A 42,611-nucleotide genomic window follows, 5' to 3' on the forward strand; every position below is an offset into this window, starting at 1 on the left:
ACGATTCACAGAGGCAGGCTACAAAAGATGCAGGCTCAGTTGCAGGGCTTGAAGTCCTCAGAATTATCAACGAGCCGACAGCTGCAGCCCTTGCTTACGGGCTTGACAAGGGGGATCTGGACCACAAAATCCTTGTCTACGACCTCGGAGGCGGAACCTTTGATGTATCCATTCTGGAACTCGGAGGCGGAATCTTTGAGGTAAAGTCCACAAGCGGAGACACTCACCTTGGAGGCGACGACTTCGACCAGCGCATCATTGATTACCTGCTCGCCGAATTTAAGAAAACAGAAGGAATTGACCTATCCAAAGACAAAGCTGTACTCCAGCGCTTGAAAGATGCTGCTGAAAAAGCTAAGATAGAGCTTTCCGGAGTTGCCAGCACCAACGTCAACCTTCCCTTCCTGACAGTCGGTTCTGATGGGGAACCAAAGCACATGGATATTGACCTGACCAGAGCCCAGTTCCAGAAGATGACTGAAGACCTCCTGGAAAAGACTCTTGTATCCATGCGCCGCGCACTCAGCGATGCAAAGCTTACACCAAATGACCTTGAAAAAGTGATCCTTGTCGGAGGCGCAACAAGGATGCCTGCAGTGGTTGAACTTGTAGAGAATTTCACAGGCAAGAAACCCTACAAGAACATCAACCCTGATGAGGCAGTTGCAATCGGTGCAGCCATTCAGGCAGGAGTCCTGGGCGGAGAGGTAAAAGATGTCCTTCTGCTCGACGTTAATCCCCTTACACTGGGTATCGAGACCCTTGGAGGCATTGCAACCCCGCTCATCCAGAGGAACACCACCATTCCTACTAAAAAGAGCCAGATCTTCTCAACTGCTGCTAACAACCAGCCCTCAGTCGAGATCCATGTTCTGCAGGGAGAGCGCGGGATAGCTTCCGAAAACAAGACCCTTGGAAGGTTCACCCTTGATGGCATACCTCCTGCTCCGAGAGGTATTCCTCAGATTGAGGTTACCTTTGACATTGATGCAAACGGGATTCTGCACGTGAGTGCAAAGGACCTGGGCACAGGCAAGGAACAGTCTATTTCCATCAAGAAACCCGGCGGACTTTCTGATGACGAAATCGAGCGCATGGTCAAGGATGCGGAACTGCATGCCGAAGAGGACAAGAAGCGCAAGGAAGAAGTCGAGACAAGAAATGATGCCGAAGCCTTTATCAATGCCGCAGAAAAGACTATCAAGGAAGCCGGAGATGCAGCTACCGAAGACCAGAAGTCAAAGGTCAATGCTGCAATCGAAGACCTGAAAAAATCCCTTGAAGGCACGGATATTGAAGATATCAAGGCAAAGACAGAGGCTCTTCAGGAAGCCGTATATCCGATTTCGACAGCCATGTATCAGAAAGCTCAGGAGGCCCAGCAGGCTGCAGGCGAAACAGGAAGCACGGACGCAAGGGGTCCTGACGAGACAGTCGTTGATGCCGACTATGAGGTAGTTGACGACGAAAAGCGTAAGTAATTAAAGAAGAATTAACACTAACAAAAAGCGCCTGATTATTCGTAGGCATGACCGGAAACCTGCCTGCAGGTTCCGGACTTTTATCCTTTTTTAAAACAACAGGGAATCCTGATGGCTACAACACGTGATTATTATGAAATTCTCGGAGTATCTAAAGACGCCCCAGTCGAAGATATAAAGAAGACGTATCGAAAGCTTGCACTGCAATACCATCCTGACAGGAACAAAGAAGCAGGGGCTGAGGAAAAATTCAAGGAAATATCCGAGGCTTACGCCATTCTTTCAGACACTGAAAAACGGGCTCAGTATGACCGCTTTGGGCATGCCGGAATTGATGGCCAATATAGTGCAGAGGACATTTTCCGGGGCGCGGATTTCAGCGGGTTCGGAGACATTTTTGAAATGTTTTTCGGAGGCGGTAGAAGAGGGGGTCCTATGGGGCCGAGGAGAGGTTCAGACCTCCAGTACGACCTCTATATAACCTTCGAGGAAGCTGCTTTTGGAGTCCGTAAAGACATTGATATTCCAAGGACAGAAAGGTGTTCTGCCTGCTCAGGAACAGGTGCAAAAGAGGGCACAAGCCCAAAGCGCTGCCCTACCTGCGGCGGTACAGGGCAGGTCCGTACTACCCGTTCAACTTTAGGAATGCAGTTCGTGAGCACCACCACCTGCGGTACCTGTCACGGCAGAGGCCAGATGATTGAGTCGCCATGTTCCGTCTGCAGCGGTGCAGGCAGAGTCCGGAGCCGGAGAACAATAACAGTTAACGTACCTGCAGGAGCAGACTCAGGCATGACCCTCAGGCTCAGCGGAGAAGGGGATGCAGGAGAACCAGGAGCGTCTTCCGGAGACCTTTATATTATCCTCCATGTGATGGAACACAGGTATTTCAAGCGGGTCGATTACGATGTAATCTCCGAACTGTCAATACCATTCACCCAGGCTGCACTCGGAGCGGACGTTATGGTTGATACCCTCTACGGTAATGTCAAAATGAACATCCCGGCCGGGACTCAGACCCATTCAGTCTTCAGGCTCAAGGACAAGGGTATACAGCACCTGCAAGGGCACGGTAAAGGAGATCAGCTCGTAAGAGTAATAATCAAGACTCCCACAAAACTTACTCAGGAACAAAAGGAGCTTCTCCGCCAGTTCGAATACCTGAGCAATGGAAAGAAGCCTGAAGGAGAGGAAAAGAGTAAAGCTGAGAAGCAAAAAGGCGAGAAGTCCAAAAAGAGTAAGGGGCTTTTTGAAAAGGTAAAAGATGCTTTAGAGGGTTGAGAATAAAGCTTCTGGCTCAATTTTCAATTCTTTTCAGGTATTTTTTTAATTTTCTCTTTTTCTTTTTCTTTTAACTTTCTGTTTCGATCAATAATTCTCTCTATATAATTCGTTTTTGTTTAGATTCTTTTCTATATCGGGAGCTTGAAAACATTTATATATACCCGTTTAATTCTATGGCTAGGAATCATATTTAATTCGCAAAAGAATTGGTTTGAGAAATTCTGGTTTGCAAAACTTTTAATTTCCAGAGATGGTAAACACGCTGATTAATTTTACTACAACTGATAATGTATCGGGCAGTATTTTACACTTCAACATTATGCCTGGTATCTTTTTTATGATTATTTTAGCTTTGATCACTTTTACTTTGACTACCTTCACTTCGGTTATTTTTACTTTGACTACCTTCACTTCGGTTATTTTTACTTTGACTACTTTCGCCTTAATTACTTTTATTTTTATCCGCCCTATGCTCATTGTTTCTGGTTCAATCATTTCTGCAGTGGTAGATTCATTAAAAACAGTTTTTTTTGAAGGTGTTCTATGAAGGCTGTAATTATTGGTGCAGGGGAAGTAGGCTATCATATTGCAAAAGCCCTCTCTCCTAAAAATGATGTGGTAATTATAGAGAAAGATGAGGACGCGTCAAGAAGAGTAGATGAACTTGACGTGCTCGTAATTGAAGGGAACGGCGCAAACGCTGATATTCTTTCAAAAGTCCTGCAGAATGCTGACCTTCTCGTGGCCGTTACAGGCGTTGATGAGGTCAACATCGTTGCCTGCATGACTGCCAAGCTGATTACAAAGAGTAAACCCGGCTGGAAGTATACTAAAACCATAGCGAGGGTTAGCAATCCTGATTACATAGATTCACCAGTTACGTCAAGGTCTCAGGTTGGCGTTGACCTTATGATCTGTCCTGAACTTTCGCTTGCATCGGAAATTGCTGATGTGCTCTCAAGCCCCTCTGCCATAGATGCGGAAATGTTTGCCGAGGGAAAAGTAAAGATGACTGAGTTTGCAATAAATCCGGAAAGCAGACTTGTGGGAAAGCATATGCAGGACCTTCAGCTTGCTGACTGCTGCATCGTCAGTGCGGTTTTCCGGGATAGTGAAATAATAATTCCTCATGGAGACGATTTAATCAAGGCAAACGACCACATGGTAGTTGTGGGCAAGCCAGAAGCCATGGATGACCTTGAAAATGTTTTCGGGAGCCAGGTGCCTCACAGAACCCGAATTCTTCTTATTGGCTGTGGAATTGTAGGCATCTATCTGGCAAAACTTATCGACAAAGAAGAAAACATTGACCTGAGGATTATTGAGCACAGGAAGAGCCGCTGCATAGAAGTAGCTGAGATGCTTGAAAACGCCCTTGTGCTCAACGGAGACGGGACTGACGTCAGCCTTCTCAGGGAAGAGAATATTGAGGATATGGATGTTGTTGTTGCAGTTACGGACAGTGACGAAAAGAACCTTCTCTGTGCCCTGCTCGCAAAGCAGCTCGGGGCAAAGAAGGTAATTGCAAGGGCTGACCGCTCGGACTACCTGCCTCTTTTTGAAATGGTCGGCATAGACATGGCCGTAAGTCCCAGGGAAGCAACCGTAAATGAGGTCCTCAAACTTACCATGGGCAAAGGCATACAGACGCTCACGACTATCGAAGGCGAAAAAGCCGAAATCATAGAATATACGGCTTCTGAGAAGTGCAGGATTGTCGGCAAGCCTTTAAGCAAAGTAAAGTTCCCTAAAGGAGCTCTTATAAACATGGTAGTACGTGGAAAAGAGACCATCATTCCAAGAGGGGATTTCGTTATCAACAACGGAGACCGTGTAGTTATTTTCTCCATGGCTTCTGCGGTTTCTGAAGTGGAAAAAATATTCCGGTAAGTTTTACGAGATCGGGGTTTTTCCATGAATAATCTACAGATCCGTCTTTGTCTTCAGCTCAATGCTTCTGACCCTGCTCGGAGTCGAGCTAATCAGCTCTGTTACGGCTTCGATCACGACCTTCGGAAACATAGGCCCGGGCTTTAATCTTTTTGGCCCAATGGGAAACTATGAATCGCTTCTCCCGCTGGGAAAAATTATCCTTATAAGCAATATGTGGGTTGGCAGGCTTGAATTATACACCGTACTGGTACTCTTTACAAGTGATTTCTGGCACTCCTGAGCTGGAGGTTTTCACAGGCTCAAAAACAGTTGCCTCTAAATTTGTTCTGGCTTCTGTTTTTTCCCACGTATCATAAGTTTTTACTCGAAAGCGGGAAGTCCCCTTCCTCAAATCTTTGAGCCTTCAGGCGTGGGGGTTAGGGAGAGGACGTTCATTATACTAACTATTTCTTAGAAATCCGCCCATTTACGTTTTCTTTTTTCCAAAGACTACTTAAGCAAGCAGGATAATCTATTTGCAAACAGTCTTTTCTTCGAGGGAATCTTATGAAAGCAGTGGTAATCGGCGCAGGTGAAGTTGGATATCATATCGCAAAGTTTCTTTCCCTCACACACGATGTGGTTGTTATCGAGAACGATGAGGACGCCCTGAGACGGGCGGATGAGCTGGATGTTCAGGTCGTGGAAGGGAACGGCGCAAACGCCGATGTTCTTGCAAGTATTCTTCCTGATGCGGATATTCTCGTTGCTGTTACCGGGGTCGATGAAGTTAATATCGTCGCCTGTATGACCGCAAAGCTGATCCTTAAATCCCATGCAGGCTGGAGAGAAACAAAGACTATTGCCAGGGTTAGCAACCCTGACTACATAGATGTACCTGTTACTTCCAGAGCTCAGGTGGGCGTGGACGTTATGATCTGTCCTGAACTCGCGCTCGCCTCAGAGGTTGCCGAGGTGCTTTCAAACCCTTCTGCAATAGATGCGGAAATGTTTGCCGGAGGCAAAGTTCAGATGATGGAATTTGCCATCCGTCCTGACAACAGGTATGTAGGAAAGTATATGCAGGACCTCAAGCTTGAAGACTGCTGCATTGTCAGTGCGATTTTCCGGGAAAACGAAATAATCATCCCTCGTGGGGACGATATTATCAAAAAAAACGATCACATGGTGATCATTGGCAAGCCCAGAGCCATGGAAGATCTTGAGAGCGTTTTCGGGAACGAAGTGCCCCACAGAAACAGAATTCTCCTTATTGGCTGCGGAATTGTGGGTTTCTACCTTGCCAAGATTATCGATAAGGATGAAAACGCGGATCTCAAGGTTATTGAGTACCGGAAAAGCCGCTGCATAGAAGTGGCCGAGGTGCTGGAAAATGCTCTTATACTCAATGGGGACGGCACTGATGTCAGCCTTCTCAGGGAAGAAAGTATCGAGGACATGGATGTTGTTGTTGCAGTTACGGACAGCGACGAAAAGAACCTTCTATGTGCCCTTCTTGCAAAGCAAATGGGCGCCAAAAAAGTGATTGCAAGAGCTGACCGCTCGGACTATGTGCCTCTTTTCGAGATGGTGGGAATCGACATTGCAGTAAGCCCAAGAGCAGCAACCGTAAACGAAGTCCTCAAACTTACTATGGGAAAAGGCATAGAAGCTCTTGCAACTCTTGAGGGAGAAAAAGCCGAAATTATCGAATATACGGCATCAGGGCAGTCAAAAATCGTCGGAAAACCGCTCAACAAGGTCAAGTTTCCAAAAGGTGCAATCATCACCATGGTGGTCCACAATGATGATGTCGTTATCCCCAAAGGGGAGTTTATCATCCGGGAAGGGGATAGAGTCATCGTTTTTGCTCTTTCTTCCGCTGTCCCGCATGTTGAGAAGTTGTTTCGGTGAACTACTCCTGGCTAAAGCATAGGAGTTTTCTCCCTTCTTTCTCGTAAGCAGTGAACTTCCCGCTAAATCTAAAGATTTAACGGGTTTCCTAATTCCTAGACTACCTTCCGAAGTCTCCAAAGGCGTCAATTCGGGCAGTTCCTGCCCTACTATGTCCTGCTCCGTCGCTTGTTTCGGCTTTATATAGTTTCAAGCTAGAAATGGTGTATTTCCCATGACCTGGTGAGCCTGAAGGTGAACAGATATTGCATTGGCTACCCGGTTCTCGTAACCAGTACTTAGTATTATATTGGTTTCGATGTATATCAAGTAAAAAGATAACGAAACGAGTATTGTAGAAGTTATTGCTTATATTCCACAGGTTAAACCTGGGGTTTTTACGCTTCGTTCAATAAATATGAATACATTAAAAGAGTCATAAGCTGCAAAAACAGAGGATATGCATGAATTTTAAGATTGTTTTTTATGTGCTTGGCGGTTTACTCCGGCTTCTCGGGATGCTAATGGTTGTTCCTCTCGGAGTAGCATACTATTACGGGGAAAGTCTGACGCCTTTTCTTGTTTCTATAGTGATAACCGTCCTTACCGGCTTAATCCTGCTTTCCTACAAAACCGATGAAGACTGGATGCGCAAAGAAGGCTTTGCAATTGTTGCTCTGGGCTGGCTTGCTGCTGCGGTTTTCGGGGCAATTCCTTTCATGCTGGACGGAATTTCTCCCCTCAATTCCCTTTTTGAATCCATGTCGGCCTTTACCACCACAGGTTCGACAATCCTTACTGATATAGAAAGCCATCCTAAAGGCATTCTCTTCTGGCGGTGTATGATGCAGTGGCTGGGCGGTATGGGCATTATTGTGCTCTTCATTGCTATCCTGCCAAAACTCGGAGTTGCCGGTCGCCAACTTTTCCGGGCTGAAGCCCCAGGTCCAACGGAAGATAAGCTAAAACCAAGAATAAGGGAAACTGCAAAGATCCTGTGGATGGTCTACTTTGTAATTTCATTCGTGCAGGTTGTTGCTCTCCTGCTTGCAGGTCTTTCACTATACGATGCAGTTACTCATACGTTTACCACAATGGCTTGCGGAGGATTTTCGCCTTATGGAGCGAGCGTTGAAGCTTTTCACAGCCCTCTGGTCGAATTCATAATAACTTTCTTCATGTTCGTCGCAGGTGCAAACTTTGCTCTTCATTACAGGGCAATTTATGTTGACAAGGACTTCCTTCTTAAAGACGATGAATTCCGCTTCTATACAGCCCTCACCCTTGCAGCAACCGGGCTTTTGACTCTTCTTCTATATCGCGACCTTGGTACAGGTCTTTTTGACTCTTTCAGGCTTTCGATCTTTCAGGTAGTTTCCATCATGACAACTACCGGGTTTGCCACAACGGACTTTAACCTCTGGTCCGAATCGGGAAAGATGGTTCTTCTCCTTGTTATGTTCATTGGCGGTTGTGCTGGCTCTACAGGCGGTGGCATAAAGGTTGTGCGTATCCTCATGCTCCTCAGGCATGGGAGAGTGGAACTTTTCAAGTCCCTTCATCCGAGAGCCATAAGAAGTTTAAAATTCAACAATAAAAACGTATCAGATGAGGTTATAAACTCTATTTTCTCCTTTGTAGTGATCTATCTCCTGATTTTTATCTCAAGCGCCCTTATCCTCTCGGTCCTGGGTATGGATATCATAACTTCAGTTACTGCTTCCATAGCCACTCTCGGGAACATCGGTCCGGGCCTGAATGTGGTAGGGCCGATGGGCACTTTTGACCCGATCCCCCCTCTCGGAAAATTAATCCTGATTGCAAACATGTGGATTGGGAGGCTTGAAGTATACACCGTAATCGTGCTCTTTACGCCGGAGTTCTGGAACAAGTGATTTTTTAGTAAAATTTTTTCAGCTTCAAGTAAAACCTGGAAGGAAAAATTAATTGAGTATCAGTAGGATGGCAGTCCCCGTTCAGTCGGTTGATATCATTAAAATGTCCGAAAATGCCATACTTTGGTATTTTCTCCCTGCGTCTCACAGGGTTGTAGCTGACATGCCCGCCAAATAAACACTTCCTTATACCTTGAAAGTCGGTTTTCAATTCCCGGTTCCAAAATGCATCTGCCAGCCTGTCTGGCAGTCTATCAAAAAAGAATAAATAAGAATAAATAAGAATAAATATAAAGAGACATGGAAAACACAGGTTTATCAGTAAAATTCTACCTATTTTTTCGTTTTTTCTTTGTAAGACCACTCTCCTGCGTCGAGCGTGACAAAAACGGCTTAAAACAGCGAATGACATTGTACAGATCAGAAATATCTGAAATTTAGTCCTCTTGAGCGCAGCGAAAAGGACTGCGTACTGTTGCACTTGCAGTGCAACTCCCAGGAAATCTCCTATTTCCTGAGATCCCGAATCGTAATTCGGGAAGCGAAACTCGGGAGAAGTAAAAATGCCTGTTTTTCAGGCATTACGTTTTGTTCTTTATCACTTCTTTTGCTGCATCCTTGAAAAGCACGCGAAGGTCCCAGAGCAGTTTTTTATTGGCTTTGAAGAGAGCCTGTAGCAGGTCAAGGAGGCTCATTCTCTCGAATTTTACGTCTTTTAACGAATGGGCAAGAGAGTCAAGGTCCTCGTCGTTAAGGTTGATAAAGCAGTTCTTTACGATGAGGCTCATATCGATATCGTGCCCTATCGTGGCTCTCCACCTTTTCTCATAGACCTCTTCAAGCTTTCCCAGTGAGACATCTCCTGCGGATATGGCTGTGTAAGCAGCTTCTCCAGCCATCTTACCTGCGTCCATGGCGTTGAGGATCCCTCCACCTGTGATCGGGTCTGACTGGCGTGCGGCGTCTCCTATAAGCATCAACCCGTTAGTTGAAGTCTTCTCGATGCTGCCGGATACCGGGACTCCTCCGAAGACCATTTCTACTATACTGGCATTGGGGAACTTTTTCTCCACAAAATTATTGAGGTAATCGACAGGTCTGGGCTTGAATTTTCCGGTCTTGCTCCCGAGAAGTCCGACTCCCACGTTGGCTTTGCCTTCCCCTTTAGGGAAGATCCAGACATAGCCGCCGGGTGCAATGTCGTTTCCTACATAAAATTCGCAGTATTCCTGGTCTATGTCTGCACCTGCTATCAGGTACTGGGCACAGGTCTCGATATCTACAGGTTTCAGGGCTGTGTCAATCCCTGCCCACCTGCCTACCTTCGATTCGACTCCGTCAGCTCCTATTACTATTTTGGCACGCACCTCATACTCTTTCCCGAGATGCATGAGTCTGGCTCCTTTTACGAAGTCGTTTTCAATGATAAGCCCTGTAGCTCTTGTCTTTACCCTGACTTCAGCCCCGGCTTTTGCAGCCAGGTCCGCAAGGGCGCGGTCAAAGACCTTTCTCTCAAGTACGTAGCCGACTTCTCCTCCGGAGATTTCCTCAGCCATCTCTATCCTGGTACCGTCAGGGGAGTGAATACAGGAGCCTTTAAGGTCAGCGCAGATCCACCGCTTGTCGATCTTCACATGTTTTTTAAGATACTCTTTGTTCACACCCTCGGCACAGCGTACAGGATCACCTATTTCCTGGCGTTTTTCAATTAACAGTACATCAAGCCCTTTTTCAGCTGCTGTTTTTGCAGCAATGGAACCTGCAGGACCGGCTCCGATTACCAGAACATCATATGTGGCCTTCATTTCTTTACCTCGATTGCTCCCACAGGACAGATACGATCACATATCCCGCATACGATACAGATACTTTCATCTACTTCAATCCAGGTTTCTACAAGTTCGAGTGCTCCCTTAGGGCAAACTCCTACACAGGCCCCACAGTATCCACATTTATATCTGTTTATGTTGATGCTCACCAGCTCACCTGTAACTTTTAAAGGTAAATCATGATATTTAACCAGCAGATGTCGTCTCTTGCAAATATATGGCGTGAATAGAAAGGCTCGCCAATATAATTCTACATCATTTAAACTAATGACTTTAATATAATTCCTGAATTCCTGAATATCTCTTTTTTGATTACAATGCTTCCGGAAATTATATTCTGTTAATTAATCTTTTTTCGGCTCAATGTCTATTCTTTATTACTTGAGTTTCTTTTTGAGAAAGGTAATATTCGAATTCAGGTTTATCCTTTAAATATAATTTATTTTTTGAATCAGTTTCCACATTATTGTATTTATCTACTTTAAAGTTATTGGCTACCGTGCCGACGTGCTCAGTAATATACTTCTCTTTCAGTTACTTTTTTATGTGTTTTTTATTATGTTGCCCATTGCACACTTTTTAGTATGTGAACTATGTTCCGAAAGCACCATTTGATGCGATCGCTTTAGTATAAAATTATTTATAGTTATCTCCATAAATTTTATTTTTGACCTTGCACGAAGAGTTTTATTTACTTATTTATTTATTTATTTATTTATTTATATTTTAACAGGAGGCTTTTATTCCCTCAAACTCCTGCCTGGAGCTCTATCTCCTTTTTTTACGATGTTGTTTGCCAGCAGGTCAATTAAGATGTCCATAATTTCTGAGAAATCATCATCTATAATTTCTTTTTTGAAGTGTATAAGGAAAAGGACCGCTTGAGTAGTTTCTGCAAGAATTCTGGCAGGTTTATCGATAAGAAGCCCATTCGTCGCCCACTCTTCAAAAAAAGGCAGAATTATTGCCACGTTATCTCTACGAATATTTTGTATTTCTTCCTCGGAGAACCGGGAAATTGTCAGTTCAAGGTGCTCGTTTTCAATGAAAATTTTTTTCCAGATCGGGTGGTTATCTACTATCTGCAACACATGCCTGAGATAAGCCCTGATAGCTTTATCGGGTTCCGTCCTATACTTCAGGAAGGAATTTTCAAGTATGCTATCCTTTAAAGCTTCCTGCTCTTCCTTAAATATCTGCAGAAAGAGATCTTCTTTGCTGTTAAAAAATGAATAAAAAGAACTCTTTGCAATTCCCAAACCCTCGGTAAGGTCCTCAATGCCTGTTTTCTTAATCCCGTATCTGGCAAAACAGTCCTTCCCTCGGTCAATTATTTTTCGTTTTATGATCTCTCTTTCTTCATCTGTAAAAGATCTCACAGGCTCACCTATTTTGTGAACTGCCTTCCTGGATTTTGCTATATTCAGGCAAATTTGAGCTTATCTGTTCAAGAATTAAAAACCAATAATATCAATGAATTTTTTGGTTTTTTATTCATAGCACACTGTGAATACTATCTATTTAAAATTTTTGGATCTATTATACAATCTTATATAATAATTCCTTCACAAATCCCGGGCGAAGAGATGAACAATGGAAGGGAAAACATGGGAGAACTAAATTAAAACATGGGAGAACTAAATTAAAACATGGAAGAATAAAAGTTAGAAACAGATGTAAAACTCTTCCATGTCCTTCCATTTAACTTATTGGGCTCAAAGAGGGACCAGTCCAACCCTTCCCCGGCTGACCTCTAACTTGAATTTTCGATTAATGTAGTCTTTTGCAGTTCCTTTCCCATGGACGAGAAGTTCCACCAGGTCTTCGGGCTCATCGATATCCGTGCCTGCAAGGAAGGAGTCATATATTTCATAATTTTGCCCGGAATCGGTTGCAATCGAACAGTGGGTTAGAAAACTCGAGCCGTAATACTTTACCCTGTATCTGGAAGGGTTCTTTATAAACAGGGCATTCGTACCTCCGCCTTTTCCGGGGACGATGCATATATCCTTTTTAGTTGAAGTTATCCCTTTTATATGGTCCGGGGAGAGTAAAGGCAGGTCAGCCATAACAATCAGGACGGGCTCTTCTGCCTCTTCGAGGTACCTGTTAAGGGCTTCATTCAGGTCTTTTTCGTCCAGCAGAACTCTCGCTTTTGTCATGCCCTCAAGTCCGTAGGCCGAAGGGCTGAGAACGTCGATTTTTTCAATTCCGGCTTCCTTGAGAGAATCTATTACCTGGTTTAACATAAGTTCTACAAACTCTTCCCTTTCTTCCAGGCTCAGGACAGGGGATAATCGGGATTTTGCCCCGCTTTTCTTATAGGGGATGACGGCTCTCATCTGGACTCCTGCAACTATTACTCTTTTTATAATTTCCTGATTCTTTTTTTCTGATACTTTTTTCCTGATTCTTTTTTCCTTATTCCCTGCTGCCTATTCCAGCTCTTCCACAATTAGGCAGTACGCCTTCCCGGTAAGGAAACCTGGGTTCTGCTTTCCGGTACAGGGTGTCCCTCTGCATGGGAATTCTTCCGGCACCTTTTATCATCCATTCAAACTCCGCAGGAGACACGTATTCTCCGTAGTTGCCGCCGGATGCTGTCGAGATCTGGTCTTCCATAAGTGTGCCTCCAAGGTCGTTTGCACCGCACTGCAGGGCAAACTGGGCAAGTTTTTTCCCGAGCTTTACCCAGGTGGCCTGGATGTTGTTTATATGGGTGTGCAGGATCACGCGAGAAATGGCAATAAGTTGCAGGTCTTCAAGCCCTGTGCTTGAGAACTTTCCGGATGCGAGCATCTTTTCCCCTACAGGGTTGTTGTAAGGTAAAAAAGACATAGGGATGAGTTCCGAAAACCCGCCGGTTTCCTGCTGGATTTTGCGGATAGTAAAGACATGGTCAAGGCGCTCTTCCAGGGTTTCCACGTGTCCGTACATGATGGTTGAATTGGTGGAAATCCCTGCTCTGTGTGCCGTAGTTACCGTATCGATCCATTGCTGGGTATTGATTTTTCCAGGGCAGATAATTTTCCTCACCCTGTCGGAAAGAATCTCTGCCGAGGTTCCGGTAAGAGAGTCGAGCCCGCTTTTTTTAAGTTTACGCATCGCTTCTTCTACGGACATGCCGGAAATTCCTGCTGCGTAATTTACTTCCATCGGGGACAGGGCGTGGACGCAGATATCAGGGAAACTGGATTTTATGGACTCTATAATTTCCAGGTAGAACTCCATATCAGCTTCCGGGGTGTACCCTCCCTGGATGCAGATCTCCACGGCTCCGGCTGCTCTTGCATCTTCTGTTTTTTTCAGGATTTCTTCCACACTCAGTATATAACCTGTCTCGGTCCTGTAGGCACAGAACCCGCAGTTTCCGATACATTTGTTTGTGATGTAGATATTTCTGTTTACAACATAACTGACAATGTCGCCTACCGCATTGGCTCGAAGTTCATTTGCAAGCTCAAAAAGCTCAAATGGGTTTCCTTCAAGCAGGAGAAGGGCGTCTTCTTTAGTGCATTTTCCCTGATGTGCTCTCTCAATGACAGCCTCAGGGGTTGCCGGTTTTTTCGTGTACATCCCTATCGTTCCTTTCAGATTTCATCTCTTTTAAGCAGGATACCCTTCCTCGACTCCGAAGGAGGTAGGTGGGGAAGGAATGCGTCAACTCCAGCCCTGCTATTTATTTAATTAGTTTTTTTATTATTGTAATGGGAATTAAATAATCGTTCCCCACTACCGAAGTAGGGTAATGGGCATCTGGTTTATTCGGAAGCTCCGCACTTTGACATTCTTCGGGAGTTCCCGGAAGCCAGCTCATGCACTTCCCTGTACAGGGTAGTCCTCTCTTTAGGGACCCTGCCGGCTCCGTGGATCATCCAATCCAGTTCTTCGGGCGTGATCATTTCCCCGTGGCAGGACCCTGCGGATTTGGAGATACTTTCTTCCATAAGGGTTCCGCCAAGGTCGTTGACTCCACAGTGGAGGGCAAACTGGGCAAATTTTTTCCCGAGTTTCACCCAACTTGCCTGGATATTGTCCACGTGCCCGTGAAAGAGAATTCGTGAGACTGCATAGATTTTCAGGTCTTCCAGGCCCGGAGTGGCATATTTGCCTTCCCTGATCATTTTCTCCCCTACAGGGTTGTTGTAAGGCATAAAAGGCAGGGGCACAAATTCGGTAATTCCTCCGGTTTCTTTCTGGATTTCCCTTATGATCAGCATGTGGTCTATCCTTTCCTCCGGGGTTTCCACGTGCCCGTACATCATGGTTGCAGTGGTTGGAATTCCCGCAGCATGCGCCTGCCTGACCACGTCGACCCATTCTCCTGTCTTGATTTTCAAAGGGCAGATTATTTTCCTCACCCTATCAGAGAGGATTTCGGCGGCAGTGCCCGGCATGGTGTCAAGCCCGCTTCTTTTGAGCCTTCTTAAGGCTTCACTTACCGTAACCCCGCTGATGTGGGAGGCATGGTAGACTTCCATTGGCGAAAAAGAGTGAATATGCATTTCCGGAAATTCGGCTTTTATGGCTTCGGCAATCCCCTGGTAAAAGTCGAGGCCCACGTCGGGAAGCAGTCCTCCCTGGATGCAGACTTCAGTGGCATTGGCCTTTTCTGCCTCTCTTACCTTTTCCATAATTTCTTCGATGCTCAGGACCTTGCCATCGTTTGTCCTGAATGCGCAAAATCCGCAGGTCCCCACACAGCGGCTTGTGAAATTTATGTTCCTGTTCACGACGTAAGTTACTGTGTCCCCTACTGCAAGAGAGCGAAGTTCGTCTGCAAACTTGAATAGTTCAAAAGGGGGTGTTTCCAGGAGCAGGAGAGCATCTTCTTTTGTGCTCTTCCCCTGGTATGCGCGTTCTATGAGGTCTTCAGGAATTTTACTGTTCATTTTTCAGACTCCTTCGCGTGCCTTTTTTCGGGCAACTTCCTGTAACCTTCCCCGTCCGAGAGCCTCTCTATAAGCTCTCCGATCCTGTCCGAGTACCACCTTTTTTCCACGTACTGCGGGTAGATGGGGAGGCGTTCTCTGAGCGGGATGGCCCCGAGCTTTTCCTGCAGGTCCTTTACATCCGGCCATTCGGCCTCAGGATTGATCCAGTCAATGGTCAGGGGTGATATCCCTCCCAGGTCCGTTACCCCTTTTACTATCAGGGCTTTTGGATCAATGAGGTTTGGGGCGACCTGTACTGCCACATCGCGCGGCAGGATCTGCCTGGCAAGGGCTACGGTATCCATCATCTCTTCCACTGCAGGTTCAGGGAAGTTTTCCATGAGTGTCCCGGCTTTTGGGGAAAAGTTCTGGATAATGACTTCCTGAATGTGCCCGTACTCCCTGTGCAGACCTGCGATGGCTTCTAGAGACTTTATTCTGTCATCCCTGCTCTCTCCGATCCCTACAAGGAGGCCGGTTGTATAGGGAATGTTGAGCTTCCCGGCTTCCCGGATAGTCTCAAGCCTGCGTTCCGGAACCTTGCCGGGGCAGTCTTTATGGGCTTCCAGAATTGCCGTAGTCTCAAGCATCAGCCCCATGCTCGCATTTAAGGGCTTGAGGACTTCCAGTTCGGAACGTGTCATAATCCCCGCGTTCGTGTGAGGGAGAATCCCTATATCGATTGCGGTTTCACAAAGAAAAACAAGGTATTCCAGGGTTGAAGAATATCCAAGCTCTTCAAGCCATTCCCTGTACCCAGGTACCTCTTCTGCATACTCCCCAAAGGTGAAGAGGGCTTCAGTGCACCCTGCCTTTGCTCCTTTTTCAAGAATCGGGACTACCTCTTCAGGCTTCATCAGCCGGGCGCCGGGTTGTCCGGGTTCCCGCTTAAAGCCGCAGTAGCCGCAGTGGTTCCTGCAGATGTTGGTTACTGGGATGAATACGTTTTTAGAGTAGGTTACGAAAGGAGGGTTTTCCGGTGGAATGGTAAAACACCTGCTGAGTTTTGTTTTTTTTTCTCTGGGTTTAGCCGAGGATTTTTTTCATGGTTGCAGCCACACCGAGGGCTACTCCTTCGACTTCTATGCCTCCTTTTCCTTTGGCTCCGTCCCCTACGACGTAGAGCCCAGGAATCGGGGTCTCATTGCCAGGGTCCGTACCTGAGGCTGCCCTGTTTACGGGCCAGCTGTCATGGTAGGACTGGATAAGAAGAACTTCGTATTTTTTGCCGGGAAACAGTTCTTTGAGGTCCGCAAGTCCCATCTCAATTTCGGAGTCGAGGTTCTTTATGTTCTCAGGGGCCACATACTGATGACACATAGTAAGGTGTTTCCCCGGAGGTGCCAGGTTCGGGTCAGCCTGAGTAACCTCATTGACCCCATTTATACGCCTTGTATAGGGGGTTAGCAGGACTCCGGAGTGCCCGACCAGAGGCTCATCCGCGGCAAGGCAAATCTTTATGCCTGCAGATGGCTGAATGGTCTCAAGCATTTTAAGGTAACCTGCATTCACTTCTCCTGAGAGGGCTTCGCTGCAGAGCAAAGCGGTTGCAGCATGCCCCAGATTACTGATAACAAGGTCAGCTTCATGTTTCTTGCTTTCAGAAATCACCCCTGCAGCTTTTCCTTTTTCAACCAGGATTTTTGAAACTTCCTGCTCGGTATATATTTTCCCACCATTTTCCAGAATCACGGCTTCAAGGGCGTCAATAATTCCTTTACACCCTCCTGCCGGGATGCCTGTACCTCCGAACCGGTACATATTTTCAATTATCTCAAAAATCTCCTCTACAGGGACCTCATTGCTTTTCAGGCTCAGTGCCCAGCCACAGAAAGAGTCGGCAAACCTTACCAGCCATTCGCCCTTAACCTGAGTTTTTATCCAGGCCTCGAGAGTGACTCCTGAAGGGCGATTTTTCCTTGTGCTCACGATCAAAAAAGCAATTTTCAGGCGGTCCTTATGCGAAAGTAGTGATGGAAATTCGATAAAAGAGATGTCCTTGAAGCCTTCTGCATAATTGGGTTTTCCCTGGTTCAGAGGAACGCGTATAGTGGTCTGTTCTGACCGCACTACCCTCACTTCAGCTCCGATCTCCCCGAGAAGCCGGGCAAGTGGGCCCCCTGGTCCGTGCGGAAGCATATGGAAAGCTCCGCTTGAGAGCTGGAACCCTTTATAATTAAGATTGGTAAACCTGCCTCCTGTAATAGGAAGCCTTTCAAAAACTTCAACCTCATGCCCTGCTTTAGAGAGCCTGGCAGCGCTTAAGAGCCCTCCAAGGCCTGCACCGATTACAATCGTTTTCATGCCGGTACCTCGATGGCTTTTACAGGGCAGTAGGGGATGCACATCCCACATTCTACGCAGGCATCGGTAGCTCGTGCTCTTCCCCTTACTTCTATTGCTCCTTTTTTGCAAAAAGAAGCGCACTGGCCGCATCCTACACAATTATCGTTTATCTTCATGCGATCCACCAGCTTTTCTATCGTGAAAAGACTTATTATAATGTGTTGGTATAGCGTTTTGCTCATATTAGTTTCTCAGGGTCAATGGAAAGCGGACTTCCCTGATGATAATGTGCTTGTTGTAATATGTAATCGGTAGCGCACTATGGATTTATCCCTTTCAGAACATAATATGGCTTCAAAGAACGCTGTCAAATGGTCAAGAAGACCCGTTTTCCTCATCAATATTTAGATTATTTTGAGTTCAGGCAGGTACAAGTGTACATATATTACTAAGGGATTGTACTGAAGTATAGCACAAAGGGATGTGAGTAACTGTTGTACTGCCTTTTAATGGATACATCCCCGGGGAATAGTAAACGCACATGACAGTACACCATTGCATATAGCTACTATGACCTTTCTGATATGCCACATGGTATGATAGTTATTGTTTTTTTTCTAACCGCTCTAGTATTTTTTTGATAAGTGTTATATTTTTTTGACGACAATCGAATCTTTTGATCACTCTTTTCTATATGATGCCCTTGATCTGCATATTTGAAGGGAATTGAGTGCCGTCTCTCCCGCACTTAAGCAGGAAATTTTCAGCACTTTCAGTTCCTTATTATTTTTATTTTAAAGGTTGCCTCAAGAGCCTTTTATCCTCGGGATTTATCATTATTATTTATACTATATTCAGAGGGTTTTTAATGGGAACTAAAATAATTAGCTGATATATATAATTCCTTGCCATTTCCGGAGAAAATGTTGTCATTATATTAAATTATTCACAAAATTTTGTGGCGGTTCAAAGATAATAACATATTTATGTTGTATATATAATTTCGTCAGCAGGTCAAGGCTTTTCCTCTGATTTATTTCAACATATGTATATTTTAAAAACAGAGTTTTAATTATTTAGACTTAATATTTATATAATATTAATTATCTAGCAAATAGCTATAAATAACCCCTGATTCATTTGCAGAACTAGCATAGCTACCTGGAATCTTAATTATTAATAATACTACTTTCACGGCAATTGAATCCATGCCACCGGAAGAAGGGTTTCCCCTGACTTTCGGTAATTTATTACCTAAAATAGGGCAAGGAAAAAAATAATTTTTTCAGAGCCCGGCAGTCAGGTGTCTGTATTCAAAGGGCCCTATTCGGAAGAGGGGGTACCCGGATACGGGCATTCCCTACAGGACCTGTATTCGGATCATTATGGTTTTTCTAAATAACCTGGGAATCCGGATATAGTTTTTTTGTCCGCTCATCTTTATAAATATAAAATTATGATCATGCGGAACTGCAGTTTCAGATTGCTGCACTTTGATAGGTGATACAATGTCTGGAATAATTGATAGCTATATACCGGTTGCAATATTTCTTGCCGTGGGACTGGTCATGCCGCCCATGACAATGTTTATCGTAAAGCAACTGAGTCCGAGGAGCAAGGCAGCCAGCAAATACACGACATACGAATCAGGTTCCGTTCCTATAGGAACTGCCAGGATCCAGTTCAATGTCGAGTATTATCTCTATGCAATTGCTTTTGTTCTCTTTGATATTGAGGTCCTTTTCCTTTACCCATGGGCTACAGTCTATAAGGGGCATGGGATTACCTCAATTGCAGTAATTGAGATGTTTGCATTTATCTTCATACTGCTCTTCGGATACGTTTATCTCTGGAAGAAGGAGGCCCTTACATGGGTGAAGTGAAGGAGAAAAAAACGAATTACTCAAAAGAAACTCCGGAAGAAATCCCCGGCGTAATCACAACAACCACCAGTGCAATCCACAAATTCCTTAAGAAAACCAAGGCTCAGGATCTTATCAACTGGGGGCGGAAAAACTCGCTCTGGTTCATGACCCAGCCAATGGGCTGCTGTGGTGTGGAAATGATCGCTACGGGCTGTGCCCACTATGATACTGACCGCTTCGGGATCATTCCCAGGAACTCCCCAAGGCATGCGGATGTCATGATCATCAGTGGTTATGTGACAAAAAAATACCTGCCGGCCCTGAAGAGGCTCTGGGAACAGATGCCTGCTCCTAAATGGGTTCTCTGCATGGGAGACTGTTCGATCAGCGGCGGTCCCTTTTATGAGTCCTACAGCACGGTGCAGAATATCGATGAGCTCTTTCCTATCGATGTCTTCATTCCCGGATGTCCTCCAAGACCCGAAGCCCTGATCCAGGGATTTGTGGAACTGCAGGAAAAGATAACAGCCAAAAAAGACCTGGGAACGGAATACTGAGGAGATTTCAGGCTTATTTGAGGGAATACAATGGATGCCAGAACAATCATAGAATCATTAACCGGCAAATTTCCGGAGGCAATTTCCGAAGCCGGGATCGAATCTCCGATCCGTATCCGGGCATATGTGGATAAGGAAAAAGCAAAAGAAGTCTGCCAGTACCTTAAGGACTCCCTTCAGTTCGACCACCTCTGTTCCGTTTGCGGAGTGGATTACCCTCCGAGGAACGAGCTGGAAGCGGTGTATCATATAGCTTCATATGACCATCCTGTAGTTCTGATGCTGAAAGCGAGGCTGCCCAGGAATACTCCGGAAATCGAGTCTATTGTACCGGTATACTGGAATGCAAACTGGTATGAGAGAGAGACCTACGAACTTTTCGGGATTATGTTTAAAAACCACCCTAATCTGAAGCCTCTTGTGCTCCCCGAAGATATGCTGGGTGAGTGGCCTCTTCGAAAAGACTACGAGGGTTTCCCGAATAAGACCGCAAGAAACCTGGTGTGAGGGGTGAAAAATGGAAGAAATGCTTGAACCAAATGAAATGATCGTACACCTGGGCCCCCAGCATCCCATGCAGCCCGGACCTTTCAGGTTAAACCTGAGGTTGAAAGGGGAAACTGTGATGGATGCTGAAGTGGAACTGGGTTATATTCACAAAGGCATTGAAAAAATCCTGGAGAACAAGACCTACCTTCAGGGAATCACGATAGTTGACAGGATCTGTTACCTTGTAGCCCTGACAAACGAAGAATGTTTTGTGGGCTGCGCCGAAAAGCTGTTAGGAATCGAACCGCCGGAGAGAGCACAGTATATAAGGGTTATTTTAGAAGAACTCTCCAGGCTCCAGAGTCACCTGCTTGGTCTGGGAGAGTTCGGGGAGTTCATCGGCTTCGTGTCCATGTTCATGTATACGATTAAGGAAAGGGAAGAAGTTGTAGGCCTTATTGATATGGTCACCGGGGCAAGGGTCACTCACAGCTACCTTAAATTCGGAGGGGTACGCGACGACCTGCCAGCCGGGTTCAAGGAAAAAGCTCTCCCGATCCTGAACAACCTCAAGAAAGTTATTGAAGATTACGAGGGAATGTTCTACTCGGACAGAATTTACAGGGAAAGGACCATAGGAGTCGGAGTCCTGACTGCAGACGTTGCAAAGAGCTTCGGGGTTTCCGGGCCTGCTCTGCGGGCAACGGGTGTTCCTTTCGATATCCGGAAGAATGAACCCTACCTTGTGTATAAAGACCTCGACTTCAAGGTCTGCACGGAAACTGCAGGCGACTGTTTTGCAAGGGTGCAGGTCAGGCTTAACGAAATGCGGGAAAGTATCTACATCCTTGAACAGTGCCTTGACCAGATCCCCAATGGCCCTCTATTCCCTGAAGGGACCCCTTACGGCAGAAGGACTCCTGTAATGAGAGTTCCTGCAGGTGAGGTGTTCCACAGAGTCGAAGACCCAAGAGGCGAGATGGGCATGTACATGATCTCCGACGGCACAGACAAGCCATACAGGGTAAAAGTCAGAGGACCTTACTTCCCGACCCTTCAGGCTCTGCCTCCATTGATCAAGGGCACAACAGTTGCAGACGTTGCAGCGATTTCAGGCAGTATGGACGGCTGCACCAGTGAAGCGGACAGGTGATTGTAATGATAGAAATCCCTGAATTAATAATTCCCTTTATCCCCTGGATCCGCGGGCTTGTGGGCCTGTCTCTTGTGGGAGCCATCTTCCTTGGAGCAATGGGTGCTGTCTGGATTGAGCGTAAACTCTCAGCCGACATCCAGTTCAGGTACGGGCCTTCAAGAGTAGGTAAGTTCGGGCTCCTGCAGCTGGTGGCTGACGCTATTAAGCTCTTTACGAAAGAAGACCTGAGGCCGAAGAATGCTGACCGCATGCTCTTTGACAACGCCACGATCTTCATGATGAGCTCGGTTTTCCTGATGCTTGTCGCAATCCCGGTAGGTGCAGTCTTCATCAACGGGGTCGAGTACCCTCTGGCTGTAACCGAGATGGATATCAGTATTCTTTATATCGAGGCAATGTCTGCACTTACCATTTTCGGGATCTTCATGATTGCCTATGGTTCTAACAACAAGTATTCCCTTCTCGGAGCTTTCAGGAACTTTGCCCGTATGGTCGGGTATGAAGTGCCCCTTGGGATCACTGTTGTCAGTGTTGGTATAATGACAGGTTCCCTGAACATAGTGGAAATTGCCAGCGCCCAGGGGCTTCTCTGGAATATCTTCCTGCAGCCGCTCGGATTCATTGTTTTCTTTATTGCACTTATGGCTGATATGGGGAGGCTTCCTTTCGACCAGAACGAGTCTGAAGAAGAACTGGTCGCAGGATGGATTACCGAATACAGTGGAATGCGTTTCGGTCTCGGTTTCTTTGCTGAGTATATCCATATGATCCTCGGTTCCTTCCTTGTTGCACTCCTCTTCCTTGGCGGCTGGAACGTGCCGGCTTTTGTCTCAAACAACCCGGTACTTGGCCTTATTGTCCCCACAGGTTTCCTGCTTCTTAAAACCGTGCTTGTGCTGATGACGATCATCGGAATGAGATGGGCTGTCCCAAGGTACAGGATCGATCAGGTAGTAGACCTTAGCTGGAAGAAACTCTTCCCTCTATCCCTTTTGAACCTTGTCTGGGCAGTGGGCCTTGGACTATATCTGGGGGCTTAAGAGTATGGTTCTTAAAAACATCAGATATGCGCTTAAAAACATCCCTAAAGAACGCGTAACCAGGCTGTGCCCGGAAGTGGAAACTCCGCTCTCCGACAGGTTCAGAGGGCTTCAGATCCTCGACAAAAGCAAATGCATTGGCTGTGGAATCTGTGCCAACACCTGCCCTAACAGCGCGATTAAGATCATTAAAGCCCCGGTTACCCCTGGCAGCGGCAAACAGAGGTGGTTCCCTGAAATCGACATAGGCCACTGCCTCTTCTGCGGGCTCTGCATTGACCAGTGCCCCAAAGGTGCTCTTTCCAGCGGGAAAGAATACGCCAAAGGCATGGTGAAATGGACTCATAAAGACCTGCTCATGACTCCTGACAAACTCGCAAGGGAAGTAAATATCGATGAAGGTGATGAAAAATGATCGGAATTGAAACTATCGGAGCAGCTCTGGAAATGGCTGCCTTCGGGCTTCTTGCGGTTGTCACAGTCTTCTTTGCAATCTTTGTTGTTATTGCAAAGGACGTTGTAAGAGCCGGGCTTTCCCTGATCATGTGCATGTTCGGCATTGCAGCGTGTTATATCCTCTTAAACGCTCAGTTCCTGGGAGTTGTCCAGGTGCTGGTCTATATCGGGGCAATCGGAGTGCTGATCCTCTTTGCAGTTATGCTGACAAAGCGCGAACTGGGAGGTGGGTCCGGTGCGAATTAACAGACTCCCGGCTCTTCTCGTAGTCCTGCTCTTTGTTGCTGTTGTTGTTACAGGAGTTTTTGGGACTTCCTGGAATACGGTTTCGGAACTCCCTGAGAATCCGGCTGACCCGAGCAATATCGAGGGCATAGGTATGTTGATCTTTACCCAGTATGTAGTGCCTTTCGAGGTCCTGTCAATTGTCCTGCTCGCATCCCTTATAGGAGCAATCTACATGGCAAAAGGGGAGGGCAACAGATGACTGCTATTCCCTTAACATTTTATTTAGGCCTTGCAGCCCTGCTCTTTTCAATCGGGCTTTATGGCGTAATGACGCATAAAAGCGGTATCAGGATGATCATGTGTATAGAGCTCATGCTGAACTCCGCAAACCTGAACCTTGTGGCTTTTTCAAGCTATACGGACACCCTTAACGGGCAGGTCTTTGCTATATTCTCGATTGCCCTTGCAGCTGCTGAAGCAGCAGTCGGGTTTGCGATTTTCATGGCAATCTACAGAATGCACGAAAAAATTAATCTTGATGAGCTTAACATCCTGAGGTGGTAAAAACGGCTCTGGAAGAATTTGCATTTTTGATCCCCCTGCTTCCGGCACTGGCTTTTGCGATCACCTTCTTCTTTGGCAAGAAAATGCCTTCGGGAGGGGCAATCGTTCCCATCCTTGCCATTGCTGCCTCCTTCGTAATCTCTTTTGCGATTACCCTCGGGCTGCTGGCAAACCCCGAAGAAGTCGTAAGCCAGTCCTATTCCTGGTTTGCAGTGCTCAATCTCGGAGTGTTAATTGACCCCCTGGCTGCAGTCATGCTGTCAATGGTCACCTTCGTGAGCCTGCTGATCCATATCTACGCAGTTAGCTACATGTCCCATGATGCCGGAAAGGCCAGGTATTTTGCAGAAACCGCCCTTTTCACCGCGGCAATGCTTTCCCTGATCCTCTCGGACAACATTGTGCAGCTCTTTGTTTCCTGGGAACTTGTCGGGCTTTGTTCCTATCTCCTGATCGGTTTCTGGTTCGAAAAACCCTCAGCTGCAGCCGCAGCCAAGAAAGCTTTCCTTACAACCAGGATCGGAGACGTAATGTTCCTTACAGGAATAATCGTGCTCACTTCCGATCTTCTTAAGGTTGCAGGCGGGTTCCAGGACGGAGTTTACCTGCTTCGTTTTGATGAAATCTTCAGTTATATCCCCCAGCTTTCGGCTCTGCAGGCAAACATTTTCGGCTTTGAAATAAGCCACCTTACTATTATCACTCTGCTCTTCTTCGGTGGAGCAGTAGGAAAGTCCGGGCAGTTCCCCCTCCATGTGTGGTTGCCTGACGCAATGGAAGGCCCAACAACCGTCTCAGCTCTCATCCATGCAGCAACAATGGTTACTGCCGGTGTTTATCTGGTCGCAAGGACCTTCCCGATGTTTATTGCAGCTCCTGACTCCCTTATGGTAGTCGCTTACTTTGGAGGCTTTACAGCCCTCTTTGCAGGCACAATGGGCATTGTAATGAACGACCTCAAGCGTGTACTTGCGTTCTCAACCATCAGCCAGCTCGGATACATGATGCTGGGTCTTGGTCTCGGTTCGGCAATAGGGCTTGAAGCAGTTGGTATATCCCTTTTCCACCTGATCAACCATGCTTTCTTTAAGGCTCTCCTTTTCCTCTGTGCAGGCAGTGTAATCCATGCAGTCGGCACCCAGGATATGAGGGAACTCGGAGGCGTAGGAAAGGTAATGCCAATTACTGCTGCCACCATGACAATTGCAGCTCTTGCACTGGCAGGTTTCGGTATCCCCGGGACCTCAATAGGGACAAGCGGCTTCATTTCAAAGGATGCAATTATTGAAGCTGCATACCTCTTCGGAGAACACAGCAACAACTGGATCCCGTACATATTCTCAATTGCTGCTGCCTTCCTGACATCCCTCTACATCTTCAGGCTGATCTTCATGACCTTTACAGGGAAGCCGAGAAGCAACTATCACGGGCACGAGTCCCCTGCCATTATGACCATTCCTCTTTCCATTCTGGCACTCTTTGCCCTTGTTTTCGGCGCACTGACCCATACCGGGTTCATGAAGTTCCTTGAAGAGACCTTTGCCAACAGTTTCGTAAACCTTGACATAGGAAGCCTTGCCGGCATAGGCGGAAACGAGCTTGTAGAGGCAGCAGGACACGAGCCTCTCTTTATTCTGTGGCTCCCGTTAATAGTCGCCCTTGCAGGCCTTGCAATTGCTTTCGTGATCTATTACCTCAGAGCAGTGAAACTCGGGCCTCTTGCTTCCATGAAGAACCCGATTTACAAGCTGCTCTACAAGCGTTACTACCAGCACGAAATCTATACCGAGTTTTTCTCAATCGGAATAGTTTACGGCGTTATTGCTTTCCTCACGCAGGTAGTTGATGTGATCGTTGACAGCATTGTGGAAGGAATAGGAATTCTCACGGTTGGTATAGGTGAAGAACTCCGGAAGGTTCAGACAGGGGTTGTCCAGACCTATGCAACCGTCATAATTGCAGGTGTGAGCCTGCTAATAATACTCGTTAAATTGATAATGGAGGTACTCTGATGCTGCCGGTCGCATCGTTGTTGATTCTGGTGCCGCTGATTTTCGCAGTCGTGACCTTTTTCACAAAAACAAAAGACCAGGCTGCAGGATTGGGCTTTGTCGGGTCGCTTGCGACTCTGGGCCTTACCCTTTACGCCTATCTGAACTTTGACAGCAGTACTGCTGCAATGCAGTTCTATGAATCTGTGAAGTGGATTCCCTTCCTCGGGGTCAACTATTCAGTTGGAATTGACGGCATTTCCATGCCTCTTATCCTCCTGAATGCGCTCGTTATCCCGCTTATGATCCTCTATAGCTGGAAAGAAGATCGGGAAGCCCCTAACAGGTTCTACGGGCTGATCCTTACCATGCAGGCCGCAGTCATAGGCGTCTTCGTAGCCCTTGACTTTGTAGTCTTCTATATATTCTGGGAACTTACCCTGGTGCCACTCTTCTTCATTGTAAATATCTGGGGTGGAGAAAAGCGGGCTCATGCGTCCTACAAGTTCTTTATCTACACGCATGTTGCATCTCTAGTGATGCTGCTCGGAATCTTCGGGCTCTTTTACGCAGCCCTGCATCAGACAGGCGTTCCTACATTTGATATAAGAGAACTGATCGCACAGTTCCAGTTCTTCGAACCCGGCCTGATGAAAGATGGAATATTCCTTGCAATCCTCTTCGGGTTCCTGGCAAAGATGCCGACTTTCCCCTTCCACTCGTGGCTTCCGGATGCATATGCCGAGGCTCCCACTGCAGGCAGTGTACTCTTTATCCTGCTCAAAATCGGAGGGTACGGGCTTTTCAGGATTTCACTCCCTATGCTCCCGAACACTGGTAATCCCAAGCTGATGATCATGATGCTGGGCCTGCTCGGTTCTTTCAGCATAGTCTACGGGGCTCTTCTGGCTCTGCGGCAGAAAGACCTCAAGCGCATGATCGCTTACTCCAGTTTGAGCCACATGGGATTTGTTACCCTGGGTTCAGCCGGCCTTGTTACCCTTTCGGTTTCAGGCGCCATGTTCCAGCAGTTTTCCCACGGGCTTATCATGAGCATCCTGTTCATGTCTGCCGGTGCAATCCAGGCCACCACAGGCACAAGGATCATTAACGACCTCGGAGGGCTTGCAAAGAAGATGCCAATGCTCACTGTGGTTATGATGGTCGGGTTTATGGCATCCCTTGGCCTTCCGGGGCTAACAGGCTTTATTGCCGAGTTCCTGGTCCTGACCTTCACTTTCGTGAACCTGCCTGGCTTTGTCTTATTTGCCCTGCTGGCAATAGTGATTACTGCAGGTTACCACCTCTGGGCAATGCAGAGGGCAATGTTCGGAGTGTATAATGAGAAGCTCGGGGATGTCAGGGACATAAATTCCCTGCAGGTCTTTTCAATGGCAGCTCTTGCCCTTCTGGTGCTCTATTTCGGCCTGAACCCGAGCCCGGTGCTTGATATGATGATTAAGAATTCGGAAGCAATAGTCAGCCTTGCGGCTGTCCTGGGGGTGTAAGAAATGGAAGAATTAATGTATCTTGCACCTGAAATTGTATTAGTTGCAACCGGCCTGGCCGTACTTATGGCCGGAGTCTTCCTGTCCCCCAGGTCTAAGAATGTACTGGGTTACCTGGCAACCCTGGGAATCCTTGCAGCCCTTGTCCTGACGGTTAAAAGCTTCGGGCTTCTGAGGATGGAAGACTTCCAGGTTGGATATTCGATTTTCTCAGAAACTCTGAGTATCGATGCCCTCTCCCAGTTTTTCAAACTGGTCTTCCTGGCAGTTGCTCTGATTGTTTCGCTTGCCTCAATCAAGTACACTGAAAACAGCGAGCACACAGAAGAGTTCTACACCTTGATGCTCTTTGCAACCGTCGGAATGATGTTTGTAGCATCGGCAAACGACCTGATAGTGCTCTTCTGTGCCTTTGAACTGGCAAGTCTTGCAACCTATGCGCTTGCAGGCTTTGAAAAGCAGAACGCAAGGTCCCTCGAAGGAGCCATGAAGTACTTCGTGATCGGCTCGGTTTCTGCAGCGCTCATGCTCTTCGGGATTTCCTTTGTCTACGGGGCAACCGGCACTACCAGCATCCCAATTATTGCTGCAAACTCCGGCCTCCTGACACAAAACCCTATAGGGCTTGTTGCAGTCGTGCTGCTGATTGCAGGTTTCGGCTTCAAGATGGCTCTGGTGCCCTTCCATATGTGGGCTCCGGATACCTATCAGGGGTCCCCTTCAGTTGTTTCCGCCCTGCTTGCAGCCGGGTCCAAGAAGATGGGATTTGTGGCAGCCTTCAGGATTTTCATTGTGGCTCTTGCAGCCCTCCAGCCTGACTGGCAGCTTGCTTTCACAATCCTGGCAGTGGTAACAATGACCTTCGGAAACGTGGTCGCAGTTGCTCAGACCAGCGTAAAACGCATGCTCGCCTACTCCTCCCTGGCACAGGCAGGATACATTGCAATGGCTTTTGCGGTAATGACCCCGGTGGCTCTTACAGGCGGTATCATGTACGCCCTTGCCCATGCTTTTATGAAAGCAGGAGCTTTTATCGCAGCCGGAGTAGTTGTCTGGATGGTAACCTCGGAAAAGAGAGGAAACCTCGATATCCCCGATCATCTTGACAGCTTCAGGGGCCTTGGGAAGAGAATGCCTCTGGCAGCCCTTTCCATGACGATCTTCGTCTTTGCCCTTGCAGGTATCCCCCCAACTGCCGGCTTCATGGCCAAGTTCGTGCTCTTCTCCTCAACCATTGAGGCAGGCATGACCTGGCTTGCAGTGATTGCAATCCTGAACAGTGCCCTTTCACTGTTCTACTACGCAAGGCTTGTGAAATACATGTACTTCCTTCCCCCCGAAGGTAAAAAGGTCAGCATTCCTTTCCCATACGCAGCCTCTCTTCTTGTTGCAGTGGCCGGTGTACTGGCAATGGGTCTCTGGCCCGAACCCTTCATTAAGTGGGCAATGGAAGCAGCAATGGTACTATTACCATTCTAAGGAGGTATGAGAAATGACAGATTGTGATCTTTGCGGGCGTGCAATCCCGACCGTCATCCCGGTCCGGGCTATCCGCCCCCTCCTCAAATTCGCCTACCCCAACGGGGTCTGGAAAGGTCTCTGTGAGACCTGCCTCGATTCCGCCCAGAAAACTTACTTAACTGTAAACAAAAATCAGACTTCATGCAGAAAAGGTAAATGCGCCCTCTGCGGAGATAAAACCGGAGTTTTCTCCGTGGAACTGCAGATCCCTGACTTCTCAAAGGGAGTCGTAAAAAAAGATGTGGATCTCTGCTACAGGTGCCTGAAAGCAGCCGATGAGTCTTATCTCAGGCATAAAAAAGAGCAGATCGAGCAGGAACACGCACATCATTAAGTAAAATCAAAGCTGCTTTTATGGCGGCTTTATTTTCTTTTCTTTTTTGGCTCTTTTTTCTTTCGTTATATACGGAAATTCTTATTTGTGATATGAATTTCTGAGTTGTTTATCCTATATTTATTAGGTTCACTGTGCTGCATAACTAAAACCATCATAACATTTTATATTTTTTAATTTCTATTATACAGTACTGAAAACCCATTTTAAAATGTGAAGTGGCTGTAATCTTTAAAAAAGAGTCTTTTTTCTGAGCAAGTTTTTACCTCTGACAGCTTCGAGGTAAGTTTTATTCCTTATTGTAAGTGCTTTTTGTGTCCTCATCCAGAGCTTTGGATCTAAGTTGAGAGATCATTTGACCGAAAAATTTCGTTGTTAATATATTTATGATAAAAACCAAAACACAATTAGCATATACGGTCGCTGGATTAGTAATAATTATTAAAATTTTTAATGTTCTGATGTTATAAAGTTTAGATGAGAATTCATCACAGCATGACCTCTGCATATTCCTGATTATACATCTTAATTTTGAGGTGGAACGCTTTTTTATAAACAAGAATGGTGGTTGAATGACTTTGAAAGCATGTACAAGAATCGTTATTTTGTTATTTTTTTAATTTTGATACCTGGAACTGCTAATGCAGAAGTTTCTATTTCTGATGGATTCGATCCAAAATTAGAATTCAGCAATATTGGATTGCTTGGGTACGCTTGTAAAAAGTTGGTGGTAAAGTGAAGCAAAAACTAGGTGTGGTGATTGCCGCTTTGTTAATACTCACCTTTACGGTGAGTGTTGTCAGTGCTGAGGATTCTGGAGAAACACTAAAAATAACTGCGAAGATCCCCGAAGATCTCCTTAATGATATTGGTGAAGAGGTTGACTCATTAACATATGTTGATGACTGGGGGATATCCAAAGACCAATTTAAGATAATGCTTGCTGTCTTAGCATGGGGAGAAGGCAATACTGGGGGATATGCAGCACATAGCAACGATCCTACTGATGAGTGGCATAAAGATTTACCGGATAATTTTCACTTTAGTGGCGGGCTTGGACCATTTCAAATGACTGTGACTGATGAATGGACTACAATTGAGAAATTAAACTCTGAAAAAGCCCTCGATGAAACAATAATACGACATAAAAGATATAGTTCAGGTTCCTTTAAAAACCTGGAGGATGTTAGGTCTAAGTTAAAAGGGCAGTGGTTTGCCTATTGCCTCTCGTCGGAGAACAATGGAGAATTTGAGGTCAAATGGAAACAAGCAACTGGAACCAATTGGGATGACGTAAAAAATACAAACAAAGAAACTAAAGATTCTCCATTGGATTGGACGAAAATAAAAGAAGAACTAAAAAGTTATGAACATGAAGAAGATGCAATAAAAGATATTGGCACGAAAAGATGGATAATCTCTAAAGAAGATAACGTTAAAAATTATAACGGGGATACGATAGAACTTAATAAAGATCTTCCCACTTGGTTAATCAGTGCCAAAAAAATTGCAGGTAAAAAAGCCATATATAAGTATTATTATACCTATGACGATGCTCAGAAAATTGAAATATGGGCATATTCTAATCCTAGTGACACACAACATGACAAAAAAAGTATATTCGTAAGGACATACAACAAAAATGATAAACAACAAAGTCCTGACAATGATGGTTTCACACTGAATCATCCGGTACTAGATGAGGCAGAAGGTAACGCTAATGTGGTGCTAGTTATCGACCGTTCGGGTAGCATGTCTGGTACACCAATTTCCAATGCTAAAAACTCAGCGAAACAATTCATAGACCAAATGGGATCTGAGGATAAAGCAGGGGTCGTATCTTTCAATTCATATGCAAGTCAGGTTTATCCCCTAACCAGTCTTACTGATGATGAAAAGAAAATCATTAAAAATAAAATAGGCTTAATTTCTGCCTCAGGTACTACTGCAATTGGAAGCGGCTTGGAATTTGCTTTAAATGATTTACAGGATAACGGTAACAAAAATAGTCCTCATGCAATTGTTTTGCTTTCTGATGGACAGCATAATACAGGAAAGCATCCAGACAAAGTGATCCCCTCTCTACAAGAGAAAAAAATAAAGGTTTACACTATTGGACTTGGTTATTCTGTTGATGAATACTTGCTAAAAAATATTGCTACAGAAACAGACGGCATGTACTTTTATACTCCTTCGGAAAGCCAACTAAATCAAATATATAATAAAATTGCTGGAAAAGTTCTTGCCTTGGATACTGCTAACGAGCTCACCATGAGTATGGTTACTAATGACGTTATGTTAGTAGATGTTGACATAGACACCTCAATGAAGAAAGCATCCTTTAGTACTAGTTGGCCAGGAAGTAATGTAGACCTCGTATTGTCCAAACCTGATGGGTCGATGGTAGATCCCTCTGTGGCAGATTCAGATCCTAATATTGAATATTTGAGTGGTTCCACTTATAAGATCTACAAAGTCACAGATCCAGAACCTGGAAAGTGGACTATGGAATTGACTGCGACCGACATGCCAGCAGGTGGTGAGGATGTTTATGTCACTGTCCGCGCGGAATCAACGCTATCCATGTTACTGTCTACTGATAAAGACCAGTACAACCAGGGTGAAATTGTAAAAATCATTGCTAATCTTTCTGATGCAGGAACTCAAATCACAGGAGCTGATGTCAATGTCAATATTACTCTCCCAGATTTGAGTATTAAACAGATTACACTGTATGATAATGGTGGCAACGGAGATGGTGAAGCAAAGGATGGAGTATATGCAAATTATTTCGTGGATACTTCTTTAATGGGAGATTATAAAGTTGATGCTACATCTACAGGAAGTTTACCTGATGGATCTCAGTTCACCAGAATTAATGATACTTCCTTTGAAATAATCTCGGGAACAAGTTCGATCTCGCTTTCACCAGAACACCTGCCCCTAGATGGAAAGGCTGGGGGACTGATTACCGAGAACGTTACTGTCAGTACATCTCAAACCTCAACATTGGTTACAATAACACCGACTTTACTCCAATCAGAGAATGGTGATGTTATTGATACAAGTAATATCAAAGTAGATCCAACAACAGTCAATGTTTCGGCAGGGGTGCCTGAAAACATTCTAATTACAATAGATGTACCTGAAAGTGCAGTTTCTGGAAATTACACTGGCAAAATCGTTGCAACTGGTGTTGGAGGGGGTGATTCTTGCACTGTGAATCTACATGTAACAAAAGGTGTTGTAACAGATAATGTCGTAGCTCCTGTGATCAATTCAGTTGATTTGTATCCAGCAAACCCCACCCCCGGCTCTGTGATCGCTGTTACAGTCAATGCCACAGACGATGTTGGAGTTAACAGTGTAAAAGCAAATGATATTTCACTCCTTAATCAGGGTGGAAATCTCTGGACTGGTGACATTACAGCACTTGAAGGCACTCATTCAGTGAATGTATCTGCTGTGGACGAAGCAGGCAACATTGCATGGGATAATTCTATTTCATATACTGCTCTGAAACCCGGTAATTTACCTCCTTCCTCAATAAACCTCCAATCCACTAAAGGTACTACCTGGATCAACTGGACCTGGACCAACCCAACAGACCCTGACTTCTTCTACTATGAAATCTACCTTGACGGCGTCTTCCAGACCAACACCTCCGCAGAATACTTCAACGCTACCGGCCTCGAACCCGAAACAAGTTACACCATCGGCATGCGCACTGTGGATATTAACGGAAATATAAGTCAGACATGGGCTAATGAGACTGTGACAACAAAGAAGGAGTTCGTGCTTGGTATCGAATTTCCTGTAGCAAACTTCAATACCAACGTTAGTGGAGGGCATACTCCTCTTTCAGTTCAGTTTAATGACAGGTCTGAAAATGCATTTTCTTTTAACTGGAGTTTTGGAGACGGAACATCTTCAACAGAGAAGAACCCGATTCATACTTACTCGACAGCAGGAGTCTATACAGTTAAACTGACCGTAAGTAATGAAAACGGTATAGATTCAAAGTTAGCCACAATAAATGTTTTAGAAACAGAAGGTAAGAAAATCTGTGATAAAACTAACAAAGTTTGTAAATCAGTCTGCGAAGAAAACGACCCCGTTTGTGAACTGGTCTGTGAAGAAACCAAACCAACCTGTAAGGAAACTAAGCCAGCCTGTAAGGGACGTAAGCCAATCTGTAAGGAAACCAAGCCAATCTGTAAGGAAATCAAGCCAATCTGTAAGGAAATCAAGCCAATCTGTAAGGAAAGTAAACCAACTTGCAAGGAAACCAAGCCAACATGTAAGGAAACTAATCCAGTCTGCAAAGAAGTTAAATTAGTATGTAAAGAAACTAAACCAACTTGCAAGGAAACTAAAGAAATGAATAAAGAAGCTGAAAAAGTAAGTGAAGAAGCTGAAGAAGTAAGTGGAGGCACTAAACAAGTAAGTGAAGAAGCTGAAGAAGCAAATGAAGAAGCTGAAGAAGCAAATGAAGAAGCTGAAGAAGTAAGTGAAGAAGCTGAAGAAGTAAGTGAAGACGCTGAAGAAGTAAGTGAAGACGCTGAAGAAGTAAGTGAAGACGCTGAAGAAGTAAGTGAAGGCACTAAACAAGTAAGTGAAGACGCTGAAGAAGTAAGTGAAGGCACTAAACAAGTAAGTGAAGAAGCTGAAGAAGCAAGTGAAGACACTAAACAAGTAAGTGAAGAAGCTAAAGAAGCAAGTGAAGACACTAAACAAGTAAGTGAAGAAGCTGAAGAAGTAAGTGAAGACGCTGAAGAAGTAAGTGAAGAAGCAAGTGAAGAATCAAGTGAAGAAACTAATGAAGTAAACCAGAATATTGAAAAAGTCTGAAAGTTACTAAGCAATTTACGATGTTGAAATCTCACAAACTCGTAATGTAAAACAATCCATTCAGACTTTCATTAAAAATAATGTAACTATTCAGGTAGCCTTGTGAAGGCTACCAATTTTTCTTCTTTCCGAGGAAAAATTGGGTATAAAATGATTTCTTTTTTCGATTGTGAAACGTGAAGATATTCTTGCTTAGTGTGCTTCAAACCATGAAATTATTGCTTACATTGTGAATTTTTAATCTCAAATTAAAGAACTCAATGAAAGATTGATAGCCTTAGGGCGTGTTTTAAAATTAAATTTGATAATACAATTGGGATAGGACTTACACATTTGAACTGAAAACCGGTAGTATTAAACTGTTATATCTCTAAAGTGTATATTTTAACCATGATGTCTAATGTATCTGAATTTATACCTCGAGTGAATAAGTCCTATGTAATAAATTTACGGTTTTGAACTTTATATCAACAATGCCCACTATCCAAATACAGAAATGGTTTGAATTTTAAGACAGCTTCTTAGTAAAATGAAGTAATTAGTTACTAAAATTTATTGATACTGGAAATTGTACTTAAGTCCAACCGGATATCTGATCAATTCGTTTTCTTCTCTGTAGGAAAATTTCATGATTGGTAGCCATTTTTTTTTCGTGTAAAAACAAAGTAACAGTTGATATATATAGTAATGAACTTGATAATATCATAAGAAATAATAGTCATTATGCACGGGAAGTGTCGGTTCAAAATTTATCTTATCCTGAACCTGCAGGGCTGTGTAAACTATCTGGGAGGGGGGTTAGTTCTGAAAATCATACTTATCGGAGATTGTTTTACCAGGCTAATGAGTGCAACGCTGGGAATTGCTTTGCTTCTGGTTTCTGCAGGCGTTGGGAGTGCAGAGGTCATTTATGTGGAGCCCGGAGCTTCAATTCAGGCTGCGGTAAATAACTCTACAACCGGGGATTTCGTTATTGTGAAAGCCGGGGACTATGAGGAAAATATCGTTGTCAATGTTTCGGGGGTAACGGTCACTTCGGAACCTGAAAACCCTGGTGGCGTTTTTATCAGAGCGAGGGACGAGAACTCCAGCGTATTGCAGGTTAAAGCTGATAATGTAACTATCAGCGGCTTCAACATAACCGGTTCAGGAGAGTTTTTCAGTGTTTTTGAGGCTGTCAGCTTCAGAAATTCTTTTATCTCCAGAAGTTCAGGCAACTTGAGTGTAAATAATATGCCAGAAGTGAGAAAGGCTTACGGGCCCGGTTCAGGAGAGATCTTTGTCTCGAGAGCGACCGGGTTTGAATGTCCTCAGACAGGAATCTGCCTTGATCAGGTCGAGAACTGCACAATCGAAAGAAACTATATTTTTGAAAATCAGTATGGAGTTTACCTTCAGGGCTCAATGAACAATATCCTCTCGAACAATACTTATTTCCGAAACGGCATCTGGATTGATGAAGGGTGCAGCAAGAATATGGCAATAAACAATTCCATTGAAGAGGGAAATGTTATTCTTGGCGCACACTGCTGGGATAACGCAATATCCCGGAACCGGCTTTCGAACGGAGGAGGGATAGGGGTTGCGTGCTGCGGGGGAGGAAACCTCGTTTCGAACAATGAGATCTTTAATTGCAGTACAGGGATTGATTTATATGACACTCAGGCACGGACTGTTCTTCGTGACAATATGATTACGGACTGCGATTATGGGATTTACCTGATTTTAGTCTATGGTTCCACGGTATATAACAACACAATTTCGAACAGCAGCAGAGGCATTTTTTTGAGAGAAAACAGCCAGAATAATGAACTGTTCAACAACACGATAACTTCCAGCAATGAATCCGGGATCTATTTGCTGGACTACAGTACTGACAACCGCATCTATAACAATTACTTTAACAACTCTATAAATGTGAAGGCTGAAAACAGTGAAGGAAATAGCTGGAACACCACAAAAACGTCTGGAATAAATATAGTGAAGGGCCCATACCTGGGAGGCAATTTCTGGGCTGACCTGAACGGGACCGGTTTTTCTCAGACTGCTGAAGATTCGGACTCCGACGGGATCTGTGACCTGCCTTATTACGTTAACGGGAGCGACTTTGACTATATCCCGCTTGCCGAACCTCCTTCTTTACCTCTCTTTTTATGGTTTAATTCTACAGGAGAAATAACAAATAATACTGATAGCTGTTGATGTCGTGCTTTAAACTCTTGCCTTCTTTTAAACTCTATAAACTATGATTCTCTGCCGCCTATCTTTAGAAAACGTGCTTCTCTAACTTCCTATCTCTCGTAGTTTTCCAGTTGCCATTAGATAATTATATCTGCCCGTATGCTTAGCTTCTTTCATAGGGCACTGCAAAAATCCTCGCACCTGACTACGGATAATAGCAACTATTGATATTTTGAAATATGGATCTATTTATTATTATCACGTTGCCTAAAGTATTACATTTACATAGATATGTATTACATTTGCATAGATAAGTATTACATTTGCATAGATAAGTATTACATTTGTCCCGATAAAATTACCCGGTTCAGAAAAGGGTTTTCACAGTTCCCATTTGTATTAGTTCACCGAACCTGTTTAAATTCCCCATATTCAATTCGGTCAGTATCTTAAGTAGATAAAACAGCATTAAAATAATTTAAAACAGGTAAAAATCTGGCTGCTCTCAAAACAGAACTAAATGGAGCTTTGAAACAGGTTCACAAAAACATGAATGGTTCATGGGAGTGGGAATTAATGAGAGCAAACAGAATAATTATTTTAGTAGCTATTGCACTTATCACGATTGAAGTTTACAGCTCCGCGTCCGCAAAGGAAATTACTGTAGATGACGATTCTGGAGCGGATTTCAGATCAATTCAAGAAGCAGTAACCAATTCGTCTTCTGGAGACACGGTTATAGTTAGATCTGGAACCTACAGGGAAAACATTATTGTAAATGTGACCCGGCTTAAGGTCAGGTCGGAATCAGGAAATCCTGATGTGCTGGTGGAACCTCTGGATGAAAACGAAAGCGTATTTCATATAAAAGCCGACAATGTGACTCTCAGTGGCTTTAACATAACAGGAGCTGGAGAGCCTTTCAACTATCCCTGGGGAATTATTGCCCGAAATTTTGCAGACCCTGTGAATTTACGCGGGGAATCTTCTCCGGAATACGCTCGCACTTCTGCAGCAGAGGAGATTTTTAAGACCATGGGATACGGAAACTACCGGCCTCTATGCGGAATCTACCTTGAAAACGCCAGCAATTGCATCATTACCGAAAACGCACTTTTTGAAAACTATAGAGGAATTTACCTTGATAATGCCAGTTATAATACTATCTCGAAAAACCTGCTTTTCAATGATGGGATCTCTCTGAGCGAAGGAAGCGAGACAAATAATCTGACAGGGAACCTCATTGAAAAGGGTTACATTTTAATGGGCCCATGGTCATCGAATAATTTTATAGCCGAAAATGAAATCTCAAACGGCGGAGGGGTAAGTTTCGCCTGCTGCGGGGGAGGCGATGTAGTATCCGGAAACACGATCTCGAATTGCTCCAATGGGATCGATGCATACGATCGGGGCATAGATATTCGGAATAATACGATTACGGACTGTTTTCACGGGGTAGATATTTCTCAGGCGAGTGGAACCAGAATTCATAATAATATGATCTTGAACTGCAGCATCGGAATTAATCAAGGAGATGCCTGTTATGGTATTGAAATACTCAACAATACAATAACTTCCAGTGCAGAATGCGGGGTTTCCATTCCAGATCTGGAAGGTGGGGAATGGATCTATAATAATTATTTTAACAACACTATAAACGTAAAGCTTGGAATTAGCAAAGGAAATACCTGGAACAATTCCCTTACTCCGGGTACTAACATTGTCGGGGGCCCGTATCTTGGAGGAAATTTCTGGGCAAACCCGACTGGTACAGGTTTCTCTCAGACCTCAGAGGATTTTGACCTTGACGGGATTTGCGATACCACTTATGAAATAGGAGGCCCTGAAAATATCGATTATCTGCCTCTTTCAACGCCTCCCGAATCGGTGCCCATAACTGTTGGAGATGATGAGCAGGATGCCGATTATGATTCAATCCAGAAGGCTGTTTCGGCTGCGGAACAGGGATCAACCATTCTCGTTTATCCGGGGACTTATATAGAAAACGTGGCTGTGGATGTGCAGGGCCTGAAAATCTACTCCCGGTCCATCAACCCTGAAGAGGTTACAGTTCAGGCTCTTGATCCTGATGACAATATCTTCCATGTGAATGCAAACAATGTCACAATCTGCGGGTTTACGGTGAAAGGCACAGGCATGAAATCCGGAGGGAAAGCGGGAATCTACTTAGACTCCGTTTACGGGTGTGGGTTATGCAACAACAGTGTGACCGGAAATGCCCTCGGTATCGTCCTTCAGTCTTCAAGCAATAATATCCTCACCAAAAACAGTGCAGGGATCAACGGGAATTCCGGAATATACCTAAACTTTTCAGATAACAACCTTTTGATTAATAATACTGCATACAATGTGAACTCTTCTTCAGGACCTGCTATTTATCTGTCGAATTCGGGCTCAAATATCCTCCGCGATAATGAGATTCTGGCCAGTTTCTGTGGAATCTTAATGGAAGCTTCGGAGAATAATACAATCATCCGTAACAGCCTCAGGGAAAATACGGACTGCGGAATTCTGCTGTCTGATTCCAATAGCAACAGGCTGTATGACAATTATTTCAACAATTCAATAGATGTAAAGCTGGAAAAGAGCGGAAACAATACCTGGAACACGGAAAGGACTCGGGGAACGAATTTTATGGGGGGTCCATATCTTGGCGGCAATTTCTGGGCAAAACCTGATGGTAGCGGCTTTTCGGAAACTGCTACAGATTCCAATATTGATGGAATTAGCGATTCTGCTTACAATATCGAAAATACAGGCATAATTGATGCCCTTCCTCTTGCAAGAGCTCCCGGACCTGTATTGCTTATAAAGAACAGTTCTCCTTTTGCAGATTTTCTCACGATTCAGGATGCTGTGGACTCCGCAGTTCCGGGAAGTACTGTTCTTGTCTATCCCGGTACTTATGAAGAAAATGTCCTTCTGGATGTGGACAACATAAGCCTTGTTTCGGAATCTGCGGATCCCCGGAGCACAATTCTCAGGGCTTCCAATACAACCGAGCCCGTGATTAAAGTGACTTCAAAAGGCGTTATGATTTCGGGATTTTACATATCCGGACCATATTCTATATGGAAAGAAGCAGCCGGGATCTACCTGTACAACACTTCCGAAAACACCATTAAGAGCAATATTGTCTCCGAATACCTTTATGGGGTGTATCTGGTTTCTTCCGACCGGAACAACATTACAAACAACAATGTCGAAAACAACCAGAGGGGATTATACCTTAAAAATTCGGAAACTAATTTACTGAACAACAATACGGTTTTAACCAATATTGAAGGTATTGTTTTGGATAGTTCAGGCAATAATTCCCTTAAAAATAATACCGTATACCAGAACGAATATCAGGGAATCTACATTTATTCCGGAGAGTATGGTTTTGCAGATTCAAATCTGATCAGAGATAACCTTATTTCCGAAAACGATTATGGGATTTACACATCTTTCTCTGAGAACAATACAGTGAGGAACAACACCATAAATCTCAATGACATGGGAATTCTCCTCTCTTATTCGAGTGATAATCTATTCAGGGACAATCTGATAGAATCAAACAGGAATTTCGGGCTTTACCTGGCTGCGGGCAGTAACAATACTTTCTATAACAACCTTTTCAACAACACCCTGAACCTGGAACCCGCCTATGGAAATAAGAATATTAGCTGGAACACTACAAAAACTTCTGGAAAGAATATCGCAGGTGGACCCAGCATAGGGGGCAATTTATGGGCAAAACCCGATGGTACGGGGTTCAGCCAGAACTGTACGGACCTGGACGAGGACGGGATCTGTGATCTTCCCTATGAAGTTAATGAGAGCGAATTTGACTATCTCCCTCTGTCCTTCGCTTCGGGATCACAGGAAATCGGAGATTTTCTGGGAGTTGCACTGTAAGTGCAACAGCACGAGGTCTGTTTCTCTTCGCTCAAGCAGACTAAGTTATGGATTTTAGCAGTGAGTTTCTCTAAGAAGGACTCCGCGAAATCTTATTCGTCATACCGGGTCGTTCCTGTTACAATCGACGCAGGAGAGCGGTCTTCCAGACAAAAATGAAGAAAAAAGAGAAAAAAGCCAGAAAGTAAAAACAGCTGAGGACATCTCTAACAAACAAGTATATCGAAAGAATCGGGGAAACCGATAACTTTCTGTTTCGTTTTGCTTTTTTCTGTTTCTTTTGTTTCTGTATTGGTCAACAACTCGCCCAAATGACTTTATTTCTTCACCTTTCTCTCAGGGAATCCTTTTTCTCAGGGCTATGCTCAGGCAGAGCCCCAGCCCTCCGTAAAGGATTATGAACCCGAAAACAGCCATCAGAATGCTGCCTGTCGAGAGCATCATTTTACTCTACCTCCTTATTGATAAAAGGCGCAAGGAAAGAGATGAGAATTCCAAGGGCAATTACTCCGGCTCCGACCATCAGGGCTGCAGGATCATAACCTTCATAAGGTGCAGCCAGGTTTGACCGGGTATCTATGTAGACGAGGTACATCAGGACAACCGGAATCACCACTTTTATGCAGGCATTCCACCAGGCTCCGGCCATGAAATCCGAATAAGTATTGACCCATTCTCTTATCTTATCTGCACCATAGATCCAGCCGATTGCAACGGTTTCGAGGATGCCAACTATAATCAGCCCGTAGGTATTGATGAAGTGGTCTATGATATCAAGCCAGTAAATCCCTGCCCTGGTTGCATAGATCAGGCTGAAAAGCAGCCCAAAGCCGATAGTGATATCAACTGCCCTGCTCCTTTTCATATTAAACTTGTCCATTATTGAGGAGGCAAAAGCTTCCACAAGGGAGATGAGGGAGGAAAGGGCAGCAATTACGATGCACAGGAAAAAAGCAACTGCAGTAAGAGTTTTTAATCCCGGGAGCATATTAAGGGCTTCTGGCAGCACCACAAAGGCAAGGCCTATGCTCTGGGCTACTACTTCTTCAATTCCGAGCCCTTTTGCATAAGCCATGTGTCCGAGAGTCCCGAAAACCACAAAACCCATGGTGAAACTGAAGGCTCCGTCTGCCAGGCTGACAATGAAAGCGTTGTTTACGATATCGTTCTTTTTTGGAAGGTAACTTGAATAAGTAATCATTATTGCCATTCCAAGACTCAGGCTGTAAAAGGCCTGTCCGTAGGCTGCCTGCCAGACATTTATGTCTGTGAGTTTGCTGAAATCCGGCTTCAGGTACCATTCAATTCCATTGATTGCGCCTTCAAGGGTTATTGCTCTAAGTACTAGCACGATAAGAAGAACCCAGAGAAGAGGAATAAAGACTTTACTTGATCTCTCAATTCCAGCCTGCACGCCTTTTTTTTCTATAATCCAGATAACCAGCCAGGTCAACAGCAGCCCTATAAGGACCGGATAGGAAAAGCTCCCCAGGTTCCAGGGAGAACTGGAGACATTCAACAGTTCGTTATTGAAAAAGGCTTCCGTGTCCGCACCCCAGCCAAGGGTAAACGCTTTTAAAAGGTACACAAGGCTCCAACCCATTATTACAGAATAATAAGTCGTAATTATAAAGCTGGCAATTACTCCCCACCAGCCTATCCATTCGAAACTTTTTTTCGCCCTTTTAACCTGACTTTGACAGTTATATAAAAATAAGTGCTCTTTGTTTTGTGTAATTCGATCAAATGAACATCACAAAACAGAGAGCATTCCCTACAATTCCTAACAAGAATATATGTGTTTCTATCGGCTCGATCCTTGCCGTCCAGCTCTTTTATGAAAAGCTTAATTTCTGTGATATTTTTGGCAAACATAAAAGCAAAGGTCTTGATCTCAATAGTTTACTAATCGGTTTGTTAAGCTACAAATTGACTGAGAATTTTAGTATCAAAGAAGCTGGCAATTGGTTAAATCAGGAAGAAATTCTCGAGGTCTTAAATCTTGAAAAGTTTCATGAAAGAGTTCTTTACAGAACTCTTGAACTCTTAGGACGTAACAGAGAGGAAATCCTCTCTGACATTCTGGCTTCTCTATTTTCCGTATATGATTTTGAAGAGACGAATATAAATCTGGATTGGACGAGTATAGTCCTTTACGGAACTAAATCCAATCTTGGTAAATACGGATATAGCAGAGATCACAGGCCTGATAAGCTGCAGATAACAGTTGGAATTAGTGAATTAGCTGACCCCATTAACATTCCTATTGGAGTTACAGTGAATAAAGGAAACGTTCTTGATCTTGAGCACTTTTCTGACACTTATAACCAGGTAAAAAGTAAACTCAAAAAAGGTTCTCTTATTGTTTTTGATAAAGGTGCTAATACTACAGAGAATATCAAGATTATACAGGAAGATGAGATGGAGTATCTCACCTCCATGAAACTGAATACAAGTGACGACAAAATAATTGAG

35 protein-coding genes (1 of these 35 only partly in view) are annotated in these 42,611 nt (G+C 44.7%); 23 read left to right on the forward strand and 12 right to left on the reverse strand.

Features of this window, described 5'->3' with window-relative positions; genetic code table 11:
- Together dnaK and dnaJ are read left to right on the forward strand one after the other, a co-directional pair.
- Positions 1-1,481: the 3' portion of a molecular chaperone DnaK gene (gene dnaK, locus EO92_RS13490; protein WP_048172351.1), read on the forward strand. It extends 370 nt beyond the left edge of the window; 1,481 of the gene's 1,851 nt are visible here — the last part of the coding sequence; its start codon lies beyond the left edge, outside the window; its stop codon occupies positions 1,479-1,481.
- Between the two features lie 111 nt (positions 1,482-1,592).
- Positions 1,593-2,762, forward strand: coding sequence for a molecular chaperone DnaJ (gene dnaJ, locus EO92_RS13495; protein ID WP_048161375.1), 1,170 nt, complete (start codon positions 1,593-1,595; stop codon positions 2,760-2,762).
- A gap of 240 nt (positions 2,763-3,002) precedes the next feature.
- Here the strand turns inward: dnaJ and EO92_RS13500 are convergent, their stop codons facing one another.
- Positions 3,003-3,260, reverse strand: a complete 258-nt coding sequence (locus EO92_RS13500) for a hypothetical protein (protein WP_156161242.1) — start codon at positions 3,258-3,260, stop codon at positions 3,003-3,005.
- Between the two features lie 48 nt (positions 3,261-3,308).
- On the opposite strand from EO92_RS13500, the gene trkA (EO92_RS13505) reads away from it, so the two are divergent.
- The 4 genes from trkA (EO92_RS13505) (at position 3,309) to EO92_RS13520 (ending at position 8,425) form a co-directional block, all read left to right on the forward strand.
- Complete coding sequence (gene trkA, locus EO92_RS13505) at positions 3,309-4,655, forward strand: Trk system potassium transporter TrkA (RefSeq protein ID WP_048161373.1); 1,347 nt, start codon at positions 3,309-3,311, stop codon at positions 4,653-4,655.
- A gap of 61 nt (positions 4,656-4,716) precedes the next feature.
- Positions 4,717-4,938: a potassium transporter TrkG gene (locus EO92_RS13510; RefSeq protein ID WP_048172353.1), complete on the forward strand. Its 222-nt coding sequence runs from the start codon at positions 4,717-4,719 to the stop codon at positions 4,936-4,938.
- A 266-nt stretch (positions 4,939-5,204) separates the two neighbouring features.
- The gene (trkA, locus tag EO92_RS13515) at positions 5,205-6,551 is read left to right on the forward strand and encodes a Trk system potassium transporter TrkA (protein ID WP_048172355.1); all 1,347 of its coding nucleotides are present in this window, start codon (positions 5,205-5,207) and stop codon (positions 6,549-6,551) included.
- A 443-nt stretch (positions 6,552-6,994) separates the two neighbouring features.
- Positions 6,995-8,425 (forward strand): TrkH family potassium uptake protein, encoded by a 1,431-nt coding sequence (locus EO92_RS13520; RefSeq protein WP_048172357.1) that lies wholly within the window; start codon positions 6,995-6,997, stop codon positions 8,423-8,425.
- 581 nt (positions 8,426-9,006) lie between these two features.
- On the opposite strand, the gene EO92_RS13530 is transcribed toward EO92_RS13520, so the two are convergent.
- From EO92_RS13530 to EO92_RS13570, 9 genes are all read right to left on the reverse strand, one after another.
- On the reverse strand, positions 9,007-10,230 hold the full coding sequence (locus EO92_RS13530) for a digeranylgeranylglycerophospholipid reductase (protein ID WP_048172361.1): 1,224 nt from the start codon (positions 10,228-10,230) through the stop codon (positions 9,007-9,009).
- Positions 10,227-10,403, reverse strand: coding sequence for a 4Fe-4S binding protein (locus EO92_RS13535; RefSeq protein WP_048139011.1), 177 nt, complete (start codon positions 10,401-10,403; stop codon positions 10,227-10,229). The genes EO92_RS13530 and EO92_RS13535 overlap by 4 nt, the downstream gene beginning before the upstream one ends.
- A gap of 591 nt (positions 10,404-10,994) precedes the next feature.
- A complete protein-coding gene (locus tag EO92_RS13540; protein WP_048172363.1) occupies positions 10,995-11,633 on the reverse strand; it encodes a TetR/AcrR family transcriptional regulator in 639 nt (212 codons plus the stop codon).
- Positions 11,634-11,969: 336 nt separating this feature from the next.
- Positions 11,970-12,596, reverse strand: a complete 627-nt coding sequence (cofC, locus tag EO92_RS13545) for a 2-phospho-L-lactate guanylyltransferase (protein WP_048172366.1) — start codon at positions 12,594-12,596, stop codon at positions 11,970-11,972.
- A 79-nt stretch (positions 12,597-12,675) separates the two neighbouring features.
- Positions 12,676-13,830 (reverse strand): 7,8-didemethyl-8-hydroxy-5-deazariboflavin synthase subunit CofH, encoded by a 1,155-nt coding sequence (gene cofH, locus EO92_RS13550; RefSeq protein ID WP_048172368.1) that lies wholly within the window; start codon positions 13,828-13,830, stop codon positions 12,676-12,678.
- A gap of 185 nt (positions 13,831-14,015) precedes the next feature.
- Positions 14,016-15,146, reverse strand: coding sequence for a 5-amino-6-(D-ribitylamino)uracil--L-tyrosine 4-hydroxyphenyl transferase CofH (cofH, locus tag EO92_RS13555; protein ID WP_048172370.1), 1,131 nt, complete (start codon positions 15,144-15,146; stop codon positions 14,016-14,018).
- The gene (gene cofG, locus EO92_RS13560; protein ID WP_048172372.1) at positions 15,143-16,174 is read right to left on the reverse strand and encodes a 7,8-didemethyl-8-hydroxy-5-deazariboflavin synthase CofG; all 1,032 of its coding nucleotides are present in this window, start codon (positions 16,172-16,174) and stop codon (positions 15,143-15,145) included. The genes cofH (EO92_RS13555) and cofG overlap by 4 nt, the downstream gene beginning before the upstream one ends.
- 40 nt (positions 16,175-16,214) lie before the next feature.
- Positions 16,215-17,492: an NAD(P)/FAD-dependent oxidoreductase gene (locus tag EO92_RS13565; protein ID WP_048172375.1), complete on the reverse strand. Its 1,278-nt coding sequence runs from the start codon at positions 17,490-17,492 to the stop codon at positions 16,215-16,217.
- Positions 17,489-17,650: a 4Fe-4S binding protein gene (locus EO92_RS13570; protein ID WP_048133022.1), complete on the reverse strand. Its 162-nt coding sequence runs from the start codon at positions 17,648-17,650 to the stop codon at positions 17,489-17,491. The genes EO92_RS13565 and EO92_RS13570 overlap by 4 nt, the downstream gene beginning before the upstream one ends.
- Before the next feature lie 1,317 nt (positions 17,651-18,967).
- Between EO92_RS13570 and fpoA the strand changes: the two genes are divergently transcribed.
- From fpoA to EO92_RS16795, 16 genes are all read left to right on the forward strand, one after another.
- Complete coding sequence (gene fpoA, locus EO92_RS13575) at positions 18,968-19,357, forward strand: F420H2 dehydrogenase subunit FpoA (protein WP_235283336.1); 390 nt, start codon at positions 18,968-18,970, stop codon at positions 19,355-19,357.
- Positions 19,345-19,896: a F(420)H(2) dehydrogenase subunit B gene (fpoB, locus tag EO92_RS13580; protein WP_048133018.1), complete on the forward strand. Its 552-nt coding sequence runs from the start codon at positions 19,345-19,347 to the stop codon at positions 19,894-19,896. The genes fpoA and fpoB overlap by 13 nt, the downstream gene beginning before the upstream one ends.
- A 30-nt stretch (positions 19,897-19,926) precedes the next feature.
- Positions 19,927-20,403: a F420H2 dehydrogenase subunit FpoC gene (gene fpoC, locus EO92_RS13585; RefSeq protein ID WP_048137242.1), complete on the forward strand. Its 477-nt coding sequence runs from the start codon at positions 19,927-19,929 to the stop codon at positions 20,401-20,403.
- 10 nt (positions 20,404-20,413) lie between these two features.
- The gene (gene fpoD, locus EO92_RS13590; RefSeq protein WP_048133013.1) at positions 20,414-21,538 is read left to right on the forward strand and encodes a F420H2 dehydrogenase subunit FpoD; all 1,125 of its coding nucleotides are present in this window, start codon (positions 20,414-20,416) and stop codon (positions 21,536-21,538) included.
- 5 nt (positions 21,539-21,543) lie between these two features.
- Entirely contained in the window at positions 21,544-22,581 is a 1,038-nt protein-coding gene (fpoH, locus tag EO92_RS13595; protein WP_048172379.1) for a F420H2 dehydrogenase subunit FpoH, read from the forward strand.
- Positions 22,582-22,585: 4 nt separating this feature from the next.
- Positions 22,586-22,996 carry a F420H2 dehydrogenase subunit FpoI gene (gene fpoI / locus EO92_RS13600; protein WP_048172382.1) on the forward strand — a complete coding sequence of 137 codons (411 nt, stop codon included), beginning with the start codon at positions 22,586-22,588 and terminating at the stop codon, positions 22,994-22,996.
- Complete coding sequence (locus EO92_RS18835; RefSeq protein ID WP_048172384.1) at positions 22,993-23,283, forward strand: NADH-quinone oxidoreductase subunit J; 291 nt, start codon at positions 22,993-22,995, stop codon at positions 23,281-23,283. The genes fpoI and EO92_RS18835 overlap by 4 nt, the downstream gene beginning before the upstream one ends.
- Positions 23,273-23,524, forward strand: coding sequence for a F420H2 dehydrogenase subunit FpoJ (gene fpoJ, locus EO92_RS18840; protein WP_048133001.1), 252 nt, complete (start codon positions 23,273-23,275; stop codon positions 23,522-23,524). Before EO92_RS18835 ends, fpoJ begins: the two co-directional genes overlap by 11 nt.
- Positions 23,521-23,829: a F420H2 dehydrogenase subunit FpoK gene (gene fpoK / locus EO92_RS13615; RefSeq protein WP_048132999.1), complete on the forward strand. Its 309-nt coding sequence runs from the start codon at positions 23,521-23,523 to the stop codon at positions 23,827-23,829. The genes fpoJ and fpoK overlap by 4 nt, the downstream gene beginning before the upstream one ends.
- A complete protein-coding gene (fpoL, locus tag EO92_RS13620; protein WP_048172387.1) occupies positions 23,823-25,841 on the forward strand; it encodes a F420H2 dehydrogenase subunit FpoL in 2,019 nt (672 codons plus the stop codon). The genes fpoK and fpoL overlap by 7 nt, the downstream gene beginning before the upstream one ends.
- Positions 25,841-27,328, forward strand: coding sequence for a F(420)H(2) dehydrogenase subunit M (fpoM, locus tag EO92_RS13625; RefSeq protein WP_048172389.1), 1,488 nt, complete (start codon positions 25,841-25,843; stop codon positions 27,326-27,328). The genes fpoL and fpoM overlap by 1 nt, the downstream gene beginning before the upstream one ends.
- Positions 27,329-27,331: 3 nt before the next feature.
- Positions 27,332-28,807, forward strand: a complete 1,476-nt coding sequence (gene fpoN, locus EO92_RS13630; RefSeq protein ID WP_048172391.1) for a F(420)H(2) dehydrogenase subunit N — start codon at positions 27,332-27,334, stop codon at positions 28,805-28,807.
- A 13-nt stretch (positions 28,808-28,820) separates the two neighbouring features.
- Positions 28,821-29,183, forward strand: a complete 363-nt coding sequence (locus tag EO92_RS13635) for a F420H2 dehydrogenase subunit FpoO (RefSeq protein WP_048172393.1) — start codon at positions 28,821-28,823, stop codon at positions 29,181-29,183.
- A 735-nt stretch (positions 29,184-29,918) separates the two neighbouring features.
- Positions 29,919-34,034 (forward strand): VWA domain-containing protein, encoded by a 4,116-nt coding sequence (locus tag EO92_RS16790; RefSeq protein ID WP_052734366.1) that lies wholly within the window; start codon positions 29,919-29,921, stop codon positions 34,032-34,034.
- An 843-nt stretch (positions 34,035-34,877) separates the two neighbouring features.
- Positions 34,878-36,236 (forward strand): nitrous oxide reductase family maturation protein NosD, encoded by a 1,359-nt coding sequence (locus EO92_RS13645; protein WP_235283337.1) that lies wholly within the window; start codon positions 34,878-34,880, stop codon positions 36,234-36,236.
- Between the two features lie 555 nt (positions 36,237-36,791).
- Positions 36,792-40,136 carry a nitrous oxide reductase family maturation protein NosD gene (locus EO92_RS16795; RefSeq protein ID WP_052734367.1) on the forward strand — a complete coding sequence of 1,115 codons (3,345 nt, stop codon included), beginning with the start codon at positions 36,792-36,794 and terminating at the stop codon, positions 40,134-40,136.
- Between the two features lie 336 nt (positions 40,137-40,472).
- Here EO92_RS16795 and EO92_RS17915 read toward each other — a convergent pair whose 3' ends face one another.
- Together EO92_RS17915 and EO92_RS13655 are read right to left on the reverse strand one after the other, a co-directional pair.
- Complete coding sequence (locus EO92_RS17915) at positions 40,473-40,580, reverse strand: MetS family NSS transporter small subunit (RefSeq protein WP_200896781.1); 108 nt, start codon at positions 40,578-40,580, stop codon at positions 40,473-40,475.
- Position 40,581: 1 nt separating this feature from the next.
- Complete coding sequence (locus EO92_RS13655) at positions 40,582-41,874, reverse strand: sodium-dependent transporter (RefSeq protein ID WP_082108143.1); 1,293 nt, start codon at positions 41,872-41,874, stop codon at positions 40,582-40,584.
- Positions 41,875-41,882: 8 nt separating this feature from the next.
- Between EO92_RS13655 and EO92_RS18650 the strand changes: the two genes are divergently transcribed.
- Positions 41,883-42,611: transposase (locus EO92_RS18650; protein WP_048172425.1), on the forward strand; the 729-nt coding region annotated here is incomplete at its 3' end.

This window comes from Methanosarcina sp. 2.H.A.1B.4, from assembly GCF_000979385.1.
Lineage (GTDB): Archaea > Halobacteriota > Methanosarcinia > Methanosarcinales > Methanosarcinaceae > Methanosarcina.

Bases quoted from the DNA above. Each gene is read 5' to 3' on its own strand.
- dnaJ (WP_048161375.1), top strand. From the start codon at position 1,593: ATGGCTACAACACGTGATTATTATGAAATTCTCGGAGTATCTAAAGAC.
- EO92_RS13500 (WP_156161242.1), bottom strand. From the start codon at position 3,260: ATGATTGAACCAGAAACAATGAGCATAGGGCGGATAAAAATAAAAGTA.
- trkA (WP_048161373.1), top strand. From the start codon at position 3,309: ATGAAGGCTGTAATTATTGGTGCAGGGGAAGTAGGCTATCATATTGCA.
- EO92_RS13510 (WP_048172353.1), top strand. From the start codon at position 4,717: ATGCTTCTGACCCTGCTCGGAGTCGAGCTAATCAGCTCTGTTACGGCT.
- trkA (WP_048172355.1), top strand. From the start codon at position 5,205: ATGAAAGCAGTGGTAATCGGCGCAGGTGAAGTTGGATATCATATCGCA.
- EO92_RS13520 (WP_048172357.1), top strand. From the start codon at position 6,995: ATGAATTTTAAGATTGTTTTTTATGTGCTTGGCGGTTTACTCCGGCTT.
- EO92_RS13530 (WP_048172361.1), bottom strand. From the start codon at position 10,230: ATGAAGGCCACATATGATGTTCTGGTAATCGGAGCCGGTCCTGCAGGT.
- cofC (WP_048172366.1), bottom strand. From the start codon at position 12,596: ATGAGAGCCGTCATCCCCTATAAGAAAAGCGGGGCAAAATCCCGATTA.
- cofH (WP_048172368.1), bottom strand. From the start codon at position 13,830: ATGTACACGAAAAAACCGGCAACCCCTGAGGCTGTCATTGAGAGAGCA.
- cofH (WP_048172370.1), bottom strand. From the start codon at position 15,146: ATGAACAGTAAAATTCCTGAAGACCTCATAGAACGCGCATACCAGGGG.
- EO92_RS13565 (WP_048172375.1), bottom strand. From the start codon at position 17,492: ATGAAAACGATTGTAATCGGTGCAGGCCTTGGAGGGCTCTTAAGCGCT.
- EO92_RS13570 (WP_048133022.1), bottom strand. From the start codon at position 17,650: ATGAAGATAAACGATAATTGTGTAGGATGCGGCCAGTGCGCTTCTTTT.
- fpoB (WP_048133018.1), top strand. From the start codon at position 19,345: ATGGGTGAAGTGAAGGAGAAAAAAACGAATTACTCAAAAGAAACTCCG.
- fpoC (WP_048137242.1), top strand. From the start codon at position 19,927: ATGGATGCCAGAACAATCATAGAATCATTAACCGGCAAATTTCCGGAG.
- fpoD (WP_048133013.1), top strand. From the start codon at position 20,414: ATGGAAGAAATGCTTGAACCAAATGAAATGATCGTACACCTGGGCCCC.
- fpoH (WP_048172379.1), top strand. From the start codon at position 21,544: ATGATAGAAATCCCTGAATTAATAATTCCCTTTATCCCCTGGATCCGC.
- fpoI (WP_048172382.1), top strand. From the start codon at position 22,586: ATGGTTCTTAAAAACATCAGATATGCGCTTAAAAACATCCCTAAAGAA.
- EO92_RS18835 (WP_048172384.1), top strand. From the start codon at position 22,993: ATGATCGGAATTGAAACTATCGGAGCAGCTCTGGAAATGGCTGCCTTC.
- fpoK (WP_048132999.1), top strand. From the start codon at position 23,521: ATGACTGCTATTCCCTTAACATTTTATTTAGGCCTTGCAGCCCTGCTC.
- fpoM (WP_048172389.1), top strand. From the start codon at position 25,841: ATGCTGCCGGTCGCATCGTTGTTGATTCTGGTGCCGCTGATTTTCGCA.
- fpoN (WP_048172391.1), top strand. From the start codon at position 27,332: ATGGAAGAATTAATGTATCTTGCACCTGAAATTGTATTAGTTGCAACC.
- EO92_RS13635 (WP_048172393.1), top strand. From the start codon at position 28,821: ATGACAGATTGTGATCTTTGCGGGCGTGCAATCCCGACCGTCATCCCG.
- EO92_RS13645 (WP_235283337.1), top strand. From the start codon at position 34,878: ATGAGTGCAACGCTGGGAATTGCTTTGCTTCTGGTTTCTGCAGGCGTT.
- EO92_RS16795 (WP_052734367.1), top strand. From the start codon at position 36,792: ATGAGAGCAAACAGAATAATTATTTTAGTAGCTATTGCACTTATCACG.
- EO92_RS17915 (WP_200896781.1), bottom strand. From the start codon at position 40,580: ATGATGCTCTCGACAGGCAGCATTCTGATGGCTGTTTTCGGGTTCATA.